The following is a 56,575-nucleotide window of genomic DNA, read 5'->3' on the forward strand; positions in this document are numbered from 1 at the left end:
TCACGAAGGATGTCGAGACAACAATCTCGTCATCCTGCGCATGGTTGATGATTGCCCATATCCGCAGAGTTCTGCGAAAAATCAATCAAACCGCTTTCTGATTCAGGCTCTCAGAAACTGCTCCGAAAATCGTCTGGTGAATCCCCACTAAATCATAGAAAAGTTTTTGGTGAAGCTTTTTTCAAAAAGCTTCAGAAGGCGCCGCCTTTTTGGAAAAAGGCGACACCCAAAAAACTTTTTGTTTTTTGTCAGAGATTTCTCGTGAAGTGCTCTCTGATTCTGGTTGAGGCAAAGGCCTGAAGAGCCCCCGCGTCGATGCTCTGAACCCGGAACGGTCACGCTGTGGGGGGACTGATCGGACAGCGCACTACCAGGTAGGGGGGCTGGCGCAGGCTGTGTCCGTCATTAAAGCCGGCCAGCCGGTTCCACTGACCGAGGACGCAATACACGTAGTTTTTGTCGGCGAAGATGCCATCCGGCCAGATAATTCTCTGGTCGCGGGCGATGACATCGATGCTGCCGTCAGTGTTTCTGCGCATGATCGCGTCATGTTCGCCCGCGGTGAGGTAAATGCGATTCCACGGATCGGTGGCGAGACCATCCGTCAGCACCTTTTCGCCAAGATCGGTGACTGCTTCGGAAAGCTGCTGATCCGTTGAGGAGAAATCGGACAGAAGGGCGGTCGGGAGGCTGTAAAGGCGCCGGCTGGTCAGGGGGGAGTAATACAGTGTGCTGCTGTCCGCGCTCAGGGTGATGCTGTCCACGCCGCCTGTTGGAAACTGTGCATGGCTGGCCTTGTAATGACGGGGTTTTCCTTCGAGGACGGCAACCAGTCCGGGTTCGGGAAGGATGGAAGGATGATGTGTCAGGACGCGTCTCTGTCGCCCTGACGCGACATCCGCGATGACAAGTCCGGGGGATGTTCCGAAGGACGAGTCCGCGACGAAGACCGTTCCCTTTTCACCGTGAGTCAGATCGACGCGCAGGTCGTTCATATGACTGTCGGGCAGCATGACAGGCGGTCTGAGCACGATATTCGCGATACGGGTTCGGGAGCCGGGGTCATAGCCGACTATCTTGGCGGCTCCGGGCGGGATCGGGTGCCCGACGATCTTGCCGTCGTCAATGAGCCAGAGCCGGCCTTTTGCGTCGGTTGTCATGCCATGGGGCGAGATCAGTCGCTGGCTGATCGGGAGCGACGACTGCCGGGTGGTTTTTTCATCCGGCCACGCAACGGCTTTTCCATCGATCAGTTCGGCCAGAGCGGGATGATTATGGTCTTCCGCGTGACGGGGAAAGGTGAGGAAGACGCGGTTGTCAGGGGTGACGGCGATTCCGGAAGGGCCGGGATCAGGCAGGGCGCCGATCACCTCCATTGTTCCGGTCGGGAGCATGTCCTGCGCCATGGCGGCTCCGTCCGCGGCCCGTTTGTCTTCGGTCTGTGAGCCTGCTTCCGGTGTCTTTGCGGCTGGTCTGTCTTCGGCGCGGGCAAAGGCGGTCATGGCAATGCTGGCCAGCGGCACCGCCGCCGCTCCGCCGAGAAGGCCGCGTCGTCTCATAGGCGTGGCGGAGCCTGAAGAGGCGTTTTGCTCTGACTTTGCGACCCTGCTGTCACGCGTCATTGAAAATCTCCTTTCAGTGCTTTTACGGCATTGACCGCGCAGGCCTCGTCCTTGTCGCCGCCTGGTGCGCCGGATACGCCGAGACCGCCGATGACCGTGCCGTCGGCCTTCCGCAACGTGGCGCCGCCGGGGATGAACAGGACTTCGGGAACGGTGTTCAGCGCGCCGTTGGAGGGGCCGGTCAGTTTTGCCGCGATCAGTTCGCTGGTGGTGTTTTTGTTGAATGCCTGACCATAGGAAAACGCTGTGTACGCCTTGCGGTAGGAGACGGACAGAGACTGTAGCGGGACGGTGTCGCCTTTGATCACCACCTGTTCGTGTCCGGACGGGTCAACCACGGCCGCGGTCACGGAGTAACCCTGCTGAGCGCAGAGGCGTACTGCCGTTGCGGCAAGCTTTTCCGCTGTTTCCCAGTCGAGTTTCTGTGTCGTGATCAGTGTGGAGGCATGCGCTCCGGAAATGCCGGCACCGGAAATGTCTGCATCGGAAATACTGACAGCCGCGATGACGGTGGTCGCGGTGAGAACGCAACGCCGGATGCGTTTCTGGATGTGTCCTGACATATCGGAAAATTCCTTTCTGAGACTTCAGAACGGTGAAGCGCTCCTGGTCTGTTCGCTTTCACGCCGGCGGCTTTCATGCCGGTATTTTTCGAGGCCGAGCCGGGCCGCGACCAGCATTCCGAGGCCGGCGCACAGGCCGCCTGTGAGGAAGACGCTTCCGTAGCCGGCCCGGTCCGCGACAGATCCGACAACCGGCCCTGTCGCGCCGTAAGCGAGATCCTGGAATGCGGCGAATCCGCCGAGCGCCGTTCCGCGAAGATGAGGCGGGACGATATGGACGACCTCGACACCCAGGGATGGAAACACCATCGAACAGCCTGCTCCCGTGAGCACGGCGCCCAGCAGCGCGATCCATGGGGACGGCGCCATCCACAGCAGCATCTGGCCGGTTGTCTCGACTGTCAGCGATGCGACTGCGACGGGGTAGCCTCCGATCCGGTCGGGGAGATGGCCGCACAGAATCCGGACGAGCACGAACGCCAGGCCGAAGCAGGTAAGTCCTAGTTCCGGATGGGGCCAGTGCCGGTGCGTGAAATAGAGCGCCATGAAGGCGCCGAGTCCTGCAAACCCGACACCCTGCAGTCCGACGGCGGCTCCGGGGCGCCAGATCAGGCCGATGACCCGCCAGAAGGAGATGCGCTGTCCGTCATGCACCGGCGAGGCCGGAACAGTCTGCACCAGCGCAAGGCCGAGAGCGGGCATGATGGCGGCTGCGAACATGACGCCGGCGAAGCCGGTTGCATGGAACAGCGCCAGGCCGGCGGGGGCTCCGGCGGCGAAGGCGCCGTACATGGCCATTCCGGTCAGGGCGAGAACCTTGCCGGCCCGTGGCTGTCCCATCAGGCCGATGCCCCATCCCAGCATTCCGACGATCGTGAGGCTTTCGCCCAGTCCGAGCAGAAGCCGGCCGGCAATCAGCAGGCCGAACGCCGCGGAGGTGGACAGAGACGGGAGAGCGGCAAGCGCACAGAGCAGGCTGGCCGCGATGTAAACCGCGAGGCCGCGCCGCATGCAGACGCGGCCGCCGCGCCGGTCTGAGACGATGCCGGCGTGATTGCGCGTGAGAATGGTGGACAGGAACGCGATGCCGACGGCGAGTCCCGCCAGCATGTTCCCGAAACCTGCCCATGACGTCACGAAAATCGGGATGACGGGCAGGGTGAGCGCCACCGCCATATAGGAAAGAAACAGGGCGATACTCAGCCGGATGAGAACGCCGGTTCCATGTTCCGTGGCGGTTGAGCTCATCGGCTGGTCCTAAAGCGGCTGGAGGATATGCACCTGAAAAGGACCGGCAAGGAGGGGCTCCAGTTTTTTCGCCATTTCTTTGAAATGCGGCGTTTCCATGTGGACCTGCAACGCTTCGCGGCTGTCCCAGCGCTCAATGAAAACGAATGTGTCCGGATCATCCAGATCACGATGTGGTGTGTAGAGGCTGTTGGTGCTCTCCGCGCGTGAGGGTGCTTCGCATGCTTTCATTGCGGCGGCGACTTCCGCGCCGTGTCCTGCTTTTGCCCGGACGATGGCGACGACTTCAATCTGAGACATGTCCTGTTTCTCCTGCTTTTCGTGTGCCGGCCGGCCCGGAGCAGGCCGTCATTTCCGGCGCGATGATGACTTCCGGAGGACTGATGATCCGCAGTGCCGATGATCAGCGGTGCCGGGGACTGCCGCTTCATTTCAGCATGAACTGTGTTTTTGTCACAACCTTGCCGGCCGCTTTATGTCGGATGTTTTATGCGGCGTGTCTGATCCTGCCGGGTCGCTTCCGGCGTGATGCCGGACGGGGTGAGACCGGAACAGAAACCGGGCCGGTCATGTAGCTGGACGGGAGAAGGGGTGGCAGCGTTTTCACTGGCTTCTGACGGAAACCGTGATCATTTCCGTGAGATCTGTTCCGTGGCATCGCGCAGCGCCGGAAATCGTTTTATGAGAGGCTGGTTATGAGAGCTGGCCGGAAAGGCTGGCCTGCTTTGTCTGTAAACGGAAAACGGATCTGAATGACATCTGACTCTGGCGTGACGCTCCCATGAATCAGGGGGCGATGCTTCTCGTATTCCTCGTGTTCTGCGGTGGTATGGCGGCGCAATGGATCGCCTGGCGTTTTAAACTGCCGGCGATCGTTCTTCTGTTCGGTCTGGGGCTACTGCTTGGACCGGGGCTGGACGTGCTGCACCCGTCCGATCTGATCGGGCCGTTATTTCATCCGATCGTCTCGCTGGCTGTTGCGCTGATCGTGTTTGAAGGGGGAATGGCGCTCGATTTCCGCCAGTGGCGGGAGGCGGGGGAGGGGATTCTCCGGCTGACGCTGATCGCTCTGCCTGTCAACTGGGTGCTCGGATCGGCTGCCGCGCATTATGTCGGTGGCCTGACATGGGGACCGGCCTGCCTGTTTGGCTCCATTGTCGTTGTTACGGGACCGACGGTTGTTCTGCCGCTTCTGCGTCAGGCCAAACTTCAGCCCCGCGTCGCAGCGTTCCTGCGGTGGGAAGCCATTCTCAACGATCCGGTCGGTGCGATTCTCGCGACCCTGGTGCTCGAAATTCTGCTGATGCGGCCGGATGAGGGGACTGGCGCCTTTGTCACCGGTATCCTGCCGCAGGTCATTATCAGTCTGGTCGTGTCGATCGGGCTGGGTATTGCGGGCGGCTGGGGTGTGAAGCAGCTTTTTGTCCGCGATCTCATGCCTGAACAGCTGAAAATGCCGCTGCTTCTGACGCTCGCGCTCGCGCTTTACGCGCTGGGCTCGCTGTTCATGGACGGGGCCGGTCTGATGGCTGCGACCGTGTTCGGCATGGCTCTGGCCAATATGCGGGTGCCCGGCCTGAATGAACTGCAGCGCATGAAGGAGAGCCTCGTGGTTCTCATTGTGTCGCTTCTGTTCATTCTGCTGACGGCGGATCTGCATCCTGTGGTGCTGGAGCGTCTGTCATGGCCGATATTCGCTCTTACCTGCGCGGTGATCTTCGTTGTGCGGCCTCTGGGCATCTATCTTGCGACCATCGGGAGCGCCCTGAGCTGGAATGACCGGATTTTCCTCGGCTGGATCGCTCCGCGCGGCATTGTGGCGGCCGCTGTTGCCGGTGTGTCGGGCATCCGGCTGAGTGAGGCTGGATTTGCGAGCGCCGAGTTTGTGATGCCTGCGGTTTTCGCGGTCATTGCGGCGACGATGCTGCTGCATGGTTTTTCTCTGACGCCGCTGGCCCGGCGGCTGCATCTGACGCTTTCGAATGTTCCTGCCCTGGCTCTTGTCGGTGCCAGTCCGTGGTCACGGGACCTTGCGGAAGTGATGATCAGAGCCGGGACGCCGGTGACGCTGGTCGATACGGCTGCCCGCGCTCTTGTGCCGGCGCGGCGGGCCGGAGTGCCGGTTCTTCATACGGAGATTCTGTCTGAAGCCGGGGCCGAGAGTCTTGAGGAGCTGCCGGCGGATTACCTGATCGCGGCGACGCCGGACGCAATTTATAACGGTATGGTCTGCGCGCATCTTGCGCCGCATTTCGGCCGGGCGCGTGTTTATCAGGTCAGCCCCGGGATCAGGCGTCTCGATCAGTACCGGGGTCTGAGCCGTGATGCGCGCGGCAAGGTTCTTGGGCAGCCTGAATGGAATTTTACGCTTCTCGACACTCTCTTTACCGATGGCTGGCGGTTTCAGGCGCTGGACGTTACGGCGGCTACGTTCGGGGCATTTTCCCGCCCGGACGGAAACAGACTCGTTTTTGTCAGCATTCGTCCGGGCGCCGGTTTCTCGATCCGGTCAGCCGAGGATGCACAGGAGGAGGCGCCGGCTGTCGGCGATATTCTGATTGCTTTCGTTCCGCCCGCGACAGCGAAGGCCGGGTCTGAGGCCGTTACGGCCGGCTGATGTGACCCTGTTTTGCATCCGGTAGCGGCGCATCTGATATGGGTGCATCTGATACCGGCGGAGTGATGCCGCTGGCGGAATGATATCAGGCGGGTGGCCGGACGGAGACTGAGGTCAGGCCGCGGGCGAGAACGTTGCGCAGATCGGCTTCGGTGAGCGCGATGCAGCCTTCGGTCGGACGTCTGTCCGGCGACTGGAGGTGGAGGAAGATGGCGGAGCCGCGTCCGGGCACGACCGGATCGTCATTGTACCCCAGGATGGCGACGATGTCGTAAAGGTGATCGTCGCGCCAGAGACGTTCGTGCCGGGCCGGATGAGGCAGGGTGATCCGCTGGTTGTAATCCGGGTGTGTGACGTCGTCGCACCAGCCATCCGCCGGGGAGAGGGGCTCGAGTGGCAGGCGGACGCCATCCGGTCCTGCGGCGCCGATTTCCGGGCGTTTCACGCGATCGGCGCGGTAGAGAACCCGGCGCAGACGAAGGAGGCCGGCGGGCGTGGCCTGATCGCCTTCCTCTTTATGCGTGCTTACGCCGTTCGCACCGATCACGGCGGTAAAAATCTGATCTGCGCAATGCAGTTGTGCAGCGCAGCCGCTTTCAGGCACAAGCGTGGCATGTATCATGGCGCCGTCTTTCCGGTGGATGATGTGCGATCTATACCGGAACAGAAGCGGACTGAAATGGCGCCGTCGTATATTTTATGCCACTCTGTCACGGAGTCGTGATGACACGAACTTCGTCTTTTCGTGAGCCGGACGGGAAGCTGAGTGCAAAGACCTGTTGTCGCGACGGCAAGGGGCGGTTACTGAGCCCGAAAATGAAGATGAGGTAGAGATGTCGGGTGCACGTCCAATTCTGATCGTCGACGATGACCAGACTCTTCGGCACATGCTTGTAGAGCAGCTTCAGGTGGACGGTGAGTTCAAGGCGGTTGAGGCAGCAACGGTGGAAGAGGCCTGGGCGGCTCTGAAAACCCCCGATGCGCGTTTTGACGCCATCATTCTCGATGTCTCGCTGCCGGACGGTGATGGTCGTGATTTCTGTGTTGACCTGCGGCGGGCCGGCATCAGAATGCCGATCATCATGCTGACCGGCTCTGACAATGAGTCGGATATTGTGCGGGGTCTGGACGCCGGGGCGAATGACTACGTCGCGAAGCCATTCCGGATCGCGGAGCTGCTTGCCCGTCTGCGTGCGCAGCTCCGGATTTTCGAGAACAGCGAGGACGCGGTCTTTACGGTCGGGCCTTATACATTCCGTCCGTCGGCGAAGCTCCTGGTGGAGACGGCCCGCAACCGCCGCATCCGGCTGACTGAGAAAGAAGCGGCGATTCTGAAATTTCTGTATCGCGCCGGAACCAGGCCGGTGCCGCGTCAGGTTCTCCTGAACGAGGTCTGGGGATACAATGCGGCTGTGACCACGCATACGCTTGAGACGCATATCTATCGTCTGCGTCAGAAGATCGAGCCTGATCCGTCGAACGCGACGCTGCTGATTACGGAGGGAGGCGGTTATCGCCTCGACCCTGAAGGCGGCGCTGCGAAACTCTGAGTCTCGGGGGCTGTCTTGCGGATGAGGGGAGGTTCCGGGGCTTTCCTCCGGCTCTCCTTCCGGGCGAAGGCGGCTTTTGTGAAACCGGATTGATTGCAGGAAACGCGATGAAGGGGTGATAGCCGCTTCATCGTTTTTTGCCCGCATGGTGTCCGGGGCGGGCCAAGAGCCCCTGTTTATGCTGACAGATCGATAACGACCGGCACGTGGTCGGACGGGGACGTCCAGTTTCGTGCTTCCCGCACGACTGTCATTCCGTCGAGAGCGTCCTGAAGGTCGGGCGTGATCCAGACATGATCGAGGCGGCGGCCGCGATTGGACGCCTGCCAGTCCCGGTTCCGGTATGACCACCACGTATACAGTTTTTCGGCTGGCGGAACGAAGTGACGCATCGCGTCCACGAAACCGGTTTCCATCCAGTCGGTCAGTCGTGTCGTTTCGGACGGGGTATGACTGACGACGTTCAGAAGTTGGCGGTGACTCCAGACGTCATTCTCCAGGGGGGCGACATTGAGATCGCCTACGATCACGGAGCGTGTCAGATGGTGGGTTCTGAACCAGGCCGTCACCTCATCGAGAAATGCAAGCTTGTGAGCGTATTTCGGGTTCAGTTCCGTATCGGGAATATCACCACCGGCAGGCACATAGAAATTATGGATTTCGACCGGTCCGCCGGCGCCTTTCACACGGGCTGCCACATGGCGGCAGTCTCCTTTCTCGCACCAGTCCGGGGTGTCATCGGAAGGCTTGAGCGCGTGGCGCGACAGGATTGCGACGCCGTTATACCCCTTCATTCCGCGCCGGATCTGGTGGGGGTAGCCCAGTTCGGCGAGCGCTGTTTCGGGGAAAAGGGGGTCGGGGACCTTGGTTTCCTGAAGGCAGATGACGTCTGGCGCAAGGTGGCGGATGAGATCGCCAAGCAGCGGAAGACGGAGACGCAGGGAGTTGATGTTCCAGGTGACGATACGCATGGGACAGGGGCATCGCTTATCGGCGGGCGCAGGGCAAGAGCGATTTCTCCGGTGCTGGCATCCACGGGATGTTTTCCGGGGGAAAGGAAATTCGGGGTCCGCACGGCTACGATGGGGATCACCGCGCCCTGACTCCGGATCTGTTTGTCATAATGGTTTCCGGAGACGGGTGGCGTTTCGGTGATTCGGGAAGGTTTTTCCCTGTTGTGCGTAATGATAACGGGGGCTTTTCTGGCGTTTATATCCTTTGCAGATACAGGTGTAGTGGCTTTTCGGGGCTTTGCCCCGAACCCCACAAAGGGACGCGGTCCCTTTGATCCCGGTTTGTTAAGAGACTGTTTCAAAAGCTTTACCGGGATAAAGTCTTTCATAACATACGAATAATATTATGTTTTTTGTCCCATTTATTCGCTCATCTAAGCCAGCCTCAAAAAAGGCGCGCCACGACAGGCCTTTGATAAAAACAATAAAAGTTTTTGGGTGCCGCCTTTTTCCCAAAAAAGCGGCGTCTTCTGAAGCTTTTAAAAAAGCTTCACCAAAAATTTCTTTACGATTTAAAGGGGATTTCACAGGAAGGCTTTTGAAACAGCCCCTGAGATAAAACAGCCGCTGAGATAAAGAGGTGCAGAGCAGCGTCCGGCTTTGTCTCCTGTTTGCAAAAGTCATAAACGCCTTTCCAATCGATAATTGTGGAAGGCTCTGTCAGGGGCATGTGCATAAGATGTTGCCGACCGGATAAACCGGCTTGCAAATCCGTCTGGCAGGACCGATTTCTCAGAGATGATGACCTCCGATAATGCTGCCGATTCCAAAATTTCCGCTGAAGCTCTGACGCTTCACCGGTCTCTGCTCACGCTGGACAGTCATATCGATATCCCGTGGCCTGACCGGGATGATGCGTTTCTGGATACGCCCCGGCGTCACGTTGATTTTCCGAAGATGAAACGGGGACATCTGACTGCCGGCTGTTTTGTCGCCTATATTCCGCAGGGGACTGTCGATGCCGAGGGGCATAAGGCGGCGCAGGCTCAGACCATCGGGATGCTGGAGGCGATTAATGCTCATATGCAGGGCACCCGCGAAGGTCTGACGGCCCGGATCTGTCAGACGGCTGCTGAGATTGAGACGGCCTTCAGGGACAATGTTCTGGCGGTCGTGCCTGGAGTGGAAAATGGCTACGGCATGGGTGAGGACATCAGCCTTCTCGCCCGGTTTCGGGACCTTGGCGCCCGGTATGTGACGCTGACCCATAACGGGCATAATGCGCTGGCGGATTCAGGTCAGCCCGACCGGCGCCTTGGTGACGCGGAGACCCGGCACGGTGGCCTTTCAGCGCTGGGCCGGGAAGCGATCGCGGAGATGAACCGCCTGGGGTTGCTGGTGGATATCTCTCATACGTCCCGGGACACGATGTTGCAGGCGGCGGAAGTGTCGTCGGTGCCGGTGGTGGCGACTCATGCCTGTGTGAGGGCTTTGTGTGACCATCCGCGCAATCTGGATGACGCGCAGCTCGATGCGCTGAAGGCGTGCGGGGGGCTTATTCAGATTACCGCTGTGAGTGGTTTTCTGCGGCCGCGTGCGGAGCTGGGAGGGCGAAGGGCGACCGTGTCGGAGTATATGGATCATCTGGATTACGTTGTAAGGCGCCTTGGTCCGGAATATGTCGGGATTTCATCCGATTTCGACGGGGGCGGGCAGCTTGATGGCTGGGAAAATGCGGCCGGTTCTCCGGCGTTAACCGCGGAGCTGATGCGGCGAGGATATGACCGGAGCGAGATTGCTGCGTTCTGGGGAGGGAATTTTCTCAGGCTGCTCGAAAAAGCGGATCGGGAAGCGTGTCGCTGACGTGAGGGGCTGATGTGATGATCCGGGCCATCAGCCGATCGCAAAGGGGCGATGGATGGGTATTTCGCCGTGACCCGGAACCGGCAGGTTAGCGCCGTATGGCGATCATCCGGAGGCGGGATTCGGGTCGGAAGACGCAGGCGATACGGGAGTGGAACAAACCGGGATCACACAGCCTGCGGACTTTCTGTGGCGTCCGGTGAATTTTGTCCACGTCCGGGATTGACTCGCAGTGATTTCAATCGCTTCCGGCGATTCGTCAGATCGGGTGGGGTCATTTGAAAAATAAACACAATGAAATCAAAGAGTTGATTGTGGTGTCTAAAATTTATGCAATCCAAGGTCCGGGGCGGAAATCCGGGGGGTCCATCAATCTGTCATCTTACGCTCCACAGAGTTATCCACACTTTCGGTGGATGATTTGTCATGACTGACGAAACCCCTCAGGCGACTGCGGATCAGGCCGGATCGACTCCGGAGGAGAGGCCGGCCACGGATGGCTCAGCCAGTCCGGAGACTCTTCCGGTGGTGAAGGGGGTGGAAGCCATTCAGGCGGCGCTGCGGACCATGCCGCTGTCGCCTGGTGTCTATCGGATGGTCGGGGCGAAAGGGGAGGTGCTGTATGTCGGGAAGGCGCGCGCGCTGAAAAAGCGGGTGACGTCTTACACGCAGCTGTCCCGTCTTCCTGAGCGGCTGCGTCGCATGGTCTCCGAGACGGTCTCGATGGAGATCGTCACGACGCATACTGAAGCCGAGGCGCTGCTGCTCGAGGCCAATTACATCAAGCGCATGAAGCCGCGCTTCAATATTCTGCTGCGGGATGACAAGAGCTATCCGTGGCTCGTTCTGACGCGGCAGCACGCGTTTCCGCAGATCGCCAAACATCGCGGCAAAATGGAGAAGGGGGCCAGTTATTTTGGTCCTTTTGCGTCCGCGTGGGCTGTCAATCAGACCGTCAGCATCCTGCAGCGCGTCTTTCTGCTGCGCACCTGTTCTGACTCGGTGTTCTCGTCGCGCACGCGCCCCTGTCTGCTGCATCAGATAAAACGCTGTTCCGCCCCATGCGTCGACCGTATCAGTCAGGAAGACTACGATCATCTGGTGACGCAGGCGGAGGACTTTCTCGAAGGCCATGACGCTGCGCTCAGGGCGGAGTTCGCCGCGGAGATGGAGCGGGCGGCGGAGGCGCTTGATTTCGAGAGGGCGGCCGTGCTGAGGGACCGGATCCGCGCGCTTGCGCAGATGCAGGAGTCCAATGTGATCAACCCTGCGTCCATCAGGGATGGCGATGTTGTTGCTGTCTGGCAGCAGGCGGAGCAGGCCTGTATTCAGGTGTTCTTCATCCGGGGCGGGCGCAATAACGGGAACCGGGCGTTCTATCCGGTGCATACACGTGAAGAGAGCAGCGCGGATATCCTGGCGGCGTTTCTTGCCCAGTTCTATGACGACAAGCCGCCGCCGCCGCTGATCCTGGTGAATCACGATCTTCCGGAGGCCGCGCTTCTTGCCGAAGCGCTGTCGATCCGGCGCGGTCAGAAGGTGGAGATCCTGCGTCCGCAGCGTGGTGAGCGGCGCGAGGTGGTTGAGCATGCAGGCACCAACGCCCGTGAAGCGCTTGAGCGGAAGCTGGCGGAGAGCGCGGGGCAGGCGAAGCTGCTGGAAGGCGTGGCCCGTGTCTTTGGGCTGGAAGCGCCTCCCGGCCGGATTGAGGTTTACGATAACAGCCACATTATGGGCACGCATCCCTATGGTGTAATGATTGTCGGGGGAGCCGAAGGGTTCGACCGGCGTTCCTATCGTAAATACGGGATCAAAGGTCCGATCACGCCCGGGGATGATTTCGCCATGATGCGTGAGGTGCTCGAACGGCGGTTTGGACGGACCTTGCGCGAGGCGGAGGCGTCCGGTGTGGCGGGGAGGCCTGAGGACTGGCCGGATCTTCTGCTGATCGATGGTGGCGCCGGGCAGTTTTCCGCTGTGCGGGAGGTGCTGGACGGGATGGGTGTGAGGGATGTGAAGCTCGTTGGAATTGCCAAGGGGCCGGACAGGGACGCCGGACGGGAGTGGTTCTACACCGGAGAGGCACCGCCCTTTCAGCTCGAACCGCGCGATCCGGTCCTGTATTATCTGCAGCGGCTGCGGGATGAGGCGCATCGGTTTGCGATCACGACGCATCGGGCCGGGCGGTCGAAGACGCTCGTAAAGTCCGAGCTGGACGAGATCCCGGGTATCGGGCCGGCCAGGAAACGTGCATTGCTGAACCGGTTCGGTTCGGCGCGGGCGGTCGGGCAGGCTGGTCTGAGTGAGCTTGAGGCGGCGCCGGGGATTAACCGGGAGACGGCGCGGGCGATATACGGACATTTTCATCCGGAACGGGCGCCCTGAGGGGCGTTCTGTGGGGTGTCCCGGCCGAGAGCCGGGCTGAGCCAGCCGGTGCAGGATATCGTGGGATGGATGAGAACGCCCGGTAAGACTGTCATGGAATTGCCACCGCGATGGGGGCACTTATGCGTGACAGACCGTTCCGGCCACGGGTGAACTGGAGTATCGTAGTTCCGATGATAACCGATCTGCCTAACCTGCTGACGTTGTCGCGGATCGTCGCCATACCGCTTCTGGTCGCGCTGGTCGCGATTAACCGGCCCGGCGCGGCGGCGGCGGCGTGTCTTCTGTTCATTGTCGCGGCCGTGACGGATTATTTTGACGGTCATCTGGCGCGGTCCCGCAAGCAGCAGTCGGATCTGGGGCGGATGCTTGATCCGATTGCCGACAAGCTTCTTGTCGGTGCGTCGCTGATGGTGCTGGCCGGGCTGAACCGGCTGGATTACGGCGCGCTCTGGCCGGCCATCGTGATCCTGTGCCGGGAAATCCTTGTCAGCGGTCTGCGGGAATATCTGGCCGGAACCCGGATCAGTCTTCCCGTGACGCGGCTGGCCAAATGGAAAACCGGCTTTCAGATGACGGCGATCGGCTTTCTGCTGGCTGGTGACAGCACGGGAGTCCTTCTGGGGATGCCGTGGCTTCCTGTGGGTCTGATGGGATCGGTGATGCTCTGGATTGCAGCGGTTCTGACTCTGATGACGGGATGGGATTACCTGATCGCGGGACTGCGGCACGTTGAACAGGCGGCGCCTGTGACAACGTTTGATTCCGCTCCCTGAGAAGAATTCAGTCAGTTTTGTGAAAACCGGATGTGGTGCGCATGTGATGTGGCTGTACAGTGCCACTCCGCCGGTAAAGATGTGATGAGAGTGTATTGCTGGTAAGTGCTGATTTACCTTGGGCTGTCACACTTGTATCAAGGGGCCGGCAAGAGCGTGGATACCGCGCACAGGCCAATTGAGACGAGGAAAGATTAATGCGGAAAGCCGCTCTTATGGCGTCATTACTGGTGTTGAGCGGATGTTCCGGCTTTGACAAATGGCTGACTGATACGGCGACGCTGCCGGGTGAGAACCCCAATGCGCCTCATGGTGACTCCGAAACGATCCGTCGGGTCCGCGGGTATGGTTACGCGGAAACTCCTCTGCTGCCTGAGAGCGGAAATATCTGGCCCGGTGCGCCTAAGCCGCTGCCTTCGCTGTCAGACGTGGCGGCCGAGCGCGACGCTGTTCCTGGTTCCGGCCCCAGGGGAGAACTGCCTGACGGAGGAAATCTCTCGATGGGCGAGGACACCGACAACAGTTTCTCCGGAGCGGGGCTTCCGAGCCAGGAGCCGGATGTGGCGCAGAAATTCGGAGCCGGCAAATCGGCGAATTCGACAATCGAAATTCCGAATGGCGACGGCACGACGACGATCATTCATCCGGATGGCTCGATCAGCACCGTGAAATCATCGACTGTTCATCCGGCGGGCGCTAAGAACAGCAATGGTAAATCCGCGGCCGGTGCGGACACGCCGGCGGCTCCGGTTCCGGCTCCGGCGCACTGATCAGTCGCGCCGACGTTTGCGGTGAACCGGCGTCTGTCGTGGTCGCACAGGGGAATGGGATGAGCGGCACAGTCACGATTCTGTATTTCGCGGCCTTGCGGGAGCGTGTCGGTCGCGGACGCGAGGTGGTTCCGTTTGGGGATATGCCGACTGTTCGCGCGCTGCTTGAGGCGAGGCGCAGAGAGGATGCCGGATTTAATGATGCGTTCTCCGGGCCGGGTCAGGTGCGGGTTGCCGTCAACAAGGTTCTGGCGGATTTCTCAACCCCCCTTCATGCCGGGGATGAGGTGGCGTTCTTTCCGCCTATGACGGGAGGATAGGCGCGGGTTCCCGCCATGCGTAACCCGTTGAGGAGCCTGTGATGTCCGGATCATCTCTGAGAACTGCTGCAGTGCCGCGTGTAAGAGTGCAGGACGATCCGTTCGATATCGCGGCGGAGATGGAATGTCTGCGTCAGGCTTCGGTCCTGGTGGGCGGGATCGGTTCTTTCATCGGGGTCGTGCGTGGCGGTGGCGGTCTGGTGGCGCTGTCACTGGAGCACTACCCGGGCATGTGCGAGCGGATACTCACCGACCTCGCAACGGAAGCGACTGAGCGGTTTGATCTTTGCGGATGCACGGTCATTCATCGCGTGGGGCGTCTTCTGGTCGGTGAACCGATTGTGCTGGTTCTGGCGGCGGCCGCGCATCGTGCCGCGGCTCTGGATGCGACACGGTTTCTGATCGACCGTCTCAAGACCGGGGCGCCGTTCTGGAAGTCAGAGGAGTTTGACGATGGCCGGTGTCACTGGGTCGAAAGTCGGGCAGTGGACGAGGAAGCGGCTGCGGGATGGTAGCCCCGCGGCTGGCGAAAATAGTTTTAGCATTCCGCTGAGTGGGAATTCCCGGCCTGTTCTGTAACGGGGCGGGTTGTCAGCCGTGCCATGCGGGGTCGGCGGCGCCGGGCCGGATGCCGGATGCCGGCTTCAGGGTTCCTTCATAGCCCTGAAGAAGTGTCGGAGCCCAGGCGACGATCCACTCGTTTACGGATTCGATAAAGCGGCTTGTAAATGGTGACCGGCCGACCCCTGCTTTCGTCCAGTCGTCCAGTGAGGTGCTGAGCTTCGCGGTGCCTGGTTCGGCCGGACTCAGTGCGGTGATGACGGATTCAAAATTGATGCCGTTATCCGGGGCCCGGACGGCGTGCGACCAGAAGGCCACAACGAGGACCGGCGGCATCGGGAAGCCCATGACGCGCAGTCGCCGGAACGCCAGGCTGATTGCCGGAGACGCTCCTGCTTCGTCCGAAAGCGTTACGGTGTCGAAGGTGGCGATGCACTGCCTTGTGTTCTGCGTGGAGGGCAGCATCTGCCTCATATAGCTCCGGTCATCGTGGCAATGAGATTCAAGCTCATCGCCCGCATCGGCCGGGATGGAGGCTGTGGTCGCATTAGCGATGATCACACCGGTCACCACGCCCCGGTCTGTTCTGACGAGGACATTGCTGGTCAGTTCACCGTGCGGGCCATCCTGGGTTGTTACGACGGGGTGCCATATGCCGGCCGGCAAGGGCAGCTGCCGTCCGGCAAACGGCAGAAGATCCTGCAGTTCCGACTCGATCGGCGGTGCCGCGGCCATTCCGTTTCCCTGTGACGGCGCTGCTGCGTCTCCGGGTGCCGGCGCGGGGCCATTCTGGCCGGGGGCGCCGGAAGAGGCTTCGTCAGGTGCGGGTGAGGCTGCGGGAGCGTCTCTGCCCAGCAGATGATCGACCTTGTGTGTCAGCTTCGCAAAGGGAGGGAAGACACGGACCAGCCAGGGGGCGGGGTAAAAGACAGTGATGGTTGTGAAGAAGACCATACTGAAAAGGGCAAGGCGCCAGAGTGGCGCCCGGCGCCAGAGGCGCGAGGCTGAGGACATGATGCTGCTGTGTCAGGGTGTCAGATGGGCGCGGGCGGGGGAGACGGATTCATCGGCGATCTGGGCGGTGATGCCATCCTCGCCATTGGTGATGCGTACCATTTTCGCGCCCTGCTGACGGGCGACGATCAGCGACTCGCTGATCATTTCTTCGATCGAGCGCACCAGATCGCGGGCGGAGGCGGCATCTCCCATCCGCATCTGGCGCCGCATGACCTCGACGAGGATAGCGGGGTCGATTCCGCCGGTTTCCACTTTCAGCCCGTAGCTTTCAATCATTGTCTCGATTTCAAGGGCCGAGACACGGGCGATATCCAGACCTTTCAGAGCGCGGAAGACAAAAATGCGATCGAGGCGGTTCAGCACTTCCGGCGCGAAGCCGGCCTGACGAAGCGCCTCGACCGATTCGGCGCGCATTTTGTCCGGATCGTCGGAAAGGCGGTCGGCGATGCTGGTAAGGGCTTCGGTCGCGATGTTGGATGTCAGAACGAAAATAGACTGCACCGTTGAGACGTGAGCCCCGGTGGACGCCTCGGTGACGTAACCGTCATTCCAGGCAATCAGGAACTGTTTGAAGACATCGGGGTGCGCTTTCTCGATCTCGTCGAGCAGAACGACTGCGTCCGGTTTTTCTTTCAGGCCACCGGTCAGCTTTCCGTAGGTGTCTGAGCCGACATAGCCTTTGGGCGAGCCAAACAGCTGGGTTGCGGCGTGCGGGCTGCTCATCTGCGTCATATCGAAATGCAGCAGCGGGCGCTCAAGCTGCCGGGCCAGCTGTTTCGCGAGATAGGTTTTACCGGTGCCGGGCGGGCCGGCGAGAAGGAAGATACCGACGGGTTTGCCCCGGACATGCAGCGCGAGCCGGCGACGCAGCTGGGCCGCCATATCCTCGCACACCTGATCCTGCCCGATAACGCGGGCTCTCAGATTGGCGGCGAGTTCCTCGGCGTCAATGGTTGTGTCCCGCTGCTCGCGTGCGAGCATCTCTTCAAGGGCATGCCGATTGGTGAGCCGCGCCAGAACGTCCATCATCCATCCCCGTCTGCGAAGTAGCCCTTTGCGTGCCATGCGTTCGGCACGCGTCTCGAATAACAGTCCGGCAATCGTAAACAATGCTCCTGCCGCTGCCAGCATCGGCCACACCGGTGCGCACCATTTCATGAAATGGTCCAGACTGGCGAGCGAAAGATGCAGACTGGCCGCGGCCTGAAGGCTCGCGAGCAGAAGAAAGACCACCATCATGACCGGCATGAACCGGTTCAGTGCCGGAAGCAGACCCTTCATAGCACGATTCTCCCGCCTGTGCGTGTCCTGATCTGTCCGGTCCGGCTCAGCGATCCATGATATGCTGACCCATGATATGCCGATATCAGACTCATTGGGCTATCACGGTCAGGGTCAGGTATTCGTCGCGATGAATGGCTGGCAGTTCCATGGGGCCGAGTATCGTCAGCGCGCCGGCTGCAATGCCTGCCATGCCGGGGTCCGAGGCCGGGTTCACCTGAACCTCACCGCTGACAAGGATGGGCAGGAGGACAGAGACCGGTTTTTGTGACAGCGGAACGATGCGTGTCACGGGTCCGGACTGGACCGACACGGCTCCGCCGTGACCGCCGGCGTCGAAAAACGGCAGATTCACGAGGCGGTATTCTTTCCGTTTGATGCCGGCGAGAATTCTGGCCTGATCGGACGGGGAGTATCCGGCGTCACGCAGGGCTCTGGCGGCATGTTCGGGCGCGATGAGAGCGAATGCGCCTGCGATCTGAGGACCGTTATGGGTCGGGGGTGGGCTCTCCGTTGTCCGCTGCATCGCGGGCGGGGGAGGGGACGCCGCGTTCTGACCGGCGCTGTTCAGCCAGAATCCACCTCCGGCCAGCAGGCTGATTCCTGCTATCGTCATCACCATGGCGCGCATTCCGCCGCCGGAGGTCTCGGCTTCCGGGCGGGCTTTGCGAAGAGGATCGGGCGGCTGACTCATGGCTGCGACAATCAGACATCGCGCCGCGAAGCTGTGCAAGAGAATAGCGTCATAAATTCCATGTAAGGTCGTGCCTTAACGTAACTGAATATGGCTCCGGCGCGTCTGTGCGGGTGGCGGGAAGTGCGCTCTCTTGCGGCTGGTCTGAAAATGCCCTAGATAAGCGATATTCCTTTCATCTTCCGCTTTTTTGGGGGGTGGCCCTAGCGGCCGCCTTTTTTGTTTTGGACGAAGATTTCTCGACGCACACGGGTCTTGAGGGCCGCATTGCAGAGCTGATCATGCCTGGACTGGCTGATCTCGGCTTTGAGCTGGTGCGCGTCGCTGTCCTCGGGCGTGACACGCCGACTGTTCAGGTGATGGCTGACCGCGCCGACGGGTCTCTGATCACCGTGGACGACTGTGAGCGCATCAGTTATGCGGTCGGTGCCATACTGGACGTTGAGGATCCGATTCCGGGCAACTGGACTCTGGAAGTCTCGTCTGCGGGGATCGACCGGCCGCTGACGCGGTCGAAAGACTGGGACCGTTTCGCGGGACATCTTGCAAAGGCGGAGGTTATGGTGCCGGTGAATGGCCGGCGCCGGTTCTCCGGCGTGGTTCTCGGCGCCTCGGAAGAAGGTGGTCGTCTCCGTCTGGATGACGGGAGCGAGGTCGTTCTTCCGTTTCGTGAACTGCGTAAGGCGCGGCTTGTGCTGACCGATGCGCTGATCGAGGCGACGCGGCAGACGGCGCGTCCGGAAGCGCCGGCGGAGGAAGCCGGACCCGAAGCTGACGGGAAGAAAAAGTCTCAGCATCGCCATTAGGCTGTTATGCCGGGGTGGCGAAACTGTTTGTGTGCTATCATATGCGGACTGTCGGGGCTGGCGGACGGAATGGTCCGGTCCTGAGGTTTGCGAAGTCTGACTGATGCAGTGTTCAGGCACAGTTTTCAGGGTCTGGTCTGTCTTGGAGTTCTGAAGAGTATGGATACCTCCGTTTCACGTCCTGAGCTGCTTCTGGTGGCCGACGCGGTTGCGCGTGAGAAACTGATTGACCGGGAAGAAGTTCTCGAGGCGATGGAGCAGGCCATCCAGAAGGCGGGTCGTGCGAAATACGGTCATGAGAAGGATATCCGGGCGACAATCGATCGCAGGACGGGCGAGGTCAGGCTGTCGCGGTGGACGGAGGCCGTGGAGGCGGTGGAGAATGAGGAAACTCAGATTCCGCTGCACATTGCGCGGAAGTTCAAGCCGGAGATTCAGCTTGGCGAGCATCTGATCGATCCTCTGCCGCCGATTGATTTCGGGCGTATTTCCGCCCAGACGGCTAAGCAGGTGATCGTGCAGCGTGTTCGCGAATATGAGCGGAAGCGGCAGTACGACGAGTTCAAGGACCGTGTGGGCGAGGTCGTCAACGGAACGGTCAAGCGGACCGAGTACGGCAACCTGATGGTTGAGATCGGCTCGGCGGAAGCGCTTCTGCGGCGGGATGAACTGATCCCGCGTGAGATGTTCCGCAACTCGGATCGTGTCCGCGCCTACATTTATGATGTTCGTGATGAGCCGCGTGGTCCTCAGATTTTCCTGTCACGGACGCATCCGGCCTTTCTCGCGAAACTTTTCGCGCAGGAAGTCCCGGAGATTTACGACGGCATTATCGAGATCAAGGCTGTCGCGCGTGATCCGGGGTCGCGTGCGAAAATGGCGGTGATTTCCCGCGACGCCTCTATCGATCCTGTCGGTGCGTGCGTCGGTATGCGCGGATCGCGCGTGCAGGCGGTGGTTGCCGAGCTTCAGGGCGAGAAGATCGACATTATTCCCTGGAGCCCGCAGGCGGCGACGTTTGTGGTGAATGCTCTTGCGCCCGCCGAGGTCTCGAAAGTTGTTATGGACGAGGACGCGGGCCGGGTTGAGGTCGTGGTTCCGGATGAGCAGCTGAGTCTGGCAATCGGACGGCGCGGCCAGAATGTCCGTCTGGCGAGTCAGCTGACCCGCTGGGATATTGATATCCTGACGGAAGCTGAGGAGTCGGAACGCCGTCAGGAAGAATTCCGTCGCCGGTCGGGTCTGTTTGTCGAGGCGCTCGACGTCGATGACGTCATCGCGGGGCTGCTTGTCACCGAAGGGTTCGACACGATCGAGGAGCTTGCATACGCGGACCCGGACGAACTGGCCGGAATTGAAGGATTTGACGATTCGGTCGTTGAGGAGCTGGTGCGTCGTGCTGAGGGCTTCCTTGTCCGGAAAGAGGAAGAGCTTGATACGAAGCGCGCCGAGCTGGGTGTGACGGATGAGATTGTCGCGCTGAATGCGTTCACGAATCAGATGCTGGTGACGCTTGGTGAGAACGGTGTGAAAACACTGGACGATCTGGCTGATCTGGCAGGCGATGAGCTGATCGAAATTCTCGGGACCGACGCGATCGACGAGGACGCGGCGAACGAAATCATCATGCTCGCCCGGGCTCACTGGTTCGAGGACGATGCGGGGCAGACGCCTGACGTCGCCAAGGAGGTGTCTCCTGAGCACGACGTCCGGCAATGAGCGCGAGCGCTTTTCAGACGTTATAGCGGCGTCGCCTTCGGCATCACCGGATCTGTCCGGTCACGATGATGCTGATGAGGATAACGAGCATGGATCACTGCGCCGTTGTGCTGTAACGCGTGAGCGTATGGCTCCGGCGGTGATGCTGCGTTTTGTCATTGGTCCGGACCGGAATGTGGTCCCTGATCTGAATGCGCGGCTGCCCGGACGGGGAATCTGGTTGAGTGCCCGCCGGGATGTGCTAGAAACCGCCCTGACTCGTGGAGTCTTCGCGAGAGCTGCGCGGAGACATGTTGTAATCCCATCTGATCTGCTGGCTGTGGTCGAGTCCGGGCTTTTGCGGCGCGTGGTCGAGATTCTCGGTCTTGCCCGGCGGGCCGGTCAGAGTGTGAGCGGTTATGCCAAAGTCCGGGAATGGATCGAGGCTCGGCATGCCGGACTGATTGTGCAGGCATCGGACGGAAGTCCCGATGAGTGTGCCCGGCTTCTGTCCGGCGCACGCGAGCTGCCGGTTGTCAGGCCTCTGGTGGCGTCGTCGCTGGGGCATGTTTTTGGTCGCGAGCGGGTTGTGCACGCGGCGCTGCGAAGGGGGGCACTGGCTTCCCGGCTGCAGCAGGAAAGTGAACGTTTTGCAGGGGTGGCCGGTGCGGTCATGCCGTGCGCGTCGGGTATCTCCGGCGATCGGGTTGAACAGGCGGATAAATGAGCGAAGGCAACGATCAGGATCAGGGTAAGGGACGTCTGTCCCTGCGGCCGGCGGGCCGTTCGGAGGTAGGGCACACGGTCGACGCTGGATCCGTGCGCCAGAGCTTCAGCCATGGTCGTTCAAAGGTAGTCCAGGTCGAGGTCCGTAAGAACCGTAAGCCCGCTCCCGGTGCACCGAAAGCTGGTGTATCTGGCGGCGGACGCGGTGCCGGCGGACGCGCGGGTGTAAAAAAGGGGCTGACGGACGCCGAAATGGCGGTGCGTCAGCGCGTCCTTGACGAGCAGCGCCGCGAGGCTGCGCTTCGTGAAGCCCAGCGTGTAGAGCAGGAAAAGATTCAGATTCTTTCCGCTGCCGAGGAAGCACGCAGACGCGAGGAAGACGAGCGGCGGGCTGCCGAGGAAAAGGCGCGCGAGGAAGCCGAGGCGAAAGCCGCGGCTCAGGAAACGGCCGCGAAGCCGGAGCCAGCCGAAGCGCCGGTCGAGGAAGCTGGTCCGGTTGTCTCTGACAAGCCGATTCCGGGCGTTGTGACTCTTGCGCCGCCGCCGGGCAGGCTCCGGCCGCTGGCCGAGCGCGCTATCATGCCGGCAAAGCCGCTTGTTCAGACCCGTCCGGCGGCTGCTCAGCCGCCTGCGGCGCCTGCCGGTGAGACGCTGCGTCTGCGCAGTGGCCGTGATGGCGAGGATGATCGCCGCGGTCCGTCCCGCAAGGGGCCGGTTGTTCCTGCACGCAAGGGACCTGGTGCGGCAAAGAAGGATACCGGGCGCCGGTCCGGGCGAATCGATGTTCAGGCCGCGATCGAAGGTGATGACGATAAAACGCGGTCTCTCGCGTCGGTACGTCGTCAGCGCGAGCGTGAGCGGCGCCAGGCGGAGCTTGAGCGGCTGCGGACGGATCAGGTCCGTGTAGTGCGTGACGTGATTCTGCCGGAGACGATTACGGTTCAGGAACTCGCCAACCGTATGGCCGCGAGGCAGGGCGAAGTGATCAAGGCGCTCATGAAAATGGGCGTGATGGCCACTGTGACGCAGTCGATCGACGCGGATACGGCCGAGCTCGTGGTCGAGGAATTCGGACACCGGGTGCGGCGTGTCGCCGACAGCGATGTCGAGATCGGCATCAAGGGCATTGAGGACACGGAAGAGGATCTGCAGCCCCGTCCGCCGGTCGTGACCGTTATGGGGCATGTTGATCACGGTAAAACCTCGCTTCTCGATGCTCTGCGCACGACGGATATCGCGGCGGGCGAGGCCGGTGGCATTACGCAGCATATCGGCGCGTATCAGGTGCAGCTCGCTTCCGGGGCCAGAATTACGTTCATTGATACGCCGGGCCACGAAGCCTTTACGGCGATGCGGGCGCGCGGCGCGTCGGTGACCGATGTCGTCGTTCTTGTTGTCGCGGCGGATGACGGTGTGATGCCGCAGACGATCGAGGCGATTAAGCACGCGAATGCGGCGGATGCTCCGGTGATCGTCGCCATCAATAAGATGGATAAGCCGGGCGCCAATCCGGATCGTGTCCGTCAGGATCTGCTCAGTCACGGCATCGTGGTTGAGTCGATGGGTGGCGACGTTCAGGACATTGAGGTTTCGGCGCTTAAAAAGACGAATCTCGACAAGCTGGAAGAGGCCATTCTGCTTCAGGCTGAGATCCTTGATCTGAAGGCGAATCCTGATCGTGCCGCTGAAGGCGTCGTGATCGAGGGGCGTCTGGATCGTGGTCGCGGTCCGGTTTCGACCGTGCTTGTGCAGAAAGGCACGCTTCGGAAAGGCGATATTGTCGTCGCGGGAGCGGAGTGGGGACGTGTCCGTGCTCTTCTCGATGACCGTAATCGCCAGGTGGCTGAGGCTGGTCCGTCCATGCCTGTGGAAGTGCTGGGCATTACGGGTGTTCCTGAAGCCGGGGCTCCGTTCGTGGTCGTCGAGAACGAAAACCGGGCGCGGGAAATTTCGGAATTTCGTCAGCGGAAGATCAAGGAGCATGCTGTCGCGGGTCAGACCGCGGCGCGCGGCACGCTCGATCAGATGCTGGCCCGGATTCAGGCCGGCGCTCAGAAAGAGGTCGCTGTTCTCGTCAAGGCCGATGTTCAGGGATCGGCTGAGGCTATCAAGGCCACGGTTGAGAAGCTCGCTCACGAAGAGGTTGCCGTTCGCGTTCTGAATGCGACGGTCGGCCAGATCACCGAGAGTGACGTTCAGCTTGCCAAAGCGTCTGGTGGCATCATCATTGCTTTCAATGTCCGTGCGACATCGCAGGCAAGAGAGATGGCGCAGCGCGATGGGGTGGATATTCGTTATTATTCGATTATCTATCAGGTGGCGGACGATATCGAGCAGCTGGTTAAAGGGAAAATCGCGCCGAAACATCGCGAGAAATTCCTTGGCTACGCCGAGATCCGGCAGGTGTTCAATATCACCAAGGTTGGCAAGGTGGCCGGCTGTTACGTCACCGAGGGTGTGGTCAAGCGCGGATGTGGCGTTCGTCTGCTGCGTGACGGTGTCGTCATCCACGAGGGCGATCTCAGTCAGCTGAAGCGCTTCAAGGATGACGTTAAAGAAGTCGCCCGTGGCTACGAATGTGGCCTGTCCTTTGCGGGATATAATGATCTGCGTGAAGGCGATGTGGTTGAATGTTTTGAGATGGAGCTTGTTCCAGCGTGAGCCGGGGATCTTATCGCAAGGCAGAAGGAAAGGGGCCGGCGGGGCGACTCGCCGGCCTCGCCGCATCGGGGCCGTCTCAGCGGCAGCTTCGGGTAGCGGAAGAGGTGCGCCGGGTTCTTGCCGAGCTTTTTGCGCGGACGGCATTTCGTGATCCGGATCTTGCCGGGGTGACCATTACCGTCACTGAAGTCAGGATTTCGCCTGATCTCAGGCATGCGACCGCATTCGTGGCGCGGCTTGGCCGGACCGACGTGGAAGCGGTTCTGCCTGCTCTGAAACGTGTTGCGCCTTTTTTGCGGACGCAGCTTTCTCATACGCTTCGCCTGCGCAGCGCGCCGGAAATCCATTTCCAGCCGGATACGGCGCTGGATTACGCCATGGAAGTCGATGCGCTTTTGAGGAAGCCTGAAGTTCAGCGTGACCTGAAAGACTGAGTTCCGGCTGCGTCCGGTCGTTTTCGCGGCAGAGCTCGTGTTGGGGTTCTGAACAGCCGGTGTTTCAGGCGTTTTATTTTCAACGGATTGTTTTCGGATTCTGCCTGTTCTGAGCAGTCTTATTCCGCAATTTTCTATGCCGGAACCTGATCTGGTCGGGTATGCGAGCTGCGGGACTCGAACCCGCACGTCCTTTCCGGACTCGAGATTTTAAGTCTCGTGCGTCTACCATTCCGCCAAGCTCGCCGGAGGCCGTGCGGGTTCTAGCATGGCCCAGGTCAGGCGGGAATAAGGAGCCGGCAGTGTTTTTTTAGCTGGCCGATGCCTTCGTTCCGGCATGCATCAGTGCGGCGCCATGCGCTTTAAGCCAGTTTTCCGCGTGAGTCCGATGCGGGGTCAGAGTGTCGACGAGTGCCCAGAATGCGGCGCTGTGATTTAAATGACGCAGATGCGCCAGTTCGTGCAGGATGACGTAATCCTGCACGGCTGCTGGCGACATGATGAGACGCCATGAAAGCATGACACGGCCTGAGGCGGTGCAGCTTCCCCAGCGGCTTGTGGTGTCGCGAATGGCGATCTGTTTCGGCGCGAGGCCGGTTCCGGAACTGAGTTCCGTGACGCGCGCGGTCAGCTTCTGTTTAGCGATCTGACGCAGAAAATCAGTAACACGGCGCGGAATGAAGGCCGGGTCTCCGCTTACATGAATTTCGGTCTGTTCCAGCCAGGCGCCACCCCGGCCTTCGGCGTTGTGGCGAATGACGTAATCAGTGCCATTGATCGGGACGGTGCTTCCGGCCTCGAAACGTGGACCGTGTGCCCGGCGCAGCAATTGCTTCTCGATCCAGGTCATATGGGTCCGGAGAAGCCTCAATCCCGCTTCTGTCGTCGCAGAAGCGGGAAGTGTCACGACAATGCCCTGTGAGCGGGGGCTGACGCGGAGTGAAATGCGGCGGGCGCGGACGGATCTGCGCCATTCGACCGGGACCGGGCCATTTTGTGTGGTGATGCTGCACGGCAGTGCGCTTCCTGATCGTCCGGACGAAGGATCAGAAATGGTGGTCATTACCGGCCGTTTCTCCTGACCCGGGGCTGACGCCGGGTGGTGGCCCGTGAGTGAGTTGCCGGTATCGTTTCCGGATCTGTGGCGGGCCAGGCGACTATATAGTCCTCGAGCAGGCCGGCTTCACGTTCGCTGACACAGCGACCGGCGGCGGATATGCCGGCCTTCACGACAGTCTCCTGTGTTCCGGAGACAAGCGGGTGCCAGTCCGGGAGTGACTTTCCCTCGGCTAGGCGTCTGTAAGCACATGTGGGCGGAAGCCAGTCGATCGTTCTGACCATGGTGGGTGTGAGCGTTACACAGTCCTGCACCTTGCGATGCCGGCCCGGATAGTCTGTGCAGCGACAGGTCGCGGTATCGAGAAGCCGGCAGGATACATTGGTATAATAGAGCTTCTCGTCATCCTCATCGCGCAGCTTGTGCAGGCAGCACCGGCCGCAGCCGTCACAGAGCGATTCCCACTCGGTGGCCGACATGTCATCAAGAGATTTTGTTTCCCAGAAAGGCTGCGTCTTTGTCATGGGACTTATGATAAACGCGAAGCGGCCACTGCGGAAACACTCTTTCGGATGGACCCGTGTGATCTCCCGGAGACTGTTTCAAACGCTCCAAAGGGACAAAAATTTTCGTAACAAACTGAAGGTGTTATGGTTTTTTGAGTCCCGGCTACCTGCTTGTCTCAGCCAGGATCGAAGAACCTTCGGGACAAACCTTTAATAAAAAACAATAAAAGTTTTTTGGGTGCCGCCTTTTTTCAAAAAGGCGGTGTCTACTGAAGCTTTTTGAAAAAAGCTTCACCAAAAACTTCTTTCTGATTAATCGGAGGTTTCGTGGGCAGGCTTTTGAAGCAGTCTCTTAATTCCTGGCGAATGGGGGGAACTGCTGAACGATAATATCGCGCGGGAAACGGTGGTGGGTGTTCAAAACCGGGGAACGGAAATTCGGGGGCAATCTGATCTGACGGGATACTGAAATCTGTCCGAAAAAATCAGGAGAGATTCAGGCTTGTTCCGGGATGAGGTCAGAACGACCGGGATGAATTAAAAATCAGGATGTGTGAAAAAGGAGGGTGCTGGCCAGCAGAACGGTCAGCAGGGCGCCCAGTCCCAGGCTGAAGAACAGGCGATAACGGAGCAGTGGAAACCACAGGATAGCGATGCGTCGGAGAGGTCCTGCGCCCAGTCCCTGCGCGGTGCGGGCGAGGCTGGGATGGGCTTTTGATAAGGCCGTCAGAATCGGAAGACTCAGGGCCGGGCTGAGCAGAACTCCCTGAATGACTGCGATCATGAGCATATGACCGGCGTTGCGGGTTGTTTCTGTGGGGCTGAGCAGAGATGGCATCTGAAAAGCGAGGACGGTCGCCGGAATCCAGAGCGAGATTGCCGCTGTGATCCAGAACTGTCTGCGCGGCAGAGCCAGAGTTGCGGCCGCTGTTGCCGTTGCCGAGATGAGAATCACTGCTGCGAGCAGGGCAAACGGGCCGTAAGCGGGCGAATGAAGGGGCATGGCGTGATTGTCAGCCCGTCAGTGTTCGCTGAGCCACTGGCTGAAGCGGGGCTGAATCACATTCAGATGGTCGCGCCAGAATGCGTTGTTCAGCGGAATGGCCGGTGGCATGTGAGGTATGGTCGCCGGGGGATGGCCTGCTGCCTGATTTACAGTGCTGTCCTCCGCTGACGGCATCCGTGCGCTCAGAGCCTGTTTCTGTTCCGGCCGGGTGATCCATGTGCGCAGGGCGGTGATTGCGTCGGTGCCCGATGTCGCGCCATTGGATGTCGTGTCAGGCAGAAGGACCCAGTCGTAACTGATGCGGAACAGCGGGAATGTTGATACGCCAAATCCCGGTTCAGGTGTGGCGGCATTAATGCCGAAGATATCTGTCATTGCCGCCATGCCCATCAGGGCTGCTCCGGTTGTCAGGATTTTCATCGCTTCGGCCGGAGTGTTCCACCAGACAACATAGGGGCGGAGCTGGGTGAGGCGCCGGAACGCCCGGTCGATGCCGTCCGGCGTGCTCAGTACCCGGTAAAGGGCGTCAGGCGGGACGCCGTCAGAAAGGAGGGCTGCTTCCAGTGTGCCGCGCGGATCGGCCCGCAGGCCGCGCTTTCCCGGATGTCGCGCGACATCCCAGAAATCGGTCCAGTCCGGTTTTCCGTGAAAACGGGATGTATCCCAGGCGAGGGCAAAATCGAGAGACAGGGCCGGCACGGCGCAGAGGCCCGCGTCGCCGGAGGTACCGGCAGCCGGGGTCAGAAAAACACCATCATGGCATCCTGCCGCAGCGGCATCATCCGCGGCGAGAAGCAGGGCCGGGCCGCGTGGTTCCTTGCCGGTTCTGTGTTCGGGAGCCGGTAAAGTGCCGCTCCATGCGACGGTTGTAATGCGCTGACGGGTGCTGCGGGCGAATGGCGTCCACAGAACCTCGTTCAGGATCGAATTCAGAGCGCCGGGCGGAGAGCCGACGACGATGGTGTGGGTGTGCACGCGGCGCGCGCGAGTCGCCTGACCGGACGTTGTCGTTATCAGGACGCCGAGCGTGGCCATCAGAATGGCGCTTGCAGTACAACGAAATGCACGACGCGGGGGCCTGGCCGGTTTGTTCTGGCGTAAAAGGACGTACTGGGTCGCGCGCTGCAAGGTGAGGCCTGAATTCAAGACGATATCCGGGGAGGTTAACCCCGTTTCCCGTCGGACGGAAAGGCCAGGGCATTTTCTCCTCGCCAGGCGAGAAGAGCGGAACAGCCTGGTGAGATGCCCGGAGCCAGAGTGCCGGCGGGTCGATGAACGACGAGTTCTGTTCCGTCCGCAAGGCGGAAACGGAGCGCCGTGATATCGCCTGGTCTGGTGATTTCCGCGAGAGTTGCCGGAAGGCAGCCTTCTGTTTCCTCCTGGAAGCCGGACGATCCCCGCTGAAACAGGGGTGCTATCTGTCCGGGGCGGATACAGAGTTCGACAAGATCGCCCTCTGACAGAGACGGGTCTGCGACTGCGCTCATTTCTGCCCCGCAGGCGAGACGCACATCGGCGATGTCATCACTGACGGAGAGGGCGAGACCCACCAGGACATTGGCGTCTCCCATTGCGGAGGCGATCCGTGCTGATGAGGGTCGTTCGATCAGCATGGCCGGAGTGCCGGTCTGCAGCAGTTCGCCATCTGCCATGACGCCAATGGTGCTGGCGGCTGCGAATGCGTCGGATCTGTCCTGCGTAAGCAGAAGCGTGCTCAGTGAACGGGCGCGTCGGAGCCTGTTCAGACGCAGGTGGATGTCACGGCGTGTTTCCGTATCCAGTCCGGAGAAAACATCATCAAGGACAATGACCACGGGGTCCGTGGCGAGCGCCCTGGCGAGGGCTGTCCGGAATTTGCAGCCTTCAGAAAGTGCGGGAGGACGGACGTCCGCCACGCTGTCGAGACCGAGAAGGGCGAGCCGTTCATTTGTAAGGCGGCGCAGATCCGAAGCCGGGATGCTTCTTGCCCGTAACGGAAAGGCGATATTCTGCCGCACGGTCAGATGATCGAACAGAATCTCCTGCCGGCTTACGATGGCGATTCCGCGAGAACCTGCGGGCCGGTCTGTAACGTTCTGTCCGCCGACGGTGATCTGTCCGGATGTCAGAGGCCGGTAGCCGGCCAGCGTATCGACGAGAAGGCGGCGGGTATTACCGATATCGGAAAGACCGAACAGCGCCAGACATTCTCCTTCCTGAAGAGAAAATGAGAGCGGAGAATGGCCGTGCGACAGCACCGCCCCGGCAACGGAGAGCGAAAACGGGGGAGGAGCGGACGGGCGGTGACCCGCCGTGGTCGCATACTGGGTCATCATTGCTGGTAAGGAACCACAGTTAAAGATAAGCGTTAAGATGCCAGCCGGGTTTGCCAGATGCGCTGAACTCAGACCGGCAGACAGGTCACATTTGAGGAGCAGGGACATATGTCCGCTGAGAAGATCAAAAAAAATGCTGAAGCGACGGCCAGCGAGGCTGCGACGACCGCACGTGAGGAGCTGGAGTCTTTAAAGTCTCATCTCGAACAGTTTCTTAACCATCATGTGGTTCCGACACTTTCTGATGCTGCGAACTCTGCTGTTACGAATGCGCGTGACATCGCTGAGCATCAGAAGAAGAGTGTTGAAACAAAAGTGAGCGCCAAACCACTGCTTTCTATTGGCATCTCTGCGGTTGTTGGGTTTGTCCTGGGCAGAATGTCGCGGTAAGGTCCGGCCCCGGGACGCCTTCTCAGGATGCCCGGGGCTGTGAGATGGAGCGAAGTACCTGTTCAGGGTGTTTTGCCGGACTCCGCCCCGGGCGCGTCGGAGGGGCGATTCGGAAACAGAACACCGGTTTATCTCTGATGCCGGTCTGAAGCAGGATGGCCGGGACGTATGCGTATTTTCGAAGCAGGCAAAGCCGCCGCAGTGGCGGAAGTGGAGCTCCTTCAGCAAAAGGCGATGCGTCTGGGCCGGCAGGCAGCTCTTCTTGTTGTGGCTGCCGTTATGGGTTTTTTCTCCCTGATTACCGCGCACGCTCTGCTCTGGGCGATATTCCTTTTCAAATTTGGTTTCGGGCCTGTCGGGGCGCCGGCCGCGGTATTTTTTCTGGATGCCTTTCTGGCCGTTGCGTTCCTGTTCTTCGGCCGGCGTTCCTATCTGCTGCCGGCTGAAGTCGAGGCCCGCATGAATCGTGACCGTCATGTCAATGAGCTGCGGCAGGCGGCGTCTATTGCGGCTGTTGCGACGACCGTGACCGGTCCTGTCGGGCGGTTTGCCGGTCGGAAGGTGTGGAATATCGTGTCTCGCCGGCGCCGCTGAGCGCTTCTTTCTTCTGATGATGCAGACCGGGCGGGCCATATGGCCCGCCTTTTTTATGGTGTTCATGTATTTTAAGAACAGGAGACAGAACTGGGCCTCTGTTCTTCACTCCTTTCGGAATTAACAGATCGGGATCAAAGGGACTGTGTTCCTTTGTGGGGCTCGGGGCGAAGCCCCGGAAAACTGCTCTGTCCATGACAACAAAATACACAAACACTTTTTTGTGCCGGCAATCTTTGGCTGTGCCCGGGTTAAGCGAATTGTCTGTTCCGCCTGATAACGGGGTCTTGCTGAAGCCTAATAATTAGCATACGAACAGTTTGTCTCCTTTCTATATTGAGAGCCGGGCTATCCTGCTGTGTGCGAGTCTGTGTCGGATACTCATGAAAACATTCAGGATCTGACGCTGCTCAGGCGCCGGTTCGGGCATCGTCTCGCGCGTCTGGCGACTCTCTGGCGACGCGATATCGATCATGATCTGCGTCGGTTCAATCTGACGGATGCGACATGGCGGCCTCTTTATTATCTCCGGTCATTGCCACAGCCTGTCAGGCAGACAGACCTCGCGCGTGCTCTTTCCGTCGAGGGGCCGTCCCTCGTGCGTGTGCTCGATGTTCTTGAGAAACAGGGGCTGGTGTCCCGCGATGTTGATCCTGATGATCGCCGGTCCAAGCTGATTACCCTGACCAGTTCCGGGGCGGCGATGGCAAATCATGTTCTGCAGGCCGCCGATAAGGTTGGAAGCCGGTTGCTGGAAGGTGTGTCGGACGGAACTCTGAGGGAGTGTCTCGGAGTCTTTGACCAGGTGTGGGCCGCGCTTCAGCGCAGCCGGGAGGCGGAAGATCCTGATCCGGAGGCAGGGCGCCGGGTAAGCTCAGAATCGTCGGAGCGTGCGTCGTGACGGACTCCGTTGCTGTTTCTGAAACCGACGCTGGCCGCCTGTTGCGGCGATTTCGCGAACTGGGCAACGCCATTGACAGGGAGTGGCGTTACGACTGGGCGCGTCTTGGTCCGACATTGCTCTACGCGACTCGCGTTGCGCTCTCTGTCGGGCTGGCGCTGTGGCTCGCTGGTTTTCTGATGCTCGATCAGCCGATTTCGGCAGTGACGACAGTGCTTATTGTCGCGAACCCGACGCCCGGCGCGCTTATTTCGAAGAGCGTCTGGCGTGTCATCGGGACAATAATCGGGGCGACATCCGGGATCGCGCTGATGGCGGCGTTTCCGCAGCAGCCTCTGCTTTTCTTTGCCGGGCTCGCTGTTCTGATCGGAGCGGCCTGCTGCGTCGCCACTTTGCTGCGTTTTTACCGTGCGTATGCGGCCGTGCTGTCAGGCTACACGATCATTATCATATCGGTCAGTGCTTTCGGCGATCCGGACCGGATCTTTCTCAGTGCGATGTCGCGATTGTCGGTTGTCGTTGTTGGCATTGTCAGTACGGCGATCGTTTTCCAGATCACCTCGATGAAGAGCCCCAATACGGCGGCGGCGCGGATAGAACTGCTTCTTCGCGACGTTCTGTCCCAGTTCGCGCTGCTCTCTCCGACGGAGCAGGACGTCGATGCGCCGCGCTCTGACGAGGTCGGGCAGGAAGGCGCGTTCCGGGAGATGGGCACTGCCGCGTACGGTGCGCGGGCACGTCTTCTGGCGCAGGCGGCTGCGGTGACGGAGGCGATCGAATATGCGTCTTCGGTCGATTACGAGGTGAGCCGCCGGTCGGCCGCTCTGCATGAAGGCGTGTCGCGGCTGCTTGGCCTGCTCAGTGCTCATCATGCCGCCTGGCAGCAGCTCCCGCCGGGGGATACCGGACGTGTCATCAGAGCCCGGATGATTTCGGGCACGCTGATGCGGGAACTGGCGGATATGCCGGCCGAGGCGCTGCTGCATGCCGATCCGGCTCCGATTCGGGAGCGGATCAGGGATGCTCTCGTCAGAATTGAGGAGCTTGCGCGGGAAACGCCGGATCTGCTCGGGCTTGCGGCCATTGATACGGAACGGGATATCGTGGTTCAGCTGGGTCTGGCGGTGGATAATCTGTCGGATGTGGCCTGGCATGAGCCGGGCGTCAGGCTCATGCCGTTATTTGAGTGGCCTGCGGCGCTCCGTAATGGTGCGCGCGGAATGCTCATAACGCTGCTTGGATGTCTGATGTGGTATATTCTGCACTGGTCGTCCGCTCCGAGTATGCTGGTTTATCTGATCGCGGCATCATGTCTTCTTGCCACGGCGCCTTCGGCGACGCGCGGCGCTTTTATGCTGGCGTCCGGAACGGCTCTGGCTGTTCCCGGCTGTTATATTTTTCAGACCTTCCTTCTGCCCCGGACTGATGGGTTTCCGCTTCTGTGGGTCTCGCTTGTCGTGTCGCTGCTGCCGGGAATCTGGATTCAGTTCCATCCGAAATATGCCCTGCGCGGGTTTGGATATGCGGTGTTTTTCAATGTGATGGCGCGGGTCCAGAATCCGGTGCGGTACGATGACATCGCGCTGCTGAACGGATGGTTTGCTTTTCTGATCGCGGCGGCTCTTCTGACGCTCGTGTTTCGGGTGCTTCTTCCTGCTGACCAGCGTCTGGATGTTTCAAGGCTCATCACGGCGCTGTGCCGGTCGGTTCAGAAATTTGCCGCGCTGCCGCTCCATAAAAAGGTCAGCTGGCCAGGCTGGGAGTATCTTCAGATGCAACGGGTGTTGCGTCTTACCCAGCGGCTGTCCTTCGTTGATACGGGTGCGCGGGTGTTTCACGTTACCGATGCGGCGCTTGCCGCTGTGGCGCTGGGGCGGGTTGTCATGCGATTGCGGACGCTGCTGCGTGAGGGGGATGCGACGCCGGATGAGAAGGAGATTGTCATGCGGGCTCTGGCGTCTTTACGCGGGCTGAGACGTGATCCTCTGGCGACGGCGGAATGTCTGCGCGCATCGGCCGCGGCGATAAAGCCCGGCCTGCGGCAAATCGTCCGGCCAGCCTCCGAAGTGTCTTCACAGTCCGGGCCGGACATCAGGCCGGCAGCGCTTTCCGGGGAGCTGCAGGGTGATGATGACGGCATTTCAGCAGCCCCGGGAGCGGGGGCGGACGGAGGCGAGGCTGTTCTGGGCACCGCCAGACGCATGGCAGCCTGTCTTGTACAGGCGGCACAGCTTATCGACGCCGCGCCGGGTTTCTTCCATAAGGAAGGACCAATGCAGCAGAGCGCGGATCATCCCCGTGCTCATACGGATCTGCGCCTGTTGACCACACCATACCCGAGACGCCCTGACCCGAGAGCTGCCTGATGCTGACCGAGTTCAATCTGTTCGGCGTATTCATGGCGCCGATTGTGGTCTACGCGCTCGCCGCGCTGCCCGTTACGATGTTTGTGCGATTTCTGCTCTGGTCGAGCGGGATCATGCGCTGGTTCTGGCACTTCGCTCTTTTCGAGGTTGCGCTTTATACGTGCATCCTCTGTCTTCTCGTTCTCTATGTCTGAGCCGTTTCTTCCGTTTAGAGGTTTTTGAGTCACCGCAATGCCGCTGCTCCGCACTCTGATCCGCGTGATTTTGACCCTGGCGGTCGTCTCGCTGGCTGTCGTCCTCGGGATCACCCTGTGGAACACATATATGATTGCCCCCTGGACGCGTGATGGCCGTGTCCGCGTCTATGTCGTGGATGTGGCGCCCGAAGTATCGGGCACGGTGGTGCAGGTTCCGGTTGTGGACAACCAGTTTGTCCATAAAGGCGATCCGCTTTACGTGCTTGATCCGGTCCGGTTCAGGCTGGCGATCCGGGAAGCGCAGGCGCGGCTTGACGGCGCGCTGGAAGATCTGAAGCTCAAACAGAATGATGCGCGGCGCCGTATGGGGCTGTCCGGCATTGTTTCGGCTGAAGAGCAGGAAGTCTTCAACTCCAGTGTCGCGACGCAGATTGCGGCGGTCGATGCGGCGCGCGCGGCGCTTGATGTGGCGAAACTGAATCTTCAGCGGTCGGTGCTGTATTCACCGGTGAACGGATTCATAACCAACCTGAATCTGCGTATCGGTGATTATGCGACCGCCGGACAGGCGAGGCTTGCGGTCATCGATTCGGATTCGTACTGGGTCTATGGTTACTTCGAGGAAACGAAGATGTGGGGCGTCCATGTCGGGGACGTCGCCCGCGTGAAGCTGATGGGATATAAGCAGATCATCCCGGGGCACGTTGTTTCCATTGCCCGCGGTATCAATGATACCAACGGAAACCCGGACAGGCTCGGTCTTCAGGATGTAAATCCTATCTTTACCTGGGTCCGTCTCGCGCAGCGTATTCCTGTTCGTATTCATCTGGACACCGTGCCTGAGGGCGTGACGCTGGCTGCGGGTATGACAGCGACGATCAGCGTCGGGCCTGAGTCGAAGAGCCGTCGTGGCAAACTGACCACCTGGCTGCAGGATCACTTGTGAGCCAGCGGACGCGATGATGGACAGAATGATGGTTGCCGGGAATTCGACGGTCGCAGAGTCCATGCCGGATGGATCGGAGTCACCAGTAAAGCCGGACCGGCCGCGGGCGGCGTGGCGGACGCGCATCGCCGGGCTGCGGAGACGGGCGGTTCTGTTTCTCTCGGCAGGTTCCCTTCTTGCCGGCTGTTCGGTGGGACCGAATTTTCAGCCTGACCGGATGAAGCTGCCTCAGGGATTTACCGAGGCGGAGGAGGAGCATCCTGCCACGCCGGAAGAGATTGCCCATACCGATAAGGAAATGACGGAGTGGTGGGCGACCTTTAACGATCCGATTCTGACGAAGCTCGTCGAGGCGGCCATCAAAGGTAACTATGATCTTCAGATTGCCGGACAGAGAATTCTGTCCGAGCGGGCGATGCGCGACAAGGCTGCGTCGGCCTGGTATCCGCAGGTCGATGCCAATGCGGGTGGTGGTGATGCCCGGTATTCGCTGAATATCGATAACTGGCCTCTCCGTCCGGGGAACACCGCGAATCGTCCCGAAGCGTCGATGCTGACCTATGGCATGTCGGCGACGTGGGAGATTGATGTTTTCGGACGTATCCGGCGCAGTGTGGAGGCGCAGGAGCATGCTGTCGAGGCGTCGGTCGAGGGGCGCCGGGCGCTGCTGATGACGCTCCTCTCGGAGCTGGCGAACGATTACATGCTGCTGCGTGTGACGCAGCTTCAGATTCAGATTGCCACGAACAATATCCGCGTCGCGCAGGACAGTCTTGATCTGACGAACCGGTTATACGCTGAGGGTCTGGGCAATACGCTGCAGATTGCTCAGGCGCAGGCCGAGCTTGATGCGCAGGTTGCTGCGCGCGAGCCGCTGAAGACGCGTGTCTCTCAGGTGACGCATGCGATTTCCGTGCTGGTTGGCGAGATGCCGGGGACGCTTGAGGAAGAACTGAAGGTTGTGAAGCCGTTGCCGGTTGTGCCGGCTTTTCCGGCGACGATGCCGTCGATTGTGATTGCGAACCGGCCCGACATCAGAATGGCGGAGCGCGATTACGCTGTCGCGACGGCCCAGATCGGTGTCGCGGTATCGGATCTTTATCCGCATTTCGTGATTCCGCTGAATTTCAATCCGAATGCGTCGGCCATGTACCAGCTCTTCCAGGTCAATGCGATGAGCTGGCAGTTCCTGATGATGGCGAGTCTGCCGCTTGTGCATGGTGGTAAATACACCTCGGCGGTCCGGGCGGCGCAGGCGGCTGCGGAGGCCGCGCGTCTGCATTATCGCCAGACGGTTCTGACCGGCTTTAAGGAGGTCGAGGATTCGATGGCGGCGTGGCACGACGACATCGAATATTCGGAGCAGTTGCATAAAGCGGCGGAAGACAGTGCGCTGGCGAGTGAGCGGGCGCGCAAGCTGTATGCGGCGGGTCTGATCGGATTTCTGGATGTTCTGACGACTGAAAGAACCACTCTGAACGCGCAGAACGCGGAAGCGCTGTCCAAGCTTGAGCGTCTGCGTGATGCGGTCAATCTGTATACGGCGATCGGAGCGGGTTGGCGTGGGGCTCCTCTGACGAGCTCTGCGTTGCCTGTTTCACTGGAAACGCAGAATATCTGGGCCCGTGCGCTGAAGCAGTAAACAGTGTCCGGACGGGTTACAGGCTGCCTCGGATAAAACGCCGGAATCGAGGGGAGCGTTATGCCGCCTGACGAACCAGATTATTTACGCCGCCTCGTGATTATTCTTGCGAGCTTTTTCGTCGGATTTACGCTGATTATTCTGTCAGGCTGGGATTTGATTTATAATCCCGGTTCCGGTGACGGGTGGCTGATCTGGTCTCTGCGGCGTCTTCCGCTCGTTCTTGGTGTGGGTCTCCTGCTGACGGGATTCCTTCTGCTCCGGAAACCGGTTGAAAACGATCCCTCGGTGCCATCGGACGATGTGGAAAATATCGATGGCGCCTGACCGCTGGTTTTAGGAAGGACGTTTATGTCTTTTGCAGACAGGAGACAGAGCAGGGCTCTGCCCTGCACCCGGAAGAGGTATCACGCGAAAGCGTGCTGCGCACGACGCTCCCCTTCACCCCTTTAATTAACAAACCGGGAACAAAGGGACTGCGTCCCTTTGTGGGGCTCGGGGCAAAGCCCCGAAAATCACCACGCCTGTCTTTGCAAATTATATAAACGCCTTACGAAGGGAGGGTCGGCCCGCGTGATGGTCAGGCTGCGAATGGCAGTCTTTTCGCCAGGGCTGACAGTTTATGGCGCCGCAGTTCGGAGCGGGCTTTACTTCCGGTTTCCATATAATTGAGCTGGATGGTGTATCGCGGGCCGACGTAACGCCGGTGGCCATGCCAGCTTGTTTCGCAATTTGGAAACACCACCAGCGTGCCGCGGGTCGGGGAGATTTCCGCGGCGTAATTTTCTACGTCGTCAGGGCCTCGCAGAAGCCTCAGACAGCCTTCCTGTCTCTGAAAGGCGGCATCGGGCAGATTCAGATAAAGCAGGACGGTGACCCGTTTTGCCGTTGAATCGCGATGGATGCGTCCGTCCTTCTCGCGCGTGCGGCCGCGCATGGTCAGCATGACCGGCGCGTCGTGCAGATCGAGTCCGAATTTATCCGCGATCAGGTCCCGCAGTTCCGGTCCTTCCATCTGGGCGATGAGGTCTTTTACGAGTGGCGAGAGCGTAAGTGCATTTGGGGGGAAAGAACCACCGGATGTGATCTGAGGAAGGGAGCCGTGCAGTGCCGTGAGATCATCCGGACGGATGAAATCCGGGACCACGACGTGCGGAAACGGATCTTCAGAGACAGGGGTTTTCTGTAACGCTGCATAATCGGGCCGCACCGAAGCTACGGGCATAATACGTCTCCGCATCGTCTTTCCGGACGCGATCATACGCTTCTGTTTCCTGCCTGTCACACGGGTAAGGGCGGGGAGACAGGCGCAGGGAAATCGCGGCCGGAAAGACGATGTTAACGGCTTTATAGGAGTGTTTCCGGGCTCGGACATAAGGGTCAGGAATGTACGCGGTCAGGCGTTTTATGAATGCGGCGGTGATTCGTGCCGTGTGGCTCACGCCTGGGCGCGCCCGTGCCTATAGCGAGATTTTTGGCCTTTTTGGCTGGGTTCTGTTTCTGCTGATGCTGTTGCAGCCGTACTGGAACACCAGACAGGCCTCGGGGCCTCCTTTTGGGGATTTCATCAGCTTCTGGGCCGCATCGAAGCAGGTGCTGACGGGACATCTCGCTGACGTTTATAATGCATCGAAGCATCATCTTGTCGAACTGGCCGAATTTCCGGAATTATCGTTCGGGGATGTTGCGTTCTTTTATCCGCCGACTTTTCTGCTGACATGCATTCCGCTGGCTCTGCTGCCGGTTCGCTTATCTGCCTCGGTATGGCTGGCGGGCGCCGGTATCGCTTTTGTCTGCGCGATCCGGCGTATTCTGCCTCAGTCCTGGGCTTTGCTTCCCATCGTTGCGTTCCCAGGTGCTGTTGTTGATGTGACCAACGGACAGAACGGGCTGCTGACCGGAGCTTTGCTGGGCTGGGGCGCGGTTCTGCTGCCCCGGCGGCCGTTTATGGCCGGTTTGTGTCTCGGGTGTCTGGTGATCAAGCCGCAGATGCTGGTGGCCGCTCCGGTTGTGTTGCTGTGTGCCCGCCAGTGGAGGGCAGTTGCCGGTGGCATGGTATCCGGTGCCGGGCTGATCGGTGCGTCCTGGCTGGCGTTCGGAAGCGGTGCGTGGGCCGGTTTCTTTCGAATGAGCCATTCCGCGCGTGAGACCTTTGAGAGAGGGTATGTGTCGTTCTGGAAAATGCAGAGTGTCTTTACGTCCGTCAGGCTGCTGCATGGCGGTGTAGTGGTCGCCTACATTGTGCAGATTACGGCCACTGTCCTGGTTCTGGCCATGGTCGGGTGGGCGTGTTTTCGTGTGACACAGCGGAAAGCGTCGCTTCGGTTTCAGGGCGAATGCGCTCCGGAAATCATCCTGATGATTACGGCGCTTCCGTTCTGTACGCCTTTTCTCCTTGATTATGATCTTGCATGCCTCGCTTTTCCGGTTGCCTGGCTGCTGGTTCAGGCTCGCGGATCGGACTGGCTGCCAGGCGAGAAGTTCATTCTGTTTCTGGCCTACATTTACCTGTTCGGCGCGCGTCTTATGGGGCTCATGACGCATATATGTCCGACGCCTGTTATTGCGTCGGCGTTACTGCTGCTCGTGATGCGGCGTGTGCTTCCTGATGAATTCGCGAAGGCTGGCGCTCGCCTGGCGGCTGTGTTCCGCCGTGGCGACAGTCTGGCCGGATTGAAATAAGCGGGACGGAGGCAGCAGTACGCTCAGGCCTGATGATTCTCGATCAGGCTCCGGCGGATCTGCCGTCCGCGTTCTATGCGGTCGACGATGTAATCGGAGTCGGCCCAGCGAATCGCTCTGGCCATTGCCTGGGCGTCTTCCGTGAAGCGGGCGAGCATTTCGAGGATGGCGTCGCGGTTCGACAGAAAGATGTCCCGCCACATGATCGGGTCAGAGGCTGCGATACGGGTGAAGTCACGAAAGCCGCTGGCTGCGAAGTCCAGAACTTCCGACCGGGTCTGATCCGCGAGGTCGTCCGCCGTGCCGCAGATGGTGAACGCCAGCAGATGGGGCAGGTGGCTCACGATCGCGCAGACCCGGTCGTGATGCTCCGGCGTCATGTCTTTCGTTCGGGCGCCGCAACGCTGCCAGAGCGATTCGACGGCGCTGACCGCCATATCGGAGCTGGTTTCCGGAAGGGGTGTCAGCAGACACCAGCGATTCTCGAACAGGGTTGCGAAGCCGGCATCGGGGCCGGAAAATTCGGTTCCGGCCATCGGATGCGCCGGCACATAGGAAATATCGGGTCGCAGCGAGGGTCTGATGGCATCAATGACAGACACCTTGGTCGAACCTGTATCCGTCAGGATCGCGCCCGGACGCATGGCGGGAATCGCGGTGGCGGCGACCTCGCCCATGACGCCTACCGGCACGCAGAGCATGACGCAGTCGGCTTCGGCGACTGCCGGAGCCACATTTTCGGTGACTTCGTCGGCGATGCCCAGGTCCCAGACTCTCTGTCTGAAGGTCGGGTTGTTGTCGACTGCGATCAGGCGGCGGGCCAGCATGCCATCGCGACGCGCCCGGTGCAGAACCGACGAACCGATCAGGCCGGGACCGATGACGGTCAGGGTGTCGAAGAGGGGAGTATCGGAAGCGGTGGTCCGGTCATCCATGCCGTGTGTCCTCCAGCGGTTCCGGGGTTCTGTCGGTTGTCATGGCGTCGGGCATGATGCGCGCGCGAAGTCTGAGAGCCCGCATTTCTCCGGCCTGCCATAGCAGCAGAACCGGAATCCCGATGCAGAACTCACGCCCGCGCCTGAGCAATGCAAGGGCGAGTCCGGTCGAAGGGGGAAGGCCAAACGCATGAGCGAGCGCCATGTAGGCGCCTTCCAGAACGCCAAGTCCGGCGGGGACCAGGAAGGAGGCAGACAGCAGGCCGCAGGTCACGCCCTCGATCGCGATCGAATCAAGAAAGCTGAGATGGTTGCCGAGCAGCATGACGGTCAGCCAGAGCAGGGCCGCGCTGCTCACCCATCCTGCGAAGTGAATGGCGGCCGAGGCTGAGATTCGTGCCGGGTGTGACCAGGCATTTTCCATGAGATTCTGAAGAGTGCCGGCGCCGTCCAGCATGGTTGTCTGCCATTGTCCGGCGATATGTCGTCCGAGAAAACGGACCGTCCGTCTGACCGCGCTTCCGCCCCGCTGCTGTGTCCAGATGAAGCCGGCGATGCCGACGGCGAGAAGGAGCGCGCCGATAATGACGGGTTTGACCAGCGGATTGGAACCGGCGCCGATTGCCAGAATTGTGACCGCGAGCAGAATGAACACGATCTGTCCGAGGACTTCGGTCGTGATGTCGACGACATTCGCGCAGGCGGCTTCCGGCCATTCCACCGGTGCTTCGCTGCTGTTGTGAATGCCGCGGTGCTGGCAGGTTGCGCGGATGCCGAGGACGATGCCGCCAAGCTGTGAGAAAGGCAGGCAGGTTGCGGCGGAATCACGCACCAATCTGGCTTTGAAGAGGTGTATGAAACTCATTGCCGGAAAGGCGGAATGCCAGGCGGCTCCCAGCACCAGATCGACACCCAGCTGACCGAGGATCGTCAGGATGAAGCCGCCCACGCCAATGCGTGTCACGGCATCGACGACCGAGCCGACACCACTCCATGCCGTTGCCGCCGTGATCGCCGCCAGGCCCAGGAGGGTCAGTAAGATAGTGAGCTTTTTCAAGGCGCCGTCATGTCCACTTCCTGTAGCCCACTCTGATCACGGACGCCCGGATATACAGAGAGTGAGGCGCCTTTCAAATATCTTGCCGCGCCTGCAACTCCGTGCGGGGCCGGTCAGGACGAACGGCATTCCGGAACTGCAACAGTGCGACCGTGTTCTGGCTGTCTCCGCCGTGGTCCGCACGGGTCAGTGTCTGGTGCTGGCCGCCCGGCAATCGTGTCGGCAATAACCGGGCATCCATAAGAGAAAACAGGGCTCCGCCATACACTAATGACCCTGCACATGCCAGACTGCACGTACCATACTGCGGATACGTGTCTCGTCCGGGGTTGTCTGGGTTGCTGTTTTCTCTCACCGGCGGCTCTGGCCTTTCCGGATATCATCGGGATAAGCAATATCCTTCAGTGTTACCGTAATGTTGAAGGAATTCAGTGCATGACCGCACCGACGCTCGTTACAGGTGCTACGGGTTTTGTGGGGTCGGCTGTCGCGCGTACTCTCCTTGCCCGCGGCCATAATCTGCGGCTGATGGTTCGCGAGGGAAGCGACCGCCGGAATATTGCGGACATCCCGGCGGAGCTCGTCGAGGGTGATCTTTCCCGTCCGGCGACCTTTGCCAGAGCCGTCAGCGGATGCCGTTACGTCTTTCATGTCGCGGCCGATTACAGATTATGGGTGCCTGATCCGGCGCCGATGATGGCTGCCAATGTCGAGGGCACCCGTCTGCTCATGCTCGCCGCGCAGGCTGCCGGTGTGGAAAGGATCGTGTACTGTTCATCAGTTGCGGCGCTTGGGCTGATCGGCGACGGGACGGTCTCTGATGAAGAGACGCCTGTTCATGAGCACTCGGTGATCGGGATTTACAAGAAATCGAAATATCGCGCTGAGCAGGAGGTTCTGCGTCTGACGCGCGAGCGCGGCCTGCAGGCTGTTATCGTGAACCCGTCGACGCCTGTCGGGCCGCGTGACATCAAGCCTACGCCGACCGGCCAGATGATTCTGGACTGTGCCGCCGGGCGCATGCCGGCTTATGTCGATACGGGCGTCAACATCGTGCATGTTGATGACGTTGCCGAAGGGCATGCGCTGGCCCTGGAACGGGGCCGGATCGGTGAGGTCTATATTCTTGGTGGGCAGAATTATCTGCTTGGTGACCTGTTCCGCATGGTCGCTGAAATTGCCGGGGTAAAGCCGCCGCGTATCAGTCTTCCGCAGGAAGTCATCTGGCCGGTTGCCGTTGCTTCGGAATGGTTGTCCCGCAGGTTCGGAATCGAGCCGCGTGTGACGCGGGAAATGCTAGCCATGTCGAAAAAGAAGATGTTCTTTTCTTCGGATAAGGCTGTCCGCGAACTCGGTTACCATCCGAGGCCGGCGCGTGAGGCGGTTAAAGACGCCATTGACTGGTTTCGTGATGTCGGGATGCTCTGAATAAGAGATAATGCCGGATGAGACGTCAGATGATGAGTTTTCTCGCCGCTCTTTCTGCGGCCATCTGGTTTTTTCTGATTTTCTTTCATGGCCGGTTCTGGCAGGCGGGACCAGTTCTGAGACGTAATAAGGCGGTGCATGCTTCGCCGCCGGTTGCTGTGGTTGTTCCTGCGCGGGACGAGGCCGGATCGATTGAGAGTTGCGCCGCATCCCTGCTGGCGCAGGATTATGCGGGTGCCTTTCGCGTCGTTCTTGTGGATGACGGAAGTGCGGACGGAACGGGTCATATGGCGCGGGCGTTGCCTGATCCATGTGGCCGGCTGACGGTCATTGACGGAAAGCCTCGTCCGTCGGGCTGGAGCGGAAAGCTCTGGGCCGTGCAGCAGGGGATTGCGCGAGTCCGCGAGGAAGACCCCGGGGACGAGGGTTATTTTCTGCTGACGGATGCCGATATCGAGCATGACGTGGCTCATATTTCCACGCTTGTCGGGAAAGCGGAGCGGGACGGACTCGATATTGTCTCAGAGATGGTCGAGCTGAACTGTGTCAGCGCGGCTGAGAAGGCTCTGGTGCCGGCATTCGTGTTTTTCTTCGCTCTTCTTTATCCTTTCGCACGGGTCAATGATCCGCGCAGCCGGACTGCCGGAGCGGCTGGCGGAACGATATTGATCCGTCGCGCCGCGCTGGCCCGGATTGGCGGTATCGAGGTGCTGAAAGGCGCTCTGATCGATGACTGCGCTCTGGCGGCGCACGTCAAGCGATCCGGAGGGCGGATCTATCTTGGCCACTCATGTCTGGCGCGTTCGGTTCGTCCCTATCCCAGGCCGTCGGATATCTGGAGGATGATCGCCCGCACGGCGTATGTTCAGCTCCATTATTCTCCTCTGCTGCTGCTGGGCACGGTCATGGGGATGGCACTGATATGGATCGCGCCGGTTCTTTTTGCGGTTTTCGCCAGAGGGTTGCCGCGCATGCTTGGTCTGCTCGCATGGCTGGTTTCGATGATGTCCTATGTTCCCACTCTCCGGCGGTTCCGGATGTCGCCGCTCCGGGCCGTGCTGCTGCCTGCCATAGCCGTTTTCTATACGGCTGCGACGATCAGTTCCGCCGCTGATCATCACAGGGGGCGAGGCGTGCAGTGGAAGAACAGGGCTTATACCGGGGCCGGTCATGACTGACGGGATGCCATGCTGTCGCAATGCCGATCTGTGCCGGTCGTGCCGCAACGGTGTAGGCATCTTTCTCCGGAGCGTGTAAAGCAGCGCGCCATGTTGTCGTATTCTCCTTCCGACGGGCCGAACGGGCCTGTTTCCGGCGCAGCCGCCACGCGGGCTGGCGGTGCTGCCGGGACTGACCCGTGGCGGGCGCCGGATGTGTCTTCCGGGAAGAGGGAGGCGGATGAGAATTTTCCGGTCGGGTCGCTGCTGTTCAGGCGGGGTCTGAGGGCGCATATTCACGCCTATTACGATTTCGCCCGGTTCAGCGATGATGTTGCTGACAGCGAGATTCTGACGCCGGATGAAAAAATAGCGCGGCTCGACGCCATGGAGGCGATCCTTCTGGGGCAGGCCGATGCGCCGGACCGGCAGGACGCTCTCTCTGCCTCGCGGCTGAGGATCAGCCTGCTGCGCACCGGGCTTCCTTTTTCTGTCGCGACGGATCTTCTGGTGGCGTTTCGTGAGGATGCCGTCAGATCGCGCTATGAGACGCAGGCTGATCTCGATCGCTACTGCCGTTACTCAGCCAACCCGGTGGGCCGCTTTCTTCTGAGTCTGCACGGAGAGAGCGAGGCGACGTTTCCGGCGTCGGATGCGCTCTGCACATCTTTGCAGATTTTAAATCATTTGCAGGATTGCAGGGGCGATCTGCAGCGTCTGGACAGATGTTACGTGCCGCTTGATCTGCTTGCCCGTCAGGGGCTTGGAGCGGATGCGCTGCTGGGTTCGCGTACGACGCCAGGGCTGCGGACGGTGTTTGATATCATGCTCGATGAAGTGGACCGGCTGAATGCCCATTCGAAGGCGCTTGTGCGGAGAGTTCAGGTGCCACGGATGCGGATGTATTGCGGGGCTGTGATCCGGCTTGCTCATCTGCTGGCGGCGCGTCTGCGGACCGGTGATCCGCTTGCGGAGCGCGTCGCGCTGTCGAAAGCGGATTTCGGCCTTGCGGCTGTGTCTGCTTTCCGGGCGTGGAAAACGTGAGGCAATGACCTTTGTGAGGCCGGGTCCGGTACGGTCCGCGCGGGAGAGAATTTCATGACTGACACGAACAGCACGCATGATGAGCCGACGCCGCTTGGCTGCGATCCGGCTGATCTTGCCCGCGTCGAGGCGATTGTGCGCCAGTCCGGAACGTCGTTCGCTGCGGGTATGCGTATTTTGCCGCCGTATCGTCGTTACGGGATGTACGCCATTTATGCGTTCTGCCGGATCGTCGATGATATTGCTGACGGCGACACTCCCTCTGCTCTGAACGGTACGGAGCAGATGGAGGAGCGGATCGCCCGGCTGCAGGCGTGGCATGAGCGGATTGCCCGTCTGTATAACGATGAGACGTGCGATGCCCTGGACCGGGTTCTTCACGCGGCGATTCGTTTTTTCGCGCTGAAGCAGGCCGATTTCGACGCGGTTATTGACGGGATGACGATGGATGCCGGCAGCCCGATGGTGGCGCCGGATGAGGAGACGCTCGATCTCTACTGTGACCGGGTGGCTTCGGCGGTGGGGCGCCTGTCCGTGCATGTTTTCGGAGACAGCTCCGGCCATGCTGAGCGTGTGGCGTATCATCTCGGACGGGCGTTGCAACTGACCAATATTCTGCGCGACGTTGCGGTCGACGCCCGGCTTGGCCGGCTTTATCTGCCTCGGGATCTTCTCGCGCGGTTTGACGTGCCGGCGGATCCGCAGCGTGTGCTGACGGCGCCGGGTCTTGCCGGGGTGATGCGCATTATAGCCGCGAGAGCGCATGATCACTTTCGGAATGCGTTCGCTGCGATGAAAAAATGTGACCGGAAGGCGATGGTGCCGGCCCGCATGATGGGTGGGAGTTATCTCGCCATTCTGAATGCTCTGGAGCGACGCGGCTGGGATCATGTTCTGACGCCATCTCCGGTCTCGAAGCTTCGCAAGGCAGTCGGGGTTCTTCAGGCGTTTGCGGCCTGATCGCCGTGACGGGGCGTGTTCATATTATTGGTGGCGGGCTGGCTGGTCTGTCTGCTGCCGTTGAGGTGGCGGGAAGTGGCCGGCATGTGATCGTGCATGAGGCCGGGCCGGTATGCGGTGGCCGCGCGCGTTCCTATGAGGACAGGAAGCTTGGTTGCCGGATCGACAACGGCAATCATTTGCTGCTCACGGCAAATCAGTCCGTTTTTCGTTATCTCGGTCTGATTGGTGCGCTGGATACGATGACCGGCCCGAACCGGCCGGTGTTCCCCTTTGTCGATCTGGCCGAGGGTGGGCGCTGGACGCTTGATCTCTCGGCCGGGCGCATTCCGTTCTGGGTTCTGAGTCCCCGCAGGCGCGTTCCGGGGATGCGGCTTGGCGAACTGGTCAGTCTGAAGCGGCTGATGGAAGCCGGTCCGGACCAGGTCGTTTCGGACTGTCTGCTGCCCGGCCCGTTCGCCCGCCGGCTGCTCGATCCGTTTTCCATAGCGGCGCTGAACACGCCGAGCGACGAGGCAAGCGCCGCGCTGCTCGGACACGTTATCCGGGAATCGCTGGCGAAGGGCGGGCGCGCCTGTCTGCCGCAGTTTCCGAAAACCGGTCTTTCCGAAAGTCTCGTTGATCCGGCGCTGGCCCATCTTTCCGTGCTTAAATGCGAGGTTCGTACGGGGCGGCGTGTTGCGTCTATCGAGACGTCCGGAGGCCGGGTGTCGCGTCTGTGTTTTCCGGATGAGACCATCGATGTCGATGAACGGGACACCGTGATTCTCGCGGTGACGGCGCCGGTCGCTGCGTCTCTGCTGCAACAGGCCATTCCTGATTTTCGCGCTCCTGATGCGTTTGAAAGTATTCTGAACGCTCATTTTCGTCTGGAGAAGCGGCCGAGGGCTCTGGGTTCATTTGGTGAAGCGCGGTTTATGGGTGTGATCGGCGCGACGACTGAGTGGATTTTCCTCAGAGGTGATGTGGTTTCTGTGACAGTCAGCGCCGCGAACCGGTATGCGGAGCAGGATCCGGACCAGTTGCTGGCGTGTATCTGGGAGGAAGTCAGGCGGGCGCTTGATACGATGCTGGATGCGCCGCTCCCTGGAGAGCCAGCCGCGCAGCGTCTGGTGTGGGAGAAGCGGGCGACCTTCGCGGCGACTCCCGAGCAGTTACGCCGGCGTCCCGGCGCCCGGACGCCGCTTGCGAATCTTGCGCTGGCCGGTGACTGGACGGCGACTGGTCTGCCGGCGACGATTGATGGCGCTGTACAGTCGGGCGTTGAAGCTGTGCGTACTCTGGGGCTGCGCTGAAGACTGCTGCTTGGTGATGAGCGTGCTGGCGGCGCAGGTTTCGGTCCTTTGCCAGTGTCGTCCTTGTCGGCGTTGTTCCTGCGCTGTCTCCGGTGGCGGCGTGGCTGTGTATCTGCGGCAAATTTGTGCTGAATCCGCTGCTTACGCCTTTGTTTTCCGCCGCCTGGCGTGATCCGGTGCAAGGCAATATACGTGAAGTAAGTTTTGTTTTCTGAAGAGCGGGTGATGACGGCGGACTGTGAAAAACAGGAAATGGGTTTCCTTGTGGGTCTCAGGGCTGAGGCCGAATTGTTGCGGAAGTTCTGGCCCGACTCTCCGATCGCGGTCAGCGGCGCTACCCGGGAAGGGGCTGAGCGGGGGGCGGGCCGCCTGATTGCCTGTGGCGTCCGGAATCTGGTGTCCTTTGGACTTGCTGCCGGCCTGGACCCGGCTCTGAAACCGGGGGACATTGTTATTCCGGATGTCGTCATGGTGGAGAAGACGCTCTGCCCCTGCGATCCTGCATTGCGGCGCCGGCTCGGTGCGACGCCTGGCGAGGTCATTGCCGGGGCTCTTCTTCACAGTGATTCAGTTGTCCTGGACGCTGAGGCCAAACAGCTTCTGGCGTATGAAAGCGGTTGCTGCGCGCTGGATATGGAAAGCGGTTTTGTGGCCCAGGCGGCCCGGCAGCATGGCAGATCCTTTGCGGTTCTGCGTGCCATCTGTGATCCGGGTTCACGCACGCTGCCGGCTGCGGCCGGTATTGCCCTGTCTCCTGATGGCGGCGTGAAAACCGGATTGCTGTTGCGATCATTACTTCGGGACCCTGGTCAGATTGGTGGTCTGATCGGTCTGGGTATTGATGCTTTTAAAGCGCGTCGCGCTATGAACCGGTTCCTGGAAGCTCATTGTCGATTCTGAATGGCAATGTAAATTTTCCTGACGGCACCGTATCCCGATTGATGTAACTCTCTGATATGTTTTTGATTTCTGAATGGAGAAATGAAATATTGAGGTAGATAAAAGATATCGGGAAGGTGTTCCGGGGTGGGTTACCTGCTGTTTTAATGTCTGATTAAAGTGTTTTTCTATGCGGATAATGTGTGCCGGACAGACAGTTCATTCATGGACTGCATGTGCTGAGCCAGACCCGGGACAGGGAAGATTTTTTTAAGATATTCCTGGGAGGCATCAAAACATAATGCCGGGGGCTTATGGTGAACTGTCCGCTCCTGGCGGAAAGCCGTACATAACAGGATGAGGCAGAGATTATCTGATGTGCTGCCGGTGATGAGGATCTGAATGAGCGCTTCACAGTTAACCGGACGGCGTCTGACCCGGTTCGTGGGTTATTTCGACAGTATTGAAGGGTCTCAGCTGAAAGGATGGGCGTGTAATCTTGCGTTGCCGCGTGAGCCCGTCAGGCTTCATGTTCTGGTCGATGAACAGGAGGTTGGTGTCGCTGTCTGCGATCTGCCGCGTGCTGATGTTCAGGCCACTCTGGGGATCATGACCGCCCGGCTTGGGTTTGTGTTCGATATTCCGAAGGCTTTTATTGATGGAAAAGAGCACCGGATCGGTCTGCGTTTTCCTGATCGGTCCATAGTCCCGTCTCTGGCGCAGCAGGACGGATCGCTGCATGAGGAGGATATGGCGGTCGTTCTGACGCCTCGTTACGTTTATGAATCATTTTTTGACGGTATAAAAAACGGGGCGCTCTGCGGCTGGGTTCAGCGTGTGGACCCGGTCAGCGGCGCGAGAGACGGTAACTGTGAAATAGCGATCTTTATCGACGACGTGCCATTCGTTCAGGTTCATGCGAAACGGTTTCGTGGCGACGTTATGAAAGCGGCCGGCGGAGACCCTTACTGCGGCTTTCAGGTTTCGCTTCCGCAGGTGCTCAGCAGCTATGGAGCCCGTACGATACGTGTTGTCATTGTTGACGCGGATATCGACGTTCAGGGCAGTCCGGTTACGACGGCGTTTGTGGGGCATGAGCTCGAAGGGCGTTTGCGGACTCTTGGTGACACGGTTGAGCATCTTTACAAAGAAATTGCTTCTCTGCGTGGAAAGATTGCCGACCTTTTGCCGTCGCAGAAATACGGGCTTGATAGCTACGACAGCTGGGCAAAGCGATATTTCCCGAATTTACGGGCGCGGATTGCGGAACGCCGGCGTGAGACGGGTGGCTTATCGCCGGAGACACAGCCTCTGGTGAGCGTTATCTGTCCTACTTACAAGCCGGATATTACGGATTTCATGGCTGCCGTTGATTCTGTGGCAGCCCAGACATGGACTAACTGGGAACTGATCGTCGTCGATGACGGTGGTAAATCTCTGGAGGTGGCTGCGCGCCTGGCTGAGTACAGCCGCAGAGATCCGCGGATAAGCCTGATCAGGCTCAGAAAAAATGCCGGTATCTCAGAGGCGACCAATGCCGGCATTAAGGCAGCCAGAGGCGAGTGGATTCTGTTTTTCGATCATGATGATCTTCTCGTCGATGTAGCCATTGAGGCTATGCTGCAGGGGGCACGCGATACCGACGCGCTGGTCATCTATTCTGATGAGGATAAAATAGATCCATCCGGGTATCTGCAGGAACCTCATTTTAAGCCGGATTTTGATTACCGTTATTTGCTTGGATGTAATTATATCTGTCATCTGACCATGGTGCGGTCGGATGTTGTCCGCCTCGCCGGTGATCTGAGAGCGCAGTATGACGGGGCGCAGGATCATGATTTCCTGTTGCGGCTTACTGAAATTGTGCCACGCGAGCGTTTTCTGCATATTCCTGAAGTGCTTTATCACTGGCGGAAGACGGCGAATTCAACGGCGACGACGCTGGCCAATAAGGAATACGCGACGGATGCGGGTGTCCGGTGTGTCTCCGATCATCTGAAGCGCGTGGGGTATAACGCCACTGTTTCTGCGATAAATGGTGTCACGCTATATAATGTTCAGTGGTCTCTTCCACGCTCTCCTCATGTTTCGATTATTATTCCCTTTAAAGATCAGGTGAAAACAACAAAGGAATGTGTATCCCGTCTGCTCTCGAAAACCGGATATGAATCATTTGATATTGTTCTTGTTGATAACTGGTCGACCGAAGAAGAGACACAGGCGTTTTGCCGGGATATCAGCCGGGACCCGCGTGTGCGGGTTCTCAGTGTCAAAGAACAGTTTAATTATTCTCGCCTGAATAATCTGGCTACGGTCGATAACGAAGCTGAATTTTTTGTCTTTATGAACAACGATCTGTTTGTTCAGGATGAAAACTGGCTTGAAATCGCTGTGGCGGAAGCGCTTTCGGCTGATGATATCGGGGCTGTGGGCGGTAAGTTTCTTTATCCCAGCGGTCGGGTGCAGCACGCGGGGGTGGTTGTTCATCCCGATACGATTGCCACCCACGTCCATCACGGTCTTTCCGCTGACGAATATGGCTATATGGGGCGGGCTCTGGTCAGTCATGAGGTGACGGCCGTGACGGCCGCGGCCATGCTGGTGAGAGCGGAAGCCTTTCGGGAAGTTGGCGGATTTGACGAGGTGAACCTCAAAGTCGCCTATAATGACGTGGATCTCTGTCTGAAACTTCGTGAAGCGGGATGGCGTATTATCCAGTGCAACAATTTCCGGGCGGTGCATTACGAGAGTTTTTCGCGGGGGAGTGATGAAACTCCTGCGAAGAAAGAGCGGCTTTATGCGGAGTCTCAGTATATGCGTGACCGATGGGCGGAATCCCGTCTGTATCGGCATGATCCGGCATATTCACGTTATTTCTCTATTGATCAGAATTATTACGATCTGGCGGACCCGGACTGAATTTTCCGGACGATGTGATCGGGATCATATCGTCCGTCCCCTGATGCCGCTAACCTCATCTGAATGCCGGTGTCGTCACTTAAGTGTTGCTTGAGGTGAAGGGGCCTGTCGGGTAGGGGTCTGGCTTCCTGTCCGGCAGTGTGTGCTTCGCCGTATGTGGTGTCGCGGCATGTTGCGGGGCGGTCGGGGCAGTGCCGGAGGCACGTAGTATCGGGGGAGCGTCCATGGCAGGTGTCATTCTGACGCTGAACAGCGGCTCATCGAGTCTGAAATTTGCTCTGTATCAGCCACGTGACCAGGTCCGGCCTGAGCAGGGTGACTGCATCCTGCACGGCGCCATAGAGAGTTGCGAAGAAGGGGCACGATTCTCGGCGGTTGATAAGACGGGTAAAGTTCTTGTCGATCAGTCGCTTCTGCCACGGACGAACGACGATGAGCATCCTCCGCACGGTGTCCGGATTGATGCGATCATGCCCTGCCTTGAGTGGATCGAAGGTCATCTCGGCGATGCACAGCTGAGTGCTGTCGGGCATCGCATTTTGCATGGGGGTTCCCGCTATCTGGGGCCGACACGACTGTCTCAGCAGGTTCTTGCGGACCTCGCGGATTTAATTCCTTTCGGGCCATTGCATCAGCCAGCCTGTCTGGCTCCGGCTTCGGTTCTGGCAAAGACGCGACCTGACCTTCCGCAGATTGCATGTTTTGACACCGCGTTCCATCAGTCGATGCCCGATGTTGCAAAGCGCCTTCCACTGCCGCGTCGCTACGATGACGCGGGGATCAGGCGGTACGGTTTTCATGGTCTGTCTTATGCCTATATTGCAGGGCGCCTGTCTGAGATTGCGCCTGACATTGCGAACGGGCGGGTGATTGTGGCGCATCTTGGCAATGGCGCCAGTCTTTGCGCTTTGCGGAATGGGGCCAGTGTGGAAACCACCATGAGTCTTACCGCGCTGGATGGTCTGGTTATGGGCACACGCAGCGGAGCCGTTGATCCGGGTGCGGTCATATATCTGGCACAGGCGGAGCGGCGCTCGCCCGATGAGATCGTGGATATTCTCTATCGGCAGTCAGGTCTGCTGGGTGTTTCAGGTGTTTCGTCTGATATGCGCGAATTGCGGGAGGCCGCTTCCGTGAATTCTGTCCGGCAGGCGCTTGAATTATTTACGTACCGTGTCGTTCAGCAGATCGGGGCGCTGACGGCTGTTCTGGGGGGGCTGGATGGTCTCGTCTTCACGGCGGGGATTGGTGAACATGACGCTGTGTTACGACGCGATATCTGCGCCGCGCTCGGATGGCTTGGCGTCGTTCTGGATGAGGAGCGTAATGCGCGGGCGTTATCCGTTATCAGCGCGGATGACAGCAGAGTGAGAGTATTTGCAGAGCCGACAAATGAAAATCTGATGATCTGCAGAGCAGTCTGCAGTTGTCTCGGCCATTCTGGTCAGTCGCATACGGACGGCGATTTATCTACTGATATCGGGAGTAAATGATAATGTCCCAGCAACAGGGAATCGTCACATCCGGTCATAAAAATATCCTGTCTGAACAGGATCTGGCTCTTTTTGACCGCTGGTGGCGCGCCGCAAATTATTTGTCTGTGGGGCAGATTTATCTTCTTTCCAACCCTCTGCTTCGTGAACCTCTGAAACTCGAACATACGAAACCGCGTCTTCTGGGGCACTGGGGCACGACGCCTGGTATTAATTTTATCTGGCTGCATCTGAATCGTTTAATAAAGAAATCTGATCAGGATATATTGTTTATTGCGGGTCCGGGGCATGGCGCGCCGGGTGTGGTTGCAAGCACCTGGCTGGAAGGGACCTATTCCGAATATTTTCCTGATATAACACAGGATGAAACAGGGATTTGCCGCCTGTTCAAGCAGTTTTCTTTTCCTGGCGGTATTCCCAGCCATGCTGCCGCGACCACGCCGGGTTCCATCCATGAGGGCGGCGAGCTGGGTTATTCGCTCTCACATGCCTATGGCGCTGCTTTCGATAATCCGGATCTGATTGTGGCCTGTGTCATTGGTGACGGAGAGGCGGAGACCGGTCCGCTGGCAACTTCGTGGCATTCTAACAAGTTTCTTGATCCGGTTCGTGACGGGGCTGTTCTTCCGATCCTTCACCTGAACGGCTACAAGATCGCCAATCCCACCGTGCTGGCCAGAATTCCGCATGATGAACTTGAGGCGCTTCTGCGGGGGTACGGTCATGTGCCCATTTTCGTGGAAGGTGATGATCCTGTTCTCGTCCATCAGGCGATGGCCGCGGCGATGGACGAAGCGTTCAGATTAATCCGGTCCATTCAGAATGAGGCGCGGTCGGGCGGTATGGCGGGCGCTATGCCGGTCTGGCCAGTGATCGTGATGAAAACACCCAAAGGCTGGACGGGTCCTAAAACTGTCGACGGGCTCAGGACTGAGGGATACTGGCGGTCGCATCAGGTGCCGGTGTCTGATCTTGCGAAAGGAGATCATCTCGCAATTCTTGAGCGCTGGATGCGATCTTACCGGCCGGAGGAGCTGTTTGACGAAGCGGGGCGTCCGCATTCTGACATCCTGGCGCTCGCGCCGGCTGGTCGTAAGCGTATGAGTGCTTCGGCCCATGCGAATGGCGGTCTGCTGAGGCGGCCGTTACGTTTGCCGGATTTTTCGCAATATGGACTGGATGTCTCTGCGCCCGGACAGCTGGTCGGTGAATCGACCCGTGTTCTGGCTGTCTGGCTCCGGGATGTCATGAAGGCCAATCTTGATCAGGCGAATTTCAGAGTTCTTTCTCCGGACGAAAACAATTCAAATCGCCTTAATGCTGTGCTGGATGCGACGAACCGGGCCTGGGAGGCGACGCGTTACGATTATGACGACCATCTTGCCCCGGACGGGCGGGTGATGGAGATTCTCAGTGAGCACACCTGTCAGGGCTGGCTTGAAGGTTATCTTCTGACCGGGCGGCATGGGCTGTTTTCATGCTATGAAGCCTTTGTTCACATCGTTGACTCCATGGTCAATCAACATGCGAAATGGCTGAAAACTTCGAAGGATGTTCCCTGGCGGCAGCCGATTTCATCACTTAATTACCTGATTACGTCGCATGTGTGGCGACAGGATCATAACGGGTTCAGCCATCAGGATCCTGGTTTTCTGGATCACGTGGCAAACAAAAAAGGCGAGATTTCCAGAATTTATCTGCCGCCGGATGCCAACACACTGCTTTGCACGGCAGACGCATGTCTGCGTGCCCGTGACACGCTGAACGTGATTGTTGCGGGAAAGCAGCCGGAACTGCAGTGGCTCGATATGGAATCCGCTATTGCGCATTGCAGTAAAGGTCTGGGGATCTGGGACTGGGCCAGTAATGACAAAGGGGAAATACCGGACGCTGTTGTTGCGTGCGCCGGTGATGTGCCGACGCTGGAGGCTCTCGCCGCTGTTAAGCTGCTGCGTGAACATATCCCGGATGTGAAGCTGAGATTTGTCAATGTTGTCGATCTGATGAAGCTGCAGTTGCCGGAACAGCATCCTCACGGATTGCCGGATGATATTTTTGATGCGTTATTTACGACTGATCGGCCGGTGATCTTTGCCTTTCATGGATATCCGTCTCTGGTGCATCGCCTTATTTACAAACGTTCCAATGCGGTGAATTTTCATGTTCATGGATATCAGGACGAGGGCACAACGACGACGCCATTCGACATGACCGTTCTCAATGAACTTGATCGTTTTCATCTGGTTATGAATATTGTCCGGCGGGTGCCTCGCCTGGCGGTTCATGCTGCATATGTTCAGGATGCCGTCAGCGATAAGCTCGTTGCCCACAAGCGATATATCCATATGTACGGCGAAGATATGCCGGAGATTCGTGACTGGACGTGGTCCTGAATCGTTATCCGGTAACCGGTTTTGTCTGTCTGGGCGAGAGCCGGATTGTTCAGGCTTTTCGGGGTAGCGTTTTGTCGAACCGGGTTGGTGAGAACCGTAGCGGGTGATTCTGATTTATCACTGAGTGCGGGTCTGGAGGCTGGCACGGACAGCGGTTTTTGGGACGGTTTCCTGGAAGCTGTTTCAAAAGCCGTATATGTATAAAAATTCTTATAAAAACTGATGATGTTGTGATTTTTTGAGTTCTGATCACCTGCCTACTTCAGCCGGGATCAAAGGCTACTTATTGATAAACCTTTGATAAAAAACAATAAAAGTTTTTGGGTGCCGCCTTTTTTCAAAAAGGCGGTGTCTTCTGAATCTTTTTGAAAAAAGCTTCGCCAAAACTTCTTTTATAATTAAGCGGAGGTTTTACAGGCAGACTGTTTGAAACAGTCTTTTAGTGTCGATCAGAGGCCAGGATGAGCTTTCGAAAGCGTGTCGCCTGTGAAAGAGCGTTCGACGACCTGCCACCAGGGAGGGGGCAGGAAGTCTTATTTCGTCTGGCGCAGCGATCTGCAAATTGCTGCGCCAGATATTACTCCACCGCCGCCAGAACCTCCAGCAGTGCATCCACATCCTCGGCTCGTGTGTCATAGCCTGTGACCAGCCGGATCAGCGTGCCGTCCACACCCGGCGGCGTTACCCAGCGGTAAAACCCGAACCCCGCCGCCTCCAGCGCCTCCAGCAGCAGCTCCGGCAGCACGACGAACACCTCATTGCTTTCCGTGTCGAAGGGCATCACGGCTCCCGGCTGACGCAGCAGGCCCCGTGCCAGCCGCGCCGCCATCTCATTGGCGATGCGTCCATTGCGCAGCCACAGATCGTCCCCGAGCCAGGCCAGCAACTGCACACTGAGAAACCGCTGCTTCGACCAGATGTGGCCCGCACGCTTGCGTCGGCGATCCATCTCTTCCGCCCGCGCCAGATCGAACACAACCATCATCTCCGCCGCCATCGCGCCGCTTTTCGTCGCACCCAGAGACAGAATATCCACCCCTGAACGCCACGTGATCTCCGCCGGCGAGCAGTCCAGAAACGCCAGCGCATTCACCAGCCGCGCCCCGTCCATATGCACGCCGAGCCCAGCGTCCCGCGCCATTCCTGTGATCTCGCGGAGATGTCCCGGCCGGTAGACCGTGCCCCATTCCGTCGCCTGAGTGACGCTCAGCGCCGACACCTTGCTGGAGTGAGACCCTTCCGAGGCTGCCTTTTCCAGCGCGCGCTTCAGCAGATCCGGACTGATCCGCCCATCCCCGGATGGCAGACCGAGCAGCTTCGCTCCATGAGTGAAAAACTCCGGCGCACCGCATTCCTCATTATTGATATGCGCGCTCTCATCACACAGCACCGCTCCCCAGGGCGGACACAGCGCCGACAGCGCAAGACTGTTGCAGGCCGTTCCCGTAGAGACCGGAAACACCCGTGCTTCTGTTTCGAAAATCTCGCAAACCCGGCGTTCCAGCTTCTCCGTCCACGGATCGCCGCCATAGGAGGATGCAGACCCCGTGCTGGCCGCGTTCAGAGCCGCCAGAATCTCCGGACAAACAGGCGAAACATTGTCGCTGGCGAAGTTCCTGCGTATGTGTGCCGCAGTATCCCCCCCGGAAGCCGACGTGTCACCGGATGGCTGCTCGACAGTGTTCTGGTTCATGTTGCCTTCCTGCCTCTTCGTCGCAAACACAGTTACTCTAGCATCCGAGCAGAAACCCGCCCATGCCAGAACAGACCGCTCCCGAAACCACGGCCGTAACCCCTTCCGAAAGAGGACGCCGGATTGACGGCAAAGCCTTCGCCGCCGGTCTGAGAAAACAGATCGCCGCGGATGT

The 56,575-nt window shown here is 59.5% G+C and carries 52 protein-coding genes, 1 tRNA gene and 1 pseudogene (1 of these 54 cut by a window edge); 33 read left to right on the forward strand and 21 right to left on the reverse strand.

Annotation, left to right across the window (positions count from 1 at the left end; genetic code table 11):
• Window positions 1-101, forward strand: a pseudogene (locus GOB93_RS06955) (IS5/IS1182 family transposase); the annotation flags it as partial.
• A 234-nt stretch (window positions 102-335) separates the two neighbouring features.
• Here GOB93_RS06955 and GOB93_RS06960 read toward each other — a convergent pair.
• From GOB93_RS06960 to GOB93_RS06975, 4 genes are read right to left on the reverse strand one after another with little or no spacing between them, the layout of a single operon-like run.
• Window positions 336-1,622, reverse strand: a complete 1,287-nt coding sequence (locus GOB93_RS06960; RefSeq protein WP_242010596.1) for a major royal jelly family protein — start codon at window positions 1,620-1,622, stop codon at window positions 336-338.
• On the reverse strand, window positions 1,619-2,185 hold the full coding sequence (locus tag GOB93_RS06965; protein ID WP_173582787.1) for a GlcG/HbpS family heme-binding protein: 567 nt from the start codon (window positions 2,183-2,185) through the stop codon (window positions 1,619-1,621). The genes GOB93_RS06960 and GOB93_RS06965 overlap by 4 nt, the downstream gene beginning before the upstream one ends.
• A gap of 24 nt (window positions 2,186-2,209) precedes the next feature.
• Window positions 2,210-3,433, reverse strand: coding sequence for an arabinose transporter (locus GOB93_RS06970; protein ID WP_173582788.1), 1,224 nt, complete (start codon window positions 3,431-3,433; stop codon window positions 2,210-2,212).
• 9 nt (window positions 3,434-3,442) lie between these two features.
• Complete coding sequence (locus GOB93_RS06975; protein WP_173582789.1) at window positions 3,443-3,733, reverse strand: putative quinol monooxygenase; 291 nt, start codon at window positions 3,731-3,733, stop codon at window positions 3,443-3,445.
• A gap of 481 nt (window positions 3,734-4,214) precedes the next feature.
• On the opposite strand from GOB93_RS06975, the gene GOB93_RS06980 reads away from it, so the two are divergent.
• Entirely contained in the window at window positions 4,215-6,050 is a 1,836-nt protein-coding gene (locus tag GOB93_RS06980; RefSeq protein ID WP_173582790.1) for a cation:proton antiporter, read from the forward strand.
• A gap of 85 nt (window positions 6,051-6,135) precedes the next feature.
• Here GOB93_RS06980 and GOB93_RS06985 read toward each other — a convergent pair whose 3' ends face one another.
• Window positions 6,136-6,672 (reverse strand): L,D-transpeptidase family protein, encoded by a 537-nt coding sequence (locus tag GOB93_RS06985; RefSeq protein WP_173582791.1) that lies wholly within the window; start codon window positions 6,670-6,672, stop codon window positions 6,136-6,138.
• 211 nt (window positions 6,673-6,883) lie between these two features.
• Between GOB93_RS06985 and GOB93_RS06990 the strand changes: the two genes are divergently transcribed.
• Window positions 6,884-7,600 (forward strand): response regulator transcription factor, encoded by a 717-nt coding sequence (locus GOB93_RS06990; protein WP_173582792.1) that lies wholly within the window; start codon window positions 6,884-6,886, stop codon window positions 7,598-7,600.
• Between the two features lie 176 nt (window positions 7,601-7,776).
• Here GOB93_RS06990 and GOB93_RS06995 read toward each other — a convergent pair whose 3' ends face one another.
• Complete coding sequence (locus GOB93_RS06995; RefSeq protein WP_173582793.1) at window positions 7,777-8,571, reverse strand: exodeoxyribonuclease III; 795 nt, start codon at window positions 8,569-8,571, stop codon at window positions 7,777-7,779.
• A gap of 327 nt (window positions 8,572-8,898) precedes the next feature.
• Complete coding sequence (locus GOB93_RS07000) at window positions 8,899-9,237, reverse strand: hypothetical protein (protein WP_173582794.1); 339 nt, start codon at window positions 9,235-9,237, stop codon at window positions 8,899-8,901.
• Window positions 9,238-9,354: 117 nt separating this feature from the next.
• Here GOB93_RS07000 and GOB93_RS07005 point away from each other — a divergent pair, with 117 nt between their 5' ends.
• The 6 genes from GOB93_RS07005 (at window position 9,355) to GOB93_RS07030 (ending at window position 15,182) form a co-directional block, all read left to right on the forward strand.
• Entirely contained in the window at window positions 9,355-10,416 is a 1,062-nt protein-coding gene (locus GOB93_RS07005) for a dipeptidase (protein ID WP_173582906.1), read from the forward strand.
• 426 nt (window positions 10,417-10,842) lie between these two features.
• On the forward strand, window positions 10,843-12,801 hold the full coding sequence (gene uvrC, locus GOB93_RS07010) for an excinuclease ABC subunit UvrC (RefSeq protein ID WP_173582795.1): 1,959 nt from the start codon (window positions 10,843-10,845) through the stop codon (window positions 12,799-12,801).
• Window positions 12,802-12,974: 173 nt separating this feature from the next.
• Window positions 12,975-13,577, forward strand: coding sequence for a CDP-diacylglycerol--glycerol-3-phosphate 3-phosphatidyltransferase (pgsA, locus tag GOB93_RS07015; RefSeq protein ID WP_173582907.1), 603 nt, complete (start codon window positions 12,975-12,977; stop codon window positions 13,575-13,577).
• A gap of 197 nt (window positions 13,578-13,774) precedes the next feature.
• A complete protein-coding gene (locus GOB93_RS07020) occupies window positions 13,775-14,347 on the forward strand; it encodes a hypothetical protein (RefSeq protein ID WP_242010597.1) in 573 nt (190 codons plus the stop codon).
• Between the two features lie 59 nt (window positions 14,348-14,406).
• Window positions 14,407-14,667 carry a MoaD/ThiS family protein gene (locus tag GOB93_RS07025; RefSeq protein WP_173582796.1) on the forward strand — a complete coding sequence of 87 codons (261 nt, stop codon included), beginning with the start codon at window positions 14,407-14,409 and terminating at the stop codon, window positions 14,665-14,667.
• A gap of 41 nt (window positions 14,668-14,708) precedes the next feature.
• A complete protein-coding gene (locus tag GOB93_RS07030) occupies window positions 14,709-15,182 on the forward strand; it encodes a molybdenum cofactor biosynthesis protein MoaE (RefSeq protein ID WP_173582797.1) in 474 nt (157 codons plus the stop codon).
• Window positions 15,183-15,258: 76 nt separating this feature from the next.
• Here GOB93_RS07030 and GOB93_RS07035 read toward each other — a convergent pair whose 3' ends face one another.
• The 3 genes from GOB93_RS07035 to GOB93_RS07045 form a co-directional block, all read right to left on the reverse strand.
• Complete coding sequence (locus tag GOB93_RS07035; protein ID WP_173582798.1) at window positions 15,259-16,242, reverse strand: hypothetical protein; 984 nt, start codon at window positions 16,240-16,242, stop codon at window positions 15,259-15,261.
• A 12-nt stretch (window positions 16,243-16,254) separates the two neighbouring features.
• The gene (locus GOB93_RS07040) at window positions 16,255-17,526 is read right to left on the reverse strand and encodes an AAA family ATPase (protein WP_173582799.1); all 1,272 of its coding nucleotides are present in this window, start codon (window positions 17,524-17,526) and stop codon (window positions 16,255-16,257) included.
• A gap of 91 nt (window positions 17,527-17,617) precedes the next feature.
• Window positions 17,618-18,220: a hypothetical protein gene (locus tag GOB93_RS07045; RefSeq protein WP_242010598.1), complete on the reverse strand. Its 603-nt coding sequence runs from the start codon at window positions 18,218-18,220 to the stop codon at window positions 17,618-17,620.
• Between the two features lie 197 nt (window positions 18,221-18,417).
• Between GOB93_RS07045 and rimP the strand changes: the two genes are divergently transcribed.
• The 5 genes from rimP (at window position 18,418) to rbfA (ending at window position 24,545) form a co-directional block, all read left to right on the forward strand.
• Window positions 18,418-19,026 carry a ribosome maturation factor RimP gene (gene rimP, locus GOB93_RS07050; protein WP_173582800.1) on the forward strand — a complete coding sequence of 203 codons (609 nt, stop codon included), beginning with the start codon at window positions 18,418-18,420 and terminating at the stop codon, window positions 19,024-19,026.
• A gap of 159 nt (window positions 19,027-19,185) precedes the next feature.
• Entirely contained in the window at window positions 19,186-20,745 is a 1,560-nt protein-coding gene (gene nusA, locus GOB93_RS07055) for a transcription termination factor NusA (RefSeq protein WP_173582801.1), read from the forward strand.
• Complete coding sequence (locus GOB93_RS07060; RefSeq protein ID WP_173582802.1) at window positions 20,684-21,451, forward strand: RNA-binding protein; 768 nt, start codon at window positions 20,684-20,686, stop codon at window positions 21,449-21,451. Before nusA ends, GOB93_RS07060 begins: the two co-directional genes overlap by 62 nt.
• Window positions 21,448-24,111, forward strand: a complete 2,664-nt coding sequence (gene infB, locus GOB93_RS07065; RefSeq protein ID WP_173582803.1) for a translation initiation factor IF-2 — start codon at window positions 21,448-21,450, stop codon at window positions 24,109-24,111. The genes GOB93_RS07060 and infB overlap by 4 nt, the downstream gene beginning before the upstream one ends.
• Entirely contained in the window at window positions 24,108-24,545 is a 438-nt protein-coding gene (gene rbfA / locus GOB93_RS07070; protein WP_173582804.1) for a 30S ribosome-binding factor RbfA, read from the forward strand. Before infB ends, rbfA begins: the two co-directional genes overlap by 4 nt.
• Before the next feature lie 162 nt (window positions 24,546-24,707).
• On the opposite strand, the gene GOB93_RS07075 is transcribed toward rbfA, so the two are convergent.
• The 6 genes from GOB93_RS07075 to GOB93_RS07100 form a co-directional block, all read right to left on the reverse strand.
• A tRNA-Leu gene (locus GOB93_RS07075) sits at window positions 24,708-24,791 on the reverse strand.
• Window positions 24,792-24,855: 64 nt separating this feature from the next.
• Window positions 24,856-25,608 carry a M48 family metallopeptidase gene (locus tag GOB93_RS07080; protein ID WP_173582805.1) on the reverse strand — a complete coding sequence of 251 codons (753 nt, stop codon included), beginning with the start codon at window positions 25,606-25,608 and terminating at the stop codon, window positions 24,856-24,858.
• Window positions 25,608-26,126 carry a YcgN family cysteine cluster protein gene (locus GOB93_RS07085; RefSeq protein ID WP_173582806.1) on the reverse strand — a complete coding sequence of 173 codons (519 nt, stop codon included), beginning with the start codon at window positions 26,124-26,126 and terminating at the stop codon, window positions 25,608-25,610. Before GOB93_RS07085 ends, GOB93_RS07080 begins: the two co-directional genes overlap by 1 nt.
• 526 nt (window positions 26,127-26,652) lie before the next feature.
• A complete protein-coding gene (locus GOB93_RS07090; RefSeq protein WP_173582807.1) occupies window positions 26,653-27,111 on the reverse strand; it encodes a hypothetical protein in 459 nt (152 codons plus the stop codon).
• Between the two features lie 18 nt (window positions 27,112-27,129).
• Entirely contained in the window at window positions 27,130-28,260 is a 1,131-nt protein-coding gene (locus tag GOB93_RS07095; RefSeq protein WP_173582808.1) for an extracellular solute-binding protein, read from the reverse strand.
• 17 nt (window positions 28,261-28,277) lie between these two features.
• Window positions 28,278-29,429 (reverse strand): ABC transporter ATP-binding protein, encoded by a 1,152-nt coding sequence (locus GOB93_RS07100; RefSeq protein ID WP_173582809.1) that lies wholly within the window; start codon window positions 29,427-29,429, stop codon window positions 28,278-28,280.
• A 108-nt stretch (window positions 29,430-29,537) separates the two neighbouring features.
• On the opposite strand from GOB93_RS07100, the gene GOB93_RS07105 reads away from it, so the two are divergent.
• The 8 genes from GOB93_RS07105 to GOB93_RS07140 all read left to right on the forward strand — a co-directional run bounded on the left by GOB93_RS07105 (window position 29,538) and on the right by GOB93_RS07140 (window position 36,792).
• Window positions 29,538-29,819 carry a DUF883 family protein gene (locus tag GOB93_RS07105; RefSeq protein ID WP_173582810.1) on the forward strand — a complete coding sequence of 94 codons (282 nt, stop codon included), beginning with the start codon at window positions 29,538-29,540 and terminating at the stop codon, window positions 29,817-29,819.
• A gap of 168 nt (window positions 29,820-29,987) precedes the next feature.
• Window positions 29,988-30,413: a hypothetical protein gene (locus GOB93_RS07110; protein ID WP_173582811.1), complete on the forward strand. Its 426-nt coding sequence runs from the start codon at window positions 29,988-29,990 to the stop codon at window positions 30,411-30,413.
• A 370-nt stretch (window positions 30,414-30,783) separates the two neighbouring features.
• Window positions 30,784-31,314, forward strand: coding sequence for a MarR family transcriptional regulator (locus GOB93_RS07115; protein ID WP_338422314.1), 531 nt, complete (start codon window positions 30,784-30,786; stop codon window positions 31,312-31,314).
• Window positions 31,311-33,680, forward strand: a complete 2,370-nt coding sequence (locus tag GOB93_RS07120) for an FUSC family protein (RefSeq protein WP_338422315.1) — start codon at window positions 31,311-31,313, stop codon at window positions 33,678-33,680. The genes GOB93_RS07115 and GOB93_RS07120 overlap by 4 nt, the downstream gene beginning before the upstream one ends.
• A complete protein-coding gene (locus tag GOB93_RS07125) occupies window positions 33,680-33,874 on the forward strand; it encodes a DUF1656 domain-containing protein (protein WP_173582812.1) in 195 nt (64 codons plus the stop codon). Before GOB93_RS07120 ends, GOB93_RS07125 begins: the two co-directional genes overlap by 1 nt.
• A 37-nt stretch (window positions 33,875-33,911) precedes the next feature.
• Window positions 33,912-34,823, forward strand: a complete 912-nt coding sequence (locus GOB93_RS07130; RefSeq protein ID WP_173582813.1) for an HlyD family efflux transporter periplasmic adaptor subunit — start codon at window positions 33,912-33,914, stop codon at window positions 34,821-34,823.
• 13 nt (window positions 34,824-34,836) lie between these two features.
• Window positions 34,837-36,465, forward strand: coding sequence for an efflux transporter outer membrane subunit (locus GOB93_RS07135; RefSeq protein WP_242010600.1), 1,629 nt, complete (start codon window positions 34,837-34,839; stop codon window positions 36,463-36,465).
• A 60-nt stretch (window positions 36,466-36,525) separates the two neighbouring features.
• Window positions 36,526-36,792, forward strand: coding sequence for a hypothetical protein (locus tag GOB93_RS07140; RefSeq protein ID WP_173582814.1), 267 nt, complete (start codon window positions 36,526-36,528; stop codon window positions 36,790-36,792).
• Between the two features lie 253 nt (window positions 36,793-37,045).
• On the opposite strand, the gene GOB93_RS07145 is transcribed toward GOB93_RS07140, so the two are convergent.
• Window positions 37,046-37,690 carry a 2OG-Fe(II) oxygenase family protein gene (locus tag GOB93_RS07145; RefSeq protein ID WP_242010601.1) on the reverse strand — a complete coding sequence of 215 codons (645 nt, stop codon included), beginning with the start codon at window positions 37,688-37,690 and terminating at the stop codon, window positions 37,046-37,048.
• 206 nt (window positions 37,691-37,896) lie between these two features.
• On the opposite strand from GOB93_RS07145, the gene GOB93_RS07150 reads away from it, so the two are divergent.
• Window positions 37,897-39,147, forward strand: coding sequence for a glycosyltransferase 87 family protein (locus tag GOB93_RS07150; RefSeq protein ID WP_173582815.1), 1,251 nt, complete (start codon window positions 37,897-37,899; stop codon window positions 39,145-39,147).
• 23 nt (window positions 39,148-39,170) lie between these two features.
• On the opposite strand, the gene GOB93_RS07155 is transcribed toward GOB93_RS07150, so the two are convergent.
• The 3 genes from GOB93_RS07155 to GOB93_RS07165 all read right to left on the reverse strand — a co-directional run bounded on the left by GOB93_RS07155 (window position 39,171) and on the right by GOB93_RS07165 (window position 41,380).
• Window positions 39,171-40,082 (reverse strand): prephenate dehydrogenase/arogenate dehydrogenase family protein, encoded by a 912-nt coding sequence (locus GOB93_RS07155; protein WP_173582816.1) that lies wholly within the window; start codon window positions 40,080-40,082, stop codon window positions 39,171-39,173.
• Window positions 40,075-41,139: a lysylphosphatidylglycerol synthase domain-containing protein gene (locus tag GOB93_RS07160; protein WP_242010602.1), complete on the reverse strand. Its 1,065-nt coding sequence runs from the start codon at window positions 41,137-41,139 to the stop codon at window positions 40,075-40,077. The genes GOB93_RS07155 and GOB93_RS07160 overlap by 8 nt, the downstream gene beginning before the upstream one ends.
• A gap of 73 nt (window positions 41,140-41,212) precedes the next feature.
• Window positions 41,213-41,380 carry a hypothetical protein gene (locus GOB93_RS07165; RefSeq protein WP_173582786.1) on the reverse strand — a complete coding sequence of 56 codons (168 nt, stop codon included), beginning with the start codon at window positions 41,378-41,380 and terminating at the stop codon, window positions 41,213-41,215.
• Window positions 41,381-41,574: 194 nt separating this feature from the next.
• On the opposite strand from GOB93_RS07165, the gene hpnA reads away from it, so the two are divergent.
• The 9 genes from hpnA (at window position 41,575) to GOB93_RS07210 (ending at window position 54,707) form a co-directional block, all read left to right on the forward strand.
• Window positions 41,575-42,567: a hopanoid-associated sugar epimerase gene (gene hpnA / locus GOB93_RS07170; RefSeq protein WP_173582817.1), complete on the forward strand. Its 993-nt coding sequence runs from the start codon at window positions 41,575-41,577 to the stop codon at window positions 42,565-42,567.
• 29 nt (window positions 42,568-42,596) lie between these two features.
• Window positions 42,597-43,745, forward strand: a complete 1,149-nt coding sequence (locus GOB93_RS07175; protein WP_173582913.1) for a glycosyltransferase — start codon at window positions 42,597-42,599, stop codon at window positions 43,743-43,745.
• 90 nt (window positions 43,746-43,835) lie between these two features.
• Complete coding sequence (locus GOB93_RS07180; protein ID WP_173582818.1) at window positions 43,836-44,768, forward strand: squalene/phytoene synthase family protein; 933 nt, start codon at window positions 43,836-43,838, stop codon at window positions 44,766-44,768.
• A 54-nt stretch (window positions 44,769-44,822) separates the two neighbouring features.
• On the forward strand, window positions 44,823-45,728 hold the full coding sequence (gene hpnD / locus GOB93_RS07185; protein ID WP_173582819.1) for a presqualene diphosphate synthase HpnD: 906 nt from the start codon (window positions 44,823-44,825) through the stop codon (window positions 45,726-45,728).
• 5 nt (window positions 45,729-45,733) lie between these two features.
• Window positions 45,734-47,023, forward strand: coding sequence for a hydroxysqualene dehydroxylase HpnE (gene hpnE / locus GOB93_RS07190; RefSeq protein ID WP_173582820.1), 1,290 nt, complete (start codon window positions 45,734-45,736; stop codon window positions 47,021-47,023).
• Between the two features lie 225 nt (window positions 47,024-47,248).
• Complete coding sequence (locus tag GOB93_RS07195; protein ID WP_173582821.1) at window positions 47,249-47,923, forward strand: phosphorylase family protein; 675 nt, start codon at window positions 47,249-47,251, stop codon at window positions 47,921-47,923.
• A 381-nt stretch (window positions 47,924-48,304) separates the two neighbouring features.
• On the forward strand, window positions 48,305-50,821 hold the full coding sequence (locus GOB93_RS07200) for a glycosyltransferase (RefSeq protein WP_173582822.1): 2,517 nt from the start codon (window positions 48,305-48,307) through the stop codon (window positions 50,819-50,821).
• A gap of 224 nt (window positions 50,822-51,045) precedes the next feature.
• On the forward strand, window positions 51,046-52,314 hold the full coding sequence (locus tag GOB93_RS07205) for an acetate/propionate family kinase (protein WP_173582823.1): 1,269 nt from the start codon (window positions 51,046-51,048) through the stop codon (window positions 52,312-52,314).
• 2 nt (window positions 52,315-52,316) lie between these two features.
• Complete coding sequence (locus GOB93_RS07210) at window positions 52,317-54,707, forward strand: phosphoketolase family protein (RefSeq protein WP_173582824.1); 2,391 nt, start codon at window positions 52,317-52,319, stop codon at window positions 54,705-54,707.
• A 577-nt stretch (window positions 54,708-55,284) separates the two neighbouring features.
• Here the strand turns inward: GOB93_RS07210 and GOB93_RS07215 are convergent.
• Entirely contained in the window at window positions 55,285-56,400 is a 1,116-nt protein-coding gene (locus GOB93_RS07215; RefSeq protein WP_173582825.1) for a threonine aldolase family protein, read from the reverse strand.
• A 62-nt stretch (window positions 56,401-56,462) separates the two neighbouring features.
• Between GOB93_RS07215 and folD the strand changes: the two genes are divergently transcribed.
• Window positions 56,463-56,575: the beginning of a bifunctional methylenetetrahydrofolate dehydrogenase/methenyltetrahydrofolate cyclohydrolase FolD gene (gene folD, locus GOB93_RS07220; protein ID WP_173582826.1), read on the forward strand. 811 nt of this gene lie beyond the right edge of the window; only the first 113 of its 924 coding nucleotides appear in the window; its start codon is at window positions 56,463-56,465; its stop codon lies off the right edge, out of view.

Source organism: Acetobacter musti (assembly GCF_011516835.1).
GTDB classification, from domain to species: domain Bacteria; phylum Pseudomonadota; class Alphaproteobacteria; order Acetobacterales; family Acetobacteraceae; genus Acetobacter; species Acetobacter musti.

What these genes read in the sequence shown, in the direction of transcription:
- GOB93_RS07205 (WP_173582823.1), top strand. Translation starts at nt 51,046, where the DNA reads ATGGCAGGTGTCATTCTGACGCTGAACAGCGGCTCATCGAGTCTGAAA.
- hpnD (WP_173582819.1), top strand. Translation starts at nt 44,823, where the DNA reads ATGACTGACACGAACAGCACGCATGATGAGCCGACGCCGCTTGGCTGC.
- GOB93_RS06995 (WP_173582793.1), bottom strand. Translation starts at nt 8,571, where the DNA reads ATGCGTATCGTCACCTGGAACATCAACTCCCTGCGTCTCCGTCTTCCG.
- GOB93_RS07080 (WP_173582805.1), bottom strand. Translation starts at nt 25,608, where the DNA reads ATGACCACCATTTCTGATCCTTCGTCCGGACGATCAGGAAGCGCACTG.
- uvrC (WP_173582795.1), top strand. Translation starts at nt 10,843, where the DNA reads ATGACTGACGAAACCCCTCAGGCGACTGCGGATCAGGCCGGATCGACT.
- GOB93_RS07215 (WP_173582825.1), bottom strand. Translation starts at nt 56,400, where the DNA reads ATGAACCAGAACACTGTCGAGCAGCCATCCGGTGACACGTCGGCTTCC.
- GOB93_RS07110 (WP_173582811.1), top strand. Translation starts at nt 29,988, where the DNA reads ATGCGTATTTTCGAAGCAGGCAAAGCCGCCGCAGTGGCGGAAGTGGAG.
- GOB93_RS06985 (WP_173582791.1), bottom strand. Translation starts at nt 6,672, where the DNA reads ATGATACATGCCACGCTTGTGCCTGAAAGCGGCTGCGCTGCACAACTG.
- GOB93_RS07025 (WP_173582796.1), top strand. Translation starts at nt 14,407, where the DNA reads ATGAGCGGCACAGTCACGATTCTGTATTTCGCGGCCTTGCGGGAGCGT.
- GOB93_RS07125 (WP_173582812.1), top strand. Translation starts at nt 33,680, where the DNA reads ATGCTGACCGAGTTCAATCTGTTCGGCGTATTCATGGCGCCGATTGTG.
- GOB93_RS06960 (WP_242010596.1), bottom strand. Translation starts at nt 1,622, where the DNA reads ATGACGCGTGACAGCAGGGTCGCAAAGTCAGAGCAAAACGCCTCTTCA.
- GOB93_RS07180 (WP_173582818.1), top strand. Translation starts at nt 43,836, where the DNA reads ATGTTGTCGTATTCTCCTTCCGACGGGCCGAACGGGCCTGTTTCCGGC.
- GOB93_RS07020 (WP_242010597.1), top strand. Translation starts at nt 13,775, where the DNA reads ATGCGGAAAGCCGCTCTTATGGCGTCATTACTGGTGTTGAGCGGATGT.
- GOB93_RS07105 (WP_173582810.1), top strand. Translation starts at nt 29,538, where the DNA reads ATGTCCGCTGAGAAGATCAAAAAAAATGCTGAAGCGACGGCCAGCGAG.
- GOB93_RS07200 (WP_173582822.1), top strand. Translation starts at nt 48,305, where the DNA reads ATGAGCGCTTCACAGTTAACCGGACGGCGTCTGACCCGGTTCGTGGGT.
- GOB93_RS07005 (WP_173582906.1), top strand. Translation starts at nt 9,355, where the DNA reads ATGACCTCCGATAATGCTGCCGATTCCAAAATTTCCGCTGAAGCTCTG.
- GOB93_RS07085 (WP_173582806.1), bottom strand. Translation starts at nt 26,126, where the DNA reads ATGACAAAGACGCAGCCTTTCTGGGAAACAAAATCTCTTGATGACATG.
- GOB93_RS07140 (WP_173582814.1), top strand. Translation starts at nt 36,526, where the DNA reads ATGCCGCCTGACGAACCAGATTATTTACGCCGCCTCGTGATTATTCTT.
- GOB93_RS06990 (WP_173582792.1), top strand. Translation starts at nt 6,884, where the DNA reads ATGTCGGGTGCACGTCCAATTCTGATCGTCGACGATGACCAGACTCTT.
- GOB93_RS07035 (WP_173582798.1), bottom strand. Translation starts at nt 16,242, where the DNA reads ATGTCCTCAGCCTCGCGCCTCTGGCGCCGGGCGCCACTCTGGCGCCTT.
- pgsA (WP_173582907.1), top strand. Translation starts at nt 12,975, where the DNA reads ATGATAACCGATCTGCCTAACCTGCTGACGTTGTCGCGGATCGTCGCC.
- GOB93_RS06975 (WP_173582789.1), bottom strand. Translation starts at nt 3,733, where the DNA reads ATGTCTCAGATTGAAGTCGTCGCCATCGTCCGGGCAAAAGCAGGACAC.
- GOB93_RS07040 (WP_173582799.1), bottom strand. Translation starts at nt 17,526, where the DNA reads ATGAAGGGTCTGCTTCCGGCACTGAACCGGTTCATGCCGGTCATGATG.
- infB (WP_173582803.1), top strand. Translation starts at nt 21,448, where the DNA reads ATGAGCGAAGGCAACGATCAGGATCAGGGTAAGGGACGTCTGTCCCTG.
- GOB93_RS07155 (WP_173582816.1), bottom strand. Translation starts at nt 40,082, where the DNA reads ATGGATGACCGGACCACCGCTTCCGATACTCCCCTCTTCGACACCCTG.
- GOB93_RS07060 (WP_173582802.1), top strand. Translation starts at nt 20,684, where the DNA reads ATGCGGGGCAGACGCCTGACGTCGCCAAGGAGGTGTCTCCTGAGCACG.
- nusA (WP_173582801.1), top strand. Translation starts at nt 19,186, where the DNA reads ATGGATACCTCCGTTTCACGTCCTGAGCTGCTTCTGGTGGCCGACGCG.
- GOB93_RS07090 (WP_173582807.1), bottom strand. Translation starts at nt 27,111, where the DNA reads ATGCCCCTTCATTCGCCCGCTTACGGCCCGTTTGCCCTGCTCGCAGCA.
- GOB93_RS07130 (WP_173582813.1), top strand. Translation starts at nt 33,912, where the DNA reads ATGCCGCTGCTCCGCACTCTGATCCGCGTGATTTTGACCCTGGCGGTC.
- GOB93_RS07045 (WP_242010598.1), bottom strand. Translation starts at nt 18,220, where the DNA reads ATGAGTCAGCCGCCCGATCCTCTTCGCAAAGCCCGCCCGGAAGCCGAG.
- GOB93_RS07135 (WP_242010600.1), top strand. Translation starts at nt 34,837, where the DNA reads ATGATGGACAGAATGATGGTTGCCGGGAATTCGACGGTCGCAGAGTCC.
- GOB93_RS07210 (WP_173582824.1), top strand. Translation starts at nt 52,317, where the DNA reads ATGTCCCAGCAACAGGGAATCGTCACATCCGGTCATAAAAATATCCTG.
- GOB93_RS06970 (WP_173582788.1), bottom strand. Translation starts at nt 3,433, where the DNA reads ATGAGCTCAACCGCCACGGAACATGGAACCGGCGTTCTCATCCGGCTG.
- GOB93_RS06965 (WP_173582787.1), bottom strand. Translation starts at nt 2,185, where the DNA reads ATGTCAGGACACATCCAGAAACGCATCCGGCGTTGCGTTCTCACCGCG.
- GOB93_RS07145 (WP_242010601.1), bottom strand. Translation starts at nt 37,690, where the DNA reads ATGCCCGTAGCTTCGGTGCGGCCCGATTATGCAGCGTTACAGAAAACC.
- hpnA (WP_173582817.1), top strand. Translation starts at nt 41,575, where the DNA reads ATGACCGCACCGACGCTCGTTACAGGTGCTACGGGTTTTGTGGGGTCG.
- GOB93_RS06980 (WP_173582790.1), top strand. Translation starts at nt 4,215, where the DNA reads ATGAATCAGGGGGCGATGCTTCTCGTATTCCTCGTGTTCTGCGGTGGT.
- GOB93_RS07165 (WP_173582786.1), bottom strand. Translation starts at nt 41,380, where the DNA reads ATGGATGCCCGGTTATTGCCGACACGATTGCCGGGCGGCCAGCACCAG.
- GOB93_RS07195 (WP_173582821.1), top strand. Translation starts at nt 47,249, where the DNA reads ATGACGGCGGACTGTGAAAAACAGGAAATGGGTTTCCTTGTGGGTCTC.
- GOB93_RS07000 (WP_173582794.1), bottom strand. Translation starts at nt 9,237, where the DNA reads ATGACTTTTGCAAACAGGAGACAAAGCCGGACGCTGCTCTGCACCTCT.
- GOB93_RS07030 (WP_173582797.1), top strand. Translation starts at nt 14,709, where the DNA reads ATGTCCGGATCATCTCTGAGAACTGCTGCAGTGCCGCGTGTAAGAGTG.
- GOB93_RS07100 (WP_173582809.1), bottom strand. Translation starts at nt 29,429, where the DNA reads ATGATGACCCAGTATGCGACCACGGCGGGTCACCGCCCGTCCGCTCCT.
- GOB93_RS07175 (WP_173582913.1), top strand. Translation starts at nt 42,597, where the DNA reads ATGATGAGTTTTCTCGCCGCTCTTTCTGCGGCCATCTGGTTTTTTCTG.